Consider the following 41130-nt stretch of genomic DNA (forward strand, 5'->3'; position numbering starts at 1 on the left):
TCAAATGTTAGCAGAAAAACAGGCACAAGAAGCAGAAGCCACTAAGCAAATGTGGTTCACTATTGGAAAAATCGTCAGTGGTGTTTTAGCGGCAGCAGCTGCAAGCCTTGTCGGGTTCATCAGTTTTCGCCATCTTAAAACCAAACGGCGATTTGAAGAGCACCTGCCGTTGCCGAAACATCTGTTAGAAGATAGTCACTTCCAACAGAAAGATTTCTTGAAATGGGCTAGCAATAGAAAGAACTATCAGCGTTACCATCAGTATCAGACAGCAAAAGATTGTCAACAAGCATTTACGCAGTATGTGACGAGTACTTACGTGCCAGCGAAATTGAGCTCGATCACCGGATTGTCGACTGCGGATAAACGAGTTATCCAACATGCCTTGACGAATCCAGCAATTGGATCTTATTTTTCAAACTTGCTGATGAAGAAAAAAACCACGGTCAAACATTTCGTTCAGGTGATCCTTACACAACATGACACCTTAAAAACCTATGAAGCCCAATTAGGCAGGGAAGTGACTGAACGGATGGCAGACTACGATTTGACTGATGCGGTGTTACCCGAAAATCTGCCTTTAGCAGATGCTTATCGAGCAGAAATAGCCAAGCAAGCTAAAGAAGAGATCAGAAGACGCAATGAGCAAGGGCGATACTTAGCTCAACTTGTGACGGAAAAAGCGACCTATCCTGAGATGGTACAAGCCATTCCGAAAGAAGTTTCTAATGTTCTAGCGGAAGTGAAAACAGATGCCTTGTTCCAAGTTGACTTGAAACAGGTTTATCAAAATCACCCAGATTTAGCAAACAAATTATCCTCATTTGATGCTTCTGATCGAGCAGCAGTTTTAAATAATGCTCGCCAAGAGTATGACCCGCATGGGATGAATATGGCGTTGTTCTTTGTGATGATGAATAATCACGTGTCCCATCAAGAACAAGTCATTGCCGATACACAAAGTTCTTCGAATGATTTTGGCGGTTTTAGCGGAGGAAGTAGCAGCGGTGGCGGTGTTTCTGGTAGCTGGTAATTATTTCAAATGCTTTTTTAGTAAAGATGAACGTTCATTAACCTGTAACATATTCCTTTGTATTTTGGTTTGTGCAAATGGAATTGTTACAAGGTTAATGGCTTTTTTCTTGTGGAGGAAATCCCTTGATAAATAAGACAAACCAAACAAAGTGTGGTAAACTTTTTAGAGTTACAGAAAATGAATGGAACTTTCATTCATTTGAAAAAGGGAGAAAACGAGGGATATCATGTACCAATCTTACATATGGGATTTTGACGGAACACTTTACGACAGCTACCCAATCATGTTAAAAGCTTTTATTAAGACATTGAAGGAGTATGGCTTCGATCCAGATCCAGCGGAGATTTATTATATATTGAAAGATTCATCTTCCAAAAAAGTTGCTGAAAAATACAACTTAGATTTTCAAGAGTTCACTAAAGCATTCAAAGCAAATGAAGCGCTGGATGATCGTTTGCCGCTTTCCTTTGTAGGAACCAAAGAAACATTAGAAGCCGTGGTTGCTGCTGGTGGCAAGAACTACATTTTGACCCACCGCGATGTCGTTTCAACAAAAGAGCTGTTAGAAAAAGAACAGATGGCAGACCTGATCGTTGAGATCGTAGGACCGGAAAACAACTTTCCCCGTAAACCTGATCCAACTTCGTTGATTTATCTTGTCGAAAAATATCATTTAGACAAAGATCAGACCGTCATGATCGGCGATCGTACGATGGATGTTTTTGCAGGACAAGGAGCAGGTGTCAAGACGATATTTTATGATATAGAAGGTATCTTAAAAGATGTATCCGCCGACCATACCGTCCAATCCATGGCTGAAATACAAGAAATCATTAAGTCTTGAGAAATCAAGGCTTTTTTTGTGCAAAGAAAGTAAGACATTCATTACTTATGATGAACGGTATAAACGTGGTTCTCATTGGTCTTCTAGTCTCGGCACAACAAACCAAAAAGAAGTCACGCCATTTTTCGACTCAGCGCCATAATCGAAGGCGTGAGAAGTCAAAATGGTTTTCACGATCGCTAAGCCGATGCCGGTTCCTTCTTTATGTCCTGCTTGATGTTGGACGCGTTGGTATCTTTCCCAAATGAGTTCGAGTTGTTCTGGAGGGATATCTTTTCCGGGATTGATGACAGCAACTTTTGTTCTTGTAGATGTATTCGTTAATTTGATCAAAAGACGCTCGTTTTTAGGTGTATGGTTGATGCCATTGTTTATTAAATTACGCAAAACCTGTTCCATTTTGATGCGATCAAAAAGAGCAATCCCATTCTTACGATCTGCTTCAAAATCGACAGTGATGTCATATTGATTGGCGATCCCTCTTGCGTAGGCAACGACGGAGGAAACCACCTCGTATGTATTCCAGATTTCATTTTTAAGTTGTGTATAGCCTGCTTGCATGATAGAGAAATCCATGATGTCATCAACCATGGCACTCATACGGTGGGCTTCGCTGATAATTAGTTCCATATGTTCTTTTCGAAGGCGTTCGTCACTTCCAGAAACATCACGTACCATCTCCCCATAACCCGTGATCAACGCGAGGGGGGATCGTAGTTCATGAGAAACATTGGCAATCACTTCTTTTCGTAACACGTCTACTCGCTGAAGTTCTGTGCTTAAGTCCGCAACAGATTCAGAAAGTGTACCTAATTCATCGCCACGGTTTAGTTTGGGTACGGAATAAAGCTCTCCGTTGGTTAAGCGGATGATGGCTTCTTTGATGGTTTTGATCGGGCGAATAAAATGCTGTGCTAAAAAAAAGGAGATCGTTGATGCAAAAATTGTTAATATGATGGTGAATAGAAAGAGTTGCTGTCGATTCATGCTTTGAAGCGCTTCGATTTGAGTGATCGTATTGGAGAGCAAAAGGGCAGCTGGGCGTTGGAAAAGAGTCGTAGGAACGCCAATAAGAATGGCAGAAGACTTTTCAAAGTCTTCTACAGCACTAAGGCTCTCACCGTTAAGGACAGTGGGTGCATGAGATAACAACCAGCTGTATTCGTTGCTCAACCCATCTATGTTTAATTGTTGTCCATTGTTAAATGCCGCCAGAATTTCGCCATACTCGTCGACTAAAAAAAGAGTCCCAACGATCGTTTTACTGAGGAAAAGCAATGGATCTTCTGGTAAATCATCTGGATCTACTGCCATTTCTTCAACAGCGGCAGCTGTTTCCTGAACTGTTTCTAAAAGTGATTCTTTCGTTACATTGATATAATTTGGTTCAAAGAGCAAAATTTGAACAGTCCATAAAAAAGCAATGCCAATGATGACCAGCAGCATATTGGCGGACCAAAGCCGCACGAGTAATTTACTTTTGATGTAAGTAAAACCTAACCGACTAGTCTTCATAATCAAATTTATACCCAACGCCCCAAACCGTTTGGATCAACTCTCGGTAATCCCCTAGACGCTCTCGCAAGGACTTGATGTGTGTATCCACTGTTCTGGTATCACCGAAATAATCGAAGCCCCAGACACCTTCTAAAATTGATTCTCGGCTCAAAGCAATATGATTATTTTTTGTCAAATAGACCAGCAGATCGAATTCTTTTGGCGTAAGCGGCAGAGGATTCCCTTTGATCGTTACAGTATGAGAAAAAACATTGACTTCGAGATCGCCATAAACGATCTTTTCGAACTGAAATTGACTACTTCGTTTCAACACAGCTTTGATGCGAGCCATCAGCTCTTTAGGGCTAAATGGCTTGGCGATGTAATCATCGGCACCAAGATTGAAGCCAAAGAGTTTGTCATACTCTTCCTTTCGAGCGGTAATCATGATGACTGGCGTGTTACAGCTACCTCTGATTTCCGAAAGCGTCTGAAAGCCATCTTTTCCCGGCATCATGACATCTAGGAGAATCAAATCGAATGAATGATTGGTTAATTTTTCCAAAGTTTCTTTTCCATCTGATGCTTCAAAACATAGATACCCTTCGATCTCCGCATAAGTTTTCACTAGGGCACGCATATGAGTGTCATCATCGACAATCAATATTTTTTGCAATTTTATTCACATCCTTAAAAATAATTTATATTTTTTAAAGTATATCACAGCATAATCGCTGAATTAATAGGAAAATGACTCTTTGAAAAATAATTGTTCTTTCCCTCACAAGATCATCACAAATACCCAATACTATAGAGGTATATTCGATCGAAAGGGGCGCTTTGGCGATGTATGACTATCATATAGTCAAAAAGAAAAAAGCGAAGAAAAATCGTAAGCTTGTCGGTCATTGGTTATACATAATCAGTCTTGCGCTTTTTATGGGGTTTTCTGCACGTTTGATTTACATTGTTCAAGTCGGCGTGATTGCTGGCGTCTCTTTGTCTGAAAGAATAGAAAATTTATATTATAGTTCAAGATCGATCGAAACAAGTCGAGGGGCGATTTTTGATCGGCAGGGGACATTGATCGCACAGGATATTCTTTCCTATACTGTTCGAGCGGTTCTTTCTGAAGATTACATTGACAATGGACGACCCATGTATTTAGACAGAGCGCGCTTTGAGGAGACCGCAACGATTCTTTCGGAGTATTTACCTATTTCTAACGAGCAAGTTTTGTCTATCTTGACAGACGGTGCGAATCAAACAGATCCGCCTGTCTTTCAAGTGGAATTTGGCAATGTTGGCAGTGGTCTAAGTGTGACTACTCGAAATCAAATCGAAACGGCGTTTGATGCAGCTGGAATCAACGGTATCTATTTCGATGCTCGTTCAAGTCGCAGTTATCCGAATGGTATCTTTTCTTCACATTTGATAGGGACAACGTCAGATGATGATGAAATTCGAGTCGGAGTTTCTGGATTAGAATATGTACTGAACGACTTTTTGAAGAATCAAAATGGGCGAGAGTCTTTTCAAGTCAATGCTTCAGGGAATCCTGTTCCTGCAACCAATCAAATGGTAGAAGAAGGCGTAGATGGGAACGATGTTTGGACGACATTAGATGCTCATCTGCAGTTATTCACTGAATCAGTGATGGATGAGGTTATGGAACAAACACGACCAGAGAATCTGACGGCTTTATTAATGGATGCGAAAACTGGAGAGATTTTAACGATGGCTCAAAGACCTAGTTTTCATCCAGAGACCCAAGAAGGAATTGCGGATGAGCACTTTATTTGGCGTAATCTTTTTACGGAAGAGATGTATGAACCAGGTTCGACCTTGAAGCTGGCAACCGTTGCGGCAGCGATTGATGAAGGTGTTTTTGATCCGACGGAACGCTACAATCCTGTGAGTATGCAGATTGAAGATCGAGTCATCAACGACCACGACTCAGGAGCAAATGGTGAGTTGACGATGCGGCAAGCGTTAGCTTGGTCAAGCAACACTGGGATGGTTCGACTTCAGCAACGGATCGGTTTTGATGCATGGGCGCAGTATTTAACTGATTTTGGACTAGGGAAAGTTACAGGAAGTGAGCTTCCCGGTGAGGTGCCTGGTATCTTACCTTCAAGAAATCGGGTGGATTATGCCATGAGTTCTTATGGCCATGCGATTGGGGTCAATCAGATGCAGATGATGCAGTTATTTAGCGCATTTGCCAATGGTGGCGAGATGATTCGTCCGCAATTGATTCGGCAAGTGGGAGAAGAGACCCAAGTTTTTCCAGAAGTCGTTTCTCAGCCTATTTCACAAACAGCGGCTGATGCTGTATTAGAATACATGACCGATGTAGTGACGGATGAACGCTATGGCACCGCTTATGATGTATACCAACTGACGAACCATGAGATTTCTGTCAAAACTGGGACTGCTCAGATCGCCAATGAGAATGGTCAAGGTTACATGACAGGAGAGTTTGATTATATTTATTCGGCGGTCTCGATCTATCCAACGGATGATCCACAGTTTATTCTTTACCTCACTATCAAGCGACCAGAAGAATACGATCGTCATACCTTAGCTAAAATTGCCAATCCATTGATGGAGCGTTCGATGGCGCTGCAAAGTTTTCGTGAGTAAAAAAGTTTCTTAACAGGAGCTTAAAAAGACATAGACCATCTAAGAAGTTTCATGCTGCAGCTGGTCAATTTTCCACAGGAATGATAGTCTTTAGAAAAGGCAGGACGGTTTATCAGCGATCCAATCTAGGGATGAATGAGTGGATAAACGATCGCGCTACAGCTAACACATAATGATTCATTGACGGAGGTGTCATATGAAAAAAATAAAATTCTTAATCAAAAGCATTTTTCTCATCGGACTTCTTTATTTTGTGAGCCAGATGATTACATGGCAAGACGGGCGCTTGGCATTTCGGGATGCTCGACTCAACGAGATCACTCAATCTCTCTCGTCCCAATTTTCTCCTTCACAAGACACTTCAGCCAGGCCATCGGCAGAAACACCTGCCCAGACATATTTATATAATGAATCACGACAAGTGATCGAAGAAACCTTTGGAGAAGCGATCAATGAATCAGCGAATAGGTATGGACTGAACTGGACTTCCTATCACGATGATTTTCGTAACTTCATGATGGTGATGTACGATGAACATGATATTGCGCAAGGGATCTATACGAATCAAGACACGATTCTTATCGATGACACGCTAGGTATCGGGTCTTCAAAAGCAAGCGTTCGTAATCAGATGGGTACGCGCCAAGAAAGTCTACAACGAGGATCAAGACGGTATCGCATCGATTCTGATGCCGACTATGATCTGTTCTTACAAGACGACCAATTGATTACTTTTTTCTATGATGTTCATGCCGAAGATACAGTGACTGCGATTCAAATCATCAATCGCTCGCTAGAAACACGCCATGCGAATGATTTTCGCCAAAATCAAGCTGCCATTTTAAGCGGCTTACGAACACAGTTATTTGAATTAACGAATGCCACCCGAGTGAAATTTGGTTTGTCGCCCCTTGGATTCAGTGAAGCAACCAGTGAGACTGCCGTCAAGCATAGCCAAGATATGGCAGAACATCGATACTTTGACCATATTGGGTTAGATGGATCGACTCCATTTGATCGGATGCAAGAAGACGGGATCAGCTTCACTGCTGCAGGGGAGAATTTGGCATTTGGCCAAGCCAGCAGTATTTACGCCCATCAAGGTTTAATGAATTCAGAGGGACATCGGGCAACGATTCTAAACGATGAGTATCAATTTCTCGGGATCGGTATTGCGATCGATACCAGCGAACAGCCATATTATACAACGTTGTATCACCGAGGATCGGCGTCGTGAATTCCTGAATTGCTTGAAACTGATTAGTTAAAAAACACTGCTCATTTGAGATTGCTGCGTTAGCAGCATCAAGTGAGCAGTGTTTTTTTGTCGATAAAATGGTGTGCAGCAGTATTGTTTAGTTTTGACGGTAGGCATGAGGAGAGCACTGATACTTCTTTTGAAACAGCTTATAGAAGAATGAGACATTTTTATAGCCGACTTGGTGTGCGATTTGTTCCACAGGCAGAGAAGAGCTTCTCAACAATAAACTGGCTTGATTGAGTTTTAATTCTTGAAGGATCGTCACAAAGGATCGACCAAGCTGCTGACTGATACGGCGACTCAAATAGCTCGGGTTGTATCCAAATGCCTCCGCAACCGAGGCTAGTGTGCAAGTAGCGAAATGTTTCTCCAGATAGTCCAACACTTCTCCGAGGTACAGTTGGTCACTTTTTTGCGACTCGATCCGTTGTTTTTCCTGGAAGTTACGAACGAGTTCGGAAAAAATAATGATCATATAGGAATGGATGACCTCATGAGAACCGAAGGAGGGATTAAAGAACTGGGCCAAGACCCCAAAAATCGCATCAATCAAATAGTCGTTGTTACTCGTTTCAAACACTAGGTATTGATTGTGCTTTTGGCTTTCAGATAACGCATTGATGGCAAAATCGGCGATCATGCTATTGGATGCCAACCGACTGAGCATCTGGGTGGAAAAGTACTCTTTGCTGATCAAAAAGTTAATAACAATGTCGTCTTGATTTGTTTCGATAATTTGGTGGATCACCCCTGTATCTAGTAAGCAAAAGTCACCTGCCTTTAGGATCACTTTTTTCTCATTGATCATGATCGTGACTGTTCCAGAAAAAACATAATTCATTTCGATAAAATCATGCTGATGTAGCGGCGTAGGAGAAAAGCGTGCATGTTTTAAAATCAAAAGCTGGCTTGTCTTAAGAAATCCGCTATCTTGCGGCCGTTTTCGTATGAGACGAGAAAGGTGTTTTTCGAATGTATATTGGTAAATTGGCTCATTTTTCTCAGTGTAGACTTTCTTGAAATCCTCATAATTGTATGGAAGGGATTGCGTCTTTTTAAGGGCTATTTCTTCGGTAGTCGTCAATTGTTGTAACTGCTGCAGAATGTTCTGTTTATCCATCGCTTTCTCCTTAGGTAAAAAATAGTCAATGAAATAGTAGAGTATCGTCATTGAAGACAGGTAGAGATAGTATATAATACTTGTATGATAGCGTTATCAATTATCATAATCCGGATGATAATAATAGTCAATAGTACCAGCAAATTCGAAAGAAATGGGGAATCACCATGAACCACGACAAACCATCATTAGGGGATAAGATCCAAAGTACCCTTGGTCCATTTGCAAGTAAAGTTAATGGGAATATTTATATTACTTCAGTTAGGGATGCAATGTTAGCTTACATGCCATTCACCTTTATTGCGTCGATCTTTTTAATTATTGCTTTTTTTCCGATCCAACAAGTGACCGATTTTATTACTATGGTGTTGCGAACAGAAGATGCTAGTGTCTGGCAAGAGAAATTGCTCTATGTCAACAATGCCACACTCGCAATCGGTGGTTTGCTAGTTGTCATTTCCCTCGCAAAATCACTCGCAGAAAAACTTGAAACAAACGTTTTGCAATGTGTCTTAACTGCTTTTGTTTCCTTTTTACTATTAACACCGTTGGATGCAATGGAAGCAGGGAATTTTTTAGATATCACCCGCGTTAGCGCGCAATCGATGTTTTTAGCGATTATTGTCGGTATTTTTAGTACAGTTCTTTATAAAAAAATTGAGGGTAAAGGAATCAAAATCAAAATGCCAGCAGCGGTACCACCAGCTGTTTCTGGTCCATTCGAATCGGTGATTCCATCTTTTCTTGTCATCACGACGATTTGGGTCATCCGACTCATCATCGAAGCCTTATTTAACAGTGATGCCATGACGTTGATCAATGGGACCCTTGGGATTCCATTAACTATGTTAGGTGGCTCCCTAGTTGGAATGGTCGTTGTGAAAATTTTCGAGCAATTCCTATGGTTTTTTGGCCTTCATGGAACCTCGATCATTCAAGCAGTGATGGACCCAATCCATCAAGTCCTTGAAGACCAAAATCGTGTGGCATCAGTGGCGGGAGAGATTCCAACGAATATTATCAGTATGAGTTTTCGGAATCATTTTGCTTCGATTGGCGTCGTTGGTGCGATCATTGCTATTTTGATCGTAGCAAAAAGTAAACAGTACAAAGAGGTTGGAAAAATTGCTAGTGTTCCTTATATTTTCAATATCGGTGAACCAGCGTTGTTCGGGATACCGTTGATGTTGAATTTCAGTTTTATCATTCCTTTTGTTTTTGCAAATGCCGTCACAACGATCGTCGCTTACTTTGCTTTTTATTTCGGGCTAGTCCCGATCCCAACTGGGCTTGCGCAAATTCCGTGGACGACTCCGCCGATCATTAGCGGCTATTTTGTCACTGGTAGTATCATGGGCGCATTGTTACAAATCGTCTTGATCGTGATCGCAACGTTGATTTGGTTGCCATTTATCAAAGTTGCTGATAAGCAGATCTGTGTTGAAGAAGCACAATAACCCACGAAAGGAGCAGCTTATGAAAGAAACGATAACCATCAACGGAATGACAAAGCCATTAACAGTGGATTTAAATGATCCGATCCTTATTGAATGGTCGATGACCAATCACCAAGGCTACCGATTGCAAATTTTCAATGAACAGCAGCAAGCAGTGTATGACGTTTCCAACATAGCCGCTTCTGAGAATAAAATGGCGGTCCACTTGCCACAGCATCCGCAGAGAAAAAAATATCAAGTCAAATTGACAGCCGGAGCAGGAAACGATGTCACCAGTTACAGTAGTGTGTTTTTCACGATAGCAAAGCGTGAGAAACCTAAAGAAACTATGGGCAAGTGGATCACTCGCTTAGATGATCCTATTAAAAAAGAACGTTTTTACTTTTCAGAAGAGAAAAATAGCTGCTTGTCTCGCTCTTTCACACTGGAAAAGTGTCCTTCCTATGCAGTGATTGATTGCTGCGGGCTTGGTTTTTATCGCTTGTCTGTTAATGGAAAAACGGTATCAGATGTTTATTTAAACAGTGATGTAACGAACTATGATCGAGTCGTCTACTATGATACTTATGAGTTAACTGATTTTTTACAGGAGGGAGACAATCGGATCGAAGTTGAACTTGCGAATGGCTGGTACAACCCTGCTCCGATTGAGATTTTAGGTCGGTATAACATCCGCAAACAACTAGCGATCGGCAAACCCTGTTTCTGGGGGGAGCTTCAGTTAAATGATGGAGGAGAGAATCGCTACATTTACTCAGACAATCAGTGGCAAAGTAGTTTTGGGCCTTATTTGCAAAACAATCTTTATATAGGAGAAATCGTTACCGATGTACCTGATCCTCGTCCAGAAGGAAAAACGGTACAAATTGCTGGACCCGCGGGACGTTTTAAGCCAAGCTTTATTCCAAAAATCAAGCGCACACAATCGATCGTTCCCCAAAAAATGACCGAAACTGCAGCGGGACTGCTCATTGACTTCGGTCAAATCATCAGCGGTCAATTTACTTGTACTCTTGAGGAAGATTTCATTGGTCAGATCAGAATCAGCTATGCAGAAACATTAGACGAGCAAGGCAGCCCTGATTATACGTCTACGATCAGTGGAACTTATGGCATCTACGATCCCTATGAAGGGAAGCAGCCAGATGATCCTATCGTTCAACGAGACATCATTGAGAAAACGGCAGCGAAGACGTTCGTTTTTGAAAACCGTTACACGTATCATTCCTTTCGCTATGCGTTGATCGAGACGAAACCTGCTGACAACCTTCAAGCGATTGTAGGAGCAATCAAAGCCTATCGCTTGCATACGGATGTGAAATCGTTGGTGACACTTGAAACCTCCGATCCTTTCTTGGATCAGTTATGGGCGGTTGGACAAGCTACGCGGTTGAACAACATCCACTCGTATTTTGAGGACTGCACTCGTGAGCGCTTTGGTTATGGTGGGGACATCGTTGCGTTACTACCAACGCAGATGGCAGATCTGGCGATTGAGCCGTTGTTGGAAAAAGTGTTGTGGGATTTTGCCAACGACCAACGATCGGATGGTGCAATGACTGCAACTGCGCCATTTGTAGGAATCATGACAAATGGTCCATCAAATGGTGGTGGTGCGTTAGGGTGGCAATTGGTAGTTCCAGAGCTTGCTTTGGCCTTGGTGAAGACCTATGGGAAACAAGCAGCGGTTGCCAAGCTGCGTCCACAGTTGGAAAGGCATCTCAACTATTTACTCGCTTTTGATTTTGATTATATCGCCCAGTGCTGTCTCGGCGATTGGGGAGCAATTGATGAAACTCAGCAAAACGGGGTTATTACTTCGCCAGATCAGTCCTTTTGCTCTGTCTGCATGTATCTGCTTCTACTACAGCGTTACCAAGAATTGATCGACTTGAGGATCATTGGTAACGAGGACTATTGTCAGCGAGTGACAGCAGCGATCCAGTACGCGACACTGCAAATCAAACAGAAGTTTTCTAAAGGAAATGAGCAATACGGTGCGGGCACCTTGTCTAGTATGGTCTTTGCAATGAAGACAGGACTCAGTGAGAAAAAACGAATATTGCCAAAACTAGTACAACGGATCAAGCAGCAAGAGGGTATTTTCTCTTTCGGCATCTTCGGGATGGCATGGAGTTATCAGTTGCTGGCTGAAGCTGGCTATAATGATATTATTTTTGATTGGTTAACGAGGAAATCTGCGCCTAGTTATGCAGCAATGCTGGCAAGCGGAAACGGCACTTTGATGGAACATTTTCCAACGCCGCAACATTCAGCCACTTACGAGGGTTCGTTGAATCATGCCATGTTTGCTTCTTATGGGTATTGGTTTGTCCGTCATTTATTAGGCATTCAGATGACAAGCGCTGGGATACTGATACAACCAGCCTTCGATGTACCTATAGCCCATGTCAAAGGCTCCTTACAAAGTACGTTTGGATTAGTAGCTTTAAGCTGGGAAAAGACTGATCGTACCGTTCGCTTAACGGTGGAGTTGCCACGAACATGTGGCTATAAAATCAGTCAGATGAAAGGTTTTAGAATAGTCAGTGAGAAAATAGAAGATGAGGGGGGGCGAAAAAAAGTTTCCTGCCTATATACGATTACTACTTAGCTAGTGAAAAAGTCGACACGTGGAAAGTGTTGACTTTTTTTCTGTCGTTTACTATCTTTTGCGTATTTCATCTATGAGGTGGTGAAAATGGATCGATGGAAGCTGTTCAAAGACTATTGGCGATTTGCAGTTGGTGGTGCTGTTTTGATGGTGTTGCTGATCATCTGGTTTGTACCGTTCTCGCAAAAAAAAGAAACAAACTGGCATTCAATGGCAGATGCAGCAGGTCAATCGTCTGAAATGGGGGAAGGTGGAGCCCTTCAAGAAGATAGTCTTCACGATGAAGAGTATGAGATCGTTATAGATGTCAAAGGGGAAGTGCACCAACCGGGAATTTATCGCTTGAAATCAGGTGCGCGGATGTATGAATTGATCGAACAAGCAGGTGGTCTGACAGAAGAGGCGTTAGAAACAGCCATAAACTTAGCACAAGTGCTGCAAGATCAACAGATGGTGATCGTCCCTCATAAAGAGGATCAAGCGTTTATGGAGATGAATGCTTCAGGAGTAGGTGGCAGCCAAACAGCAGTGACACAAATCAATCTGAATCAAGCCAATGCGCAGCAACTGCAAGAACTGCCAGGTGTGGGTGCCAAAAAAGCAGAAGCAATCATCGCTTACCGAGAAGAATATGGCTTTTTTAAACAGATTGATGACCTAAAAAAGATCACAGGCATCGGAGAGAAGACCTTTGAGTCCTTGAAAGAGATGATTACAGTGGCGGACTGAACCAAATAAATGTAAGAAATACTAAGAAATGACGGTTGAAAATTCAAGAAATTCGATTAGAATAGAACTAATCAATGACAAAGGAGCAAACGAATGAGCAATACGAGAATTCCATGGGACCAGTATTTTATGGCACAAGCTGTATTACTGTCTTTACGCAGTACGTGTTCCCGACTTGAAGTCGGCGCTACATTAGTCAAAGATCGCCGAATCATCGCTGGAGGCTACAACGGGTCCGTCAGTGGCGATGTACACTGCATTGACGATGGCTGTTATGTTGTCGATGACCATTGTATTCGGACGATTCATGCAGAAATGAATGCCTTATTGCAATGTGCAAAATTAGGGGTGTCAACAGACAATGCGGAAATCTATGTGACGCATTTTCCCTGTCTTCCCTGTACGAAAGCAATTTTGCAAGCAGGGGTCAAAAAGATCCATTATTTGAATGACTATCGCAACAATCAGTATGCAATGGAACTGATTCAACAAGTAGGTGCTTCCGTCCACCAAGTTGAACTCGATCCGGTGTATTTTGAAAAACTTTCGTTTGGTGTGCTGAATGATGCACAACCAACAAAAAAGAACTGATTCATTTTTATTTCTTAGTATTATTTTTGCTTGTTCGGTGACTGCTTACTATCGGCAGTCCATCTTACTGGGACTCATTGCACTTTATTATTTCGGGATGCTTGTCTTAAAACGACAAGCATTTTTGTGCATGATTTGTTTTGTCGGACTGTTGCTGTTAAGTGTCCGCGTTTCTCTTTCTCGGACTGGGAACATACAAGAAGGTGAGTATCAAGGGGTAGTCAATGTGCTGCCAGACACGATCAAAATCAATGGCGATCTACTTACATTTGAAGCAAAATCCTCTGCAGGTAAAGTGATTGGCCGTTATACAATTTCTTCAGAGACTGAAAAACAGCAATGGCAGGATCGATCCGATTGGGGGAGAAAGCTGCTGGTGAAAGGATTTTTTTCTCTTCCTGAAAAACCACGAAACCGCCATGGATTTGACTATTCTGCCTATCTGGCTAGTCGATCAATTATTGGCACAGTCCATATCGAGCAAATGGTAGGTATGGAAGAAGCAGATGCAGGCTTTTCACTTGCAAAAGTTCGAGCAGATGTTATTTCTTCTGTTCAACGAATCTTTCCTGAACGCTCAGCTGCCTATATCAATGCATTGCTCTTTGGTTTTAAAGACCATAGCTTTCAAGAAGTACGTCAAATGTATCATGCTAGTGGCTTATTGCATTTCTTTACGATCTCAGGAATGCATGTCGTCTTATTTTTCAAATGGTTTCGCGGATGCTTCTGCCGATTGGGGTTTACGCAAAAAGAGATGCTGTTGCCAATGGGGGTCTTTTTCTTAGCCATAATTGGTCTTTGTGGCGGCGGCACTAGTGTCTGGCGTGCTGTCTTGGCATTATCGGTTACTCAAGTAACAACTCTTTATCAACAACGGCTATCGGCAAGTGATCATTATGGGATCGTCTTAACGACTCTTTTATTCGTTGATCCCAAAGTATTGCTTCAAACATCGGGGCAACTAAGTCTTTTGATGACCTTCCTGATAGTAATGCAGCAACCGATCAAATTGACGTGGTTTTGGCGTAGTCAGTTCCTCACGGTGCTGGCTGCGCCTGTCATTGCCTCGCTCTTTTATGAATTCCCATTATTTGGGGGCTTTTTGACGTTTGTCTTTTTACCATTTTTTCAAATGGTTTTGCTGCCAGCCTGTTTCTTAATGTTCGTTACTGGGACTCTTTTTCCAACCATCAGTGGGCTGATTGCACTTTTTGAAGGGCTTTTGCTGCTTATGGAAGTTGTCGTGGGCGCTGTAGGAGGCGTATCGATAACGGTGGGTGCCGTTCCTGCAGGATTGGCTGGCAGTTGTTGTTTGTTCAGCATGCTCTTTTACCAAAAGAAAAGGTGGCTGCTGGTGATCTGTTTTTCGCTTGTTGTACCAATCGTCTTTCAGCAGAATCGCGTTTTATCCACCATTAGTTATGTCGATGTTGGTCAAGGCGATAGTATCGTTTTGCAGGCAGAAAAAAATCGCGAAGTTTATGTGATCGATACTGGAGGTTCTCTGTCTTTTCCGAAAGAAAACTGGCAAGAGCGCAAACGACAAGCTGCTGGGGAATCTACATTGATTCCTTTTTTGAAAGGGGAGGGAGTCAGGAAGATCACCGGTTTGTTTCTAACTCATGGCGACACGGACCATATGGGAGATGCGCTAGCATTGATGAAGGCGATCCCCGTTGAAACGTTATATCTCGTACCAGGAAGTGAACAAGATCACCGCATCGCCAAGCTTTTAAACGAACTGCCTAAGCAGACAAGCGTTGTTTGGACGACGGTTGGCCAAGTAGTGGGTGATTTCCTTCAGTTGCAAGTATTGGCACCAGAATCAGGTGCAGGACAAAACGAAGATTCGCTGGTGATTAAAACCAAGGTAGGGGATAAAACATTTTTATTTACTGGCGATCTCGAACAAGCAGGGGAAAAAAAGTTGATTCATGATTATCCGAATCTTAAAGTTGATGTATTGAAACTAGGGCATCATGGCAGTCGAACCTCGACGGCACCTGAGTTTGTTGCGGCAATCGATCCCCAATTCGGGATCGTTTCAAGTGGACGGAACAATCGGTACGGGCATCCTCATGAAGAGGTGCTTGAAACGTTGGTAAATCAGACCGTTTTGCGAACCGATCAGCAAGGCATGATCCAATTTATTTGGTCTGAAAAACAACAATCATTTTTGATAAACACGCTGCTAGACTATCCGATTGACTAATGGTAGGATAAGAATGAAAGCGGGGGGAACGATGGAATTACAAAAAGCGTTGCAAGCAATTCGAACCAAGGAGTTGCAATCGATTTATCTAGTCATCGGCAGTGAAATGTTTTTACAAGAGCAAGTTCGCACGGCCTTTTTGGAGCGTTTTTCCGTTGGGAAAGATGATCTGAATTTTGCTTCCTTTGACATGGAGAAAGATCCCCTTGATATGGTGATCCAAGAAGCTCAATCGTTGCCTTTTTTTGGCGATCAGCGATTACTGTTTGTTGAGCGGCCATTTTTCTTAACGGCTGAAAAAAAGAGCAATGCACCTGAGCATGACCTAGATGATTTTTTGAATTACATCAAAGACCCATTGGAATCATCGGTAATTGTGATTTTTGCAGATGTCGATAAATTAGATGAACGGAAAAAAATTACTAAGCAATTGAAGAAAGCCGCAGTTGTGATTGATGTCGCACCTATGAAAGAAGCCGACGTGCGTCAGTATCTCCAACAGTCGTTGGCCAATGATGGCATCGAGATGAGCCGAGAGGCGTTTGATTTGTTTTTACGGTTAACGGATCTGCAACTATCAAAAGCGATGCAGGAGTTACAGAAACTACGGCTGTATGCAGGAAATGGCAATAAAATTACGAAAGAGATCGTCTTGCAGTTGATCCCTAAGACGTTGGAACACAATGTCTTTGAATTAACCAGCGATGTCTTAAAGGGGAACGTATCAAATGCGTTGCGCTTGTATGACGATCTATTATTGCAAGGGGAAGAGACGATCAAGATCAATGCTATCTTGATCAGCCAAGTCCGTCTGCTGTTACAGGCGGCGATTTTGATGAAAATTGGCTACCAGCAAGCCAATATCGCAGAAACGTTGGGGATTCATCCGTACCGAGTGAAGTTAGCGATGCAGCAAGCTCGGGGGTTTGGAGAAAAGCAATTAGCGGCACTATATAGTGAATTGATCGAAAATGATTACTTAGTGAAAAGTGGTCAGATGGACAAAGAGTATTTGTTCCAGCTATTTGTTTTAAAACATGGCAAACAGTAAGTCAAAAAGAAAGGCGCAGCAATCGATGATTGCTGCGCCTTTCTTAATTTGCTTATTTTGCAATTTTTTTACTTAAACGAGATTTGTCGCGACTAGCTTTGTTCTTGTGGATCAATCCTTTAGTCTCAGCCATATCGATTGCTTTAACAGCATCTTTATATAACGCATCTACGTTATCAGCACCAGCTTCAACAGCTTGATCAAATTTTTTGATTGCTGTACGCATTGTGCTTACTTGAGATGAATTCTTAGCATTAGCCGCTTCGCTTGTGCGAACACGTTTGATTGCAGATTCAATGTTTGGCATGTATTTCACCTCCGAAAAAAAAGTTCAATTACGTTTAGAAAACGTATAAATCAACACTAGTCATTATACCTAATGCCAAGAGTGATTGCAATAAAAGTTGTAAAGAAATTTTACTTAACACAAAAATTTGTTTTTTGGCCGTGCTATTTTTTGCTTTATGGTTTTGAAAAATGCTTCTTTACACATTTTTTACTGAATAGTTATAAAAAGTTTACACAGAAAGAGCTTTCTATGCTATGATTACTTCGGAATTTTTAAATGGGGGAATCTATGTGAATATCGCTTTGTTTCTAACGATTGTCTTGTCATTAGGGGTGATTTTCGTCAACGGGTGGACGGATGCGCCGAATGCTATTGCAACCGCTGTCTCCACGAGAGTCTTACGCCCGAATATCGCCATTGGCATGGCAGTCGTCATGAATTTCTTAGGTGTGCTGGTGATGACGTATTTTAATGCGCAAGTTGCAGAAACCATCAGTAATATTGTGACTTTTGACTCAGGCGGGAGTTTTCGGGTCTCACAGATCGCATTAGCCGCTGCCTTGTTTTCAATTGTTGTTTGGACGGTCGCAGCTTGGTATTTTGGGATCCCAACCAGTGAATCTCACGCATTGATTGCGGGATTGACAGGGGCTGCCATGGCTCTGGGTGGTTTACATGCAGTCAACGGTGAAGAATGGATGAAAGTCTTAATCGGTCTCGTTGTGTCTACGTTAATGGGGTTTATTGGTGGATTTTTGATCACGAAACTGATCGTATGGCTCTTTCGCGATACCCAACGGCGAAAAGCCAACAAAATTTTTACGGTTGGTCAAGCCATCGCGGCTGGTGCCAATGCCTTCTTGCATGGTGCCCAAGATGGACAAAAATTCATGGGTGTGTTCATGTTAGGCCTTTTTTACAACAATCTTGCTGAAAAGACCGGCAATGGCTTTGCCATCCCACTGTGGGTGATGGTTCTTTGTTCCTTGACCATGGGGATCGGTACATCGGTCGGTGGGATGAAGATCATTAAATCAGTGGGGATGGATATGGTAAAACTGGAAAAATACCAAGGCTTTTCTGCAGATGTTACTGCAGCAATCTGTTTGTTCTTGTCTTCCGTATTTGGTATCCCAGTTTCAACAACGCACACGAAAACGACCGCTATCATGGGCGTTGGAGCGTCTCGGCGTTTTTCTAGCGTTGATTGGCGCATTGTAAAAGAAATGATCTATGCTTGGATTTTAACCTTTCCTGGCTGTGGATTGATTGCGTTTCTAATGGTCAAATTTTTATTGCTAATTTTGTGAGGAGAGAAAGTAATGGCACGAAAAAAAGGATTCGATTATTTTGCAGCAATGGAGCAGTTGGCGACGAACGGCCATTTAGCTGCCAAACGTTTTTCGCTTTTGATCAACGATTATTCTGAACGAGCATTGACCGAAGCAGCAGCTGAGATTCATGCTTTGGAAAAAGAAGGGGATAAAGTGATCGCTGAGCTAACCAATGAGTTATATGATTCATTTATCACCCCTATCGATCGCGAGGACATCCTAGTCATTTCAGAGCGTCTAGATGATATTTTGGATGGCATTATGGGACTGACTTATTTATTTGAGAATTTGGTCATTACGAAGATCCGCCCTGAAACCAACTTATTTGCTGGAATGATCGTTCAAGCGACACAAGGCGTTGAAACGGCCTTAAAAGAATTTCCTAAGTTCAAAAATTCAAAAACATTGCGTCAAATGATTAATGATGTGAATACGATTGAATCAGAAGCAGACCGTTTGTATTCAAAAATGAAAAAAGCGTTATTCACAGACGAAACGGACGTTCTTGAAATCATTAAATGGAAAGATGTTTATGATCGTTTTGAATCAATTATCAACGACACCGAAAGTGCGGTGGATATTATTGACGGTATGGTAATCAAAAACACGTGAGGAACTAGAGACCTTTCAAACAAAAAAAGAGCAACTCTTGGGCAGGTAAGTGCCACAAGAGTTGCTCTTTTTGCTTATAATTGGATCAGCCAATAGCCGATCAAAATGATTCCTAAAACGATACGATACCATCCAAATACGGTAAAATCGTTACGCTTGATGTAGTTCATCAAGAAACGGATCGCGATGATCGAAACGATGAATGAGACGATGGTTCCTGTTAATAAGATGACGGTTCCTTGGAAATCAAAGGCATTGCCATCTTTCAAAAACTTGAAGATTTTCAAGGCACTGGCACCAAACATGGTTGGAATACCTAAGAAAAATGAAAATTCAGCAGCAACATAACGAGAAGCGCCGATCATGATAGCACCTAAGATAGTAGCACCAGAACGAGAAGTTCCTGGGATCAATGCCAATACCTGGAACATGCCGACAATCAAGGCCGCTTTGTAGGTGAATTTGTTCAAATCGGTACATTTCGGTGCTTTATTCTTGTTTCGTTTTTCAACTACGATAAAGCCGATCCCATAAACGATCAAGACGATCGAAACGGAGAAAAAGTTGTAGAAGTGCGCATCTAACCAATCATCTAACGGCAATCCGATAATAACCGATGGCAAGACCGCAACAATAACTTTAAACCATAACGTCCACGTATCTTTTTTCTCTATTTCATTTTTTTGTGGGGAAAAAGGGTTCAGTTTATGGAAATATAAGTAGACGACCGCTAGTATCGCGCCCAATTGAATGACAACATTGAACATCGTCATAAATTCGGGGGTAACATTCAAACCGATAAATTCGTCGGCAAGAATCAAGTGACCAGTGCTGCTAATTGGCAGCCATTCCGTGATCCCTTCAATGATCCCAAATAAAATCGCTTTTATAAAATTTGTAAAAAACATTGGTCCAGTCCTTTCTATGACAAAATACAACTCTTAGTATACCGTTTCCTGATTCGAATACCAATCTTTTTCCTAAAAAAAGAGGGCAGTTTTTAAAACAAAAACTGCTCCTTTCTTGAAGAAATTGATTAGCCGTCAGAGGTTTCTCTTAGGACAAAAGCTCTTGAGAGAGCGCTAAGCCTTTTTTGATGTATTCTGTGTTACCAACTTCGGCGATGGTAAAGCTGCCGTCTTCGTAGATCAGTCGAGTGACCGAACCATTTTCAATATCCATACGAACATTGTTCTCATCATTGATCAGATGCAAAAGAAAAGCGATCGTTAAGCCGTGAGACACAACTAACGCATTGCCGCCGCCTTTTTTCTCAACGCGATAGGCGATATCTTCAAACCCTGTTTTGACACGTTCGGTCAAAACATCAAAGGTTTCCGCCCAATTGGCTGTATCGGCGTGGTAGATCGCATTGGCGATCGCCTCAAACGTGACATGATTAGCAATCATCTCATCATAATCAGGAAAATCAAGAATCCGCGGCAGAACGCCCCACATTTCTGCATCATAGGCCCCTTCAAGTGAGCCAAAGCACCATTCACGAATCCGTTTGTCGATGTGATAAGGGATCTCCGGTCCTCTGACATGTTCACCCAGTATCAGACGCATGGTTTCAATCGCGCGACCGCTGTCACTGGATACTGCTTCTACAAAATCCACATCGCGTAACCCAAGGCCTAAATAGTGGATGCCTTGTTCACCGGTTCGAGTCAATGGTGTGTCACACCAGCCTTGCACCCGCTGCAATGTGTTAAACATTGTTTTTCCGTGACGCACGACATACAATTCCGTCTTTGCCATAACTAGTTATTCCTCCTTTTGATTCGTCATACGTTTATGCGTTAAAAAACGGATTGGTCCGTTTCTCAATTTCGATCGTTGTTGGTTCTCCGTGGCCAGGATAGACCGCCATTTGATTCGGTAAAACAAAGAGTTGCGTTTGGATGCTGGTCAGCAATTGTTCCAAATTTCCGGTTGGCAGGTCTGTCCGACCAATGCTACCTTTAAATAAGGCGTCTCCGGAAACGACAAAATTGTCAAAAATAAAACTGACGCTGCCAATGGAATGACCCGGGGTTGCAACAACCTTAAAGGACATGCCAGCTATCTCGTACTCTTTCAACTCTAGCTCGAATTCAGCTGGACGTGCGGTGATGGTTCCTAATTCAGGATGACGGCCAGAAAGGTTTTTCATAGGATCACTTAGCCATCCTTGCTCAAGCGGACTCACGTAAACGGGGATCTGATAATAATCCCGCAAATGGTCAACTGCGCCGATATGGTCATAATGAGTGTGGGTCAATAAAATCGCTGCTGGTTTTGCGCCTGTTTTTTCGATCTCAGCGATCAATCTCGCTGCTTCTGCTCCAGGATCAATAATCAACAAAACATCTTCTTTCCAAATTAGGTAACAATTTTCTTGAACGGGTCCTGTCACTAAACCAATGATTTTCATGCTAAAACCTCCTAGGATCACAAATACTTGTGTCTGACTATAAGTATAGCTTAAAGTATAAGAGGAAATAAAGAAAGGTTTTTAGGAGTGAAAAATTAATGATAAAAACGATAAACGCAGAAGACAATCGTCAGGCAGTCTGTCAATGGCTAAATCATTCAACGAAAAAAACAGAGGCAGTGAGTGCCTTTTCCGATCAAGAGCAGCTTTCATTTGCTTTTTTTGACAATCAGGATCAACTTGGTGGGGTAATTGGAAAACGGACAGGCAATACGATCCATATTCAATTGTTAGCAGTTGATCCAAGCCATCAGAATCAGGGGATCGGGAAACAATTGATAAAAGCACTTTTTGATCACGGTAAAAAAGCGGGGTGTCGTTCCGTGACGGTTACCACCCAAGACTACCAAGCGCCGCAATTCTACCAAGCAGTCGGCTTCGAACCGTTTGCTGTGCTTACGGATACACCTGTGCTTGGCACGGATAGGCTTTACTTCGTGAAGATGCTGTGATCAACCTTTGGCAGGCAGGTGATAAGGATAACCAATAGTTTGATGAGAGAAAAGCTTAGAATTATTGTGGGAATTCGAAAATTTTTCTAAGAAACCGCATTAGCAAAAAACTGCTGTTATACTAATTAAAATAAGAAAGCGTTGATTCGTTTGAAACGGGTCTAGTTTTTGACGAAAGCATGAACATTCTTCGTGACCAACTTCGAGGAAAGTGTGTGATCTGTATCTTGCGTTAGTTTTGATTGGTATACCTCAACTCTTTGTAAGAAGGTGTTTTTATGAAAAAATCCCTGCAATTTTTTTTCACTCTATGCTTCGCCGCGCTCGCTTTAGTGAGCTGTGGCCAAGAGGAGCTAACCATCAACGATTCGAAAGAAGTTTCTGAAACTGTTACTTCCGCCTCAAAAACGGTTGAAAATGGCGACCTTGATTTGATGCTGATCCAAGATGAGAGTGTCATCTTTCCGCAAAGCCAAGGGGTTTATGATTTTCATGAGAATGAGTTGACGATCGTTAAGCAGTATTTGCCGATGGCAGATTTAGAAGATAGTTCAGCCAGCTTTAGTGATGTTGCCTTGTATGAAGGACAAATCGAAAGTGATTTTCAGCGTCATTTTTCCCATTCAGAGGTACAGTTGTCCAACGACCCTTATCAAATTTATGAGATCACCTATCAAGATGCATCATACACGGTTGAAGGGAAGCATTTGACGATCAAAGCAGATGGACGGACCTTTGAGTTCACCTTAGATCTAGACAATCAACAAGCTTTTGACCAAAATGGTGTCAGTTATGATATTCAAGTCGATCAATAAATATCTTTCAAAAAATAGCCCTGCTTTACTTGCTTAGGTGAGTAGAGTAGGCTTTTTTGTAAATCCTTCGCCAAACCCATTTTCTGGAAGAAAAAATGAAGTCAATTATCTGATGAGTAGGTGTTTTGTTGCAAGTGGTTTTTTCATGGTGATAAAACCTGTTTGGATAGGATACTCTCCGCAGAGGATGAAAAGCTGTTTCTGTTCGCTTTTCCAAAAGTAATCTATCCGCTATAATGGCAAACGAGAAGGTGAACACGTGTATAAAGGAAAAGTTGCGGTTAGAAAAATCGTAGAATTTATTTTGCGCCGAGGCGATATTGATAGCCGCAAAGTCAGTAATCATACCGCGCAAGAAGGCGCCCGTATCCATCGCCAACTACAAAAAGAGGCTGGGGATGCGTATCAAAAAGAAGTCTTTTTCAAACGAGAAAGCCAAATTGAGAAAGATTCGATCACTGTCGAAGGACGTGCCGATGGTCTCTTTTTTGATGCAACTCTTAATTCTTGGGTGATCGATGAGATCAAAACTTCAGAACCAGCGTTCGAAGATATCCCTGAAGATCAAATCGATTTGTTTTTTGCCCAGGGAATGGTTTATGCTTATTTGTTTTTACTACAAGAAAATGAACAAGCAGCGCTTAGTGACAGTGAAAATCAAGAGAAACCAGAAGCGGAACCTATTGCTGAAGGTAATGATCCGAAGAGACCCATCGATCGAATCGCCGTACAATTGACTTATTATCAAACCACTGAAAAGCTGACCACCCGTACGAGAAGAACATTTCAGTTTTCAGAATTAGCTGTTTTTTATGAAGAATTACTTCAGGAATATCATAAATGGTTAGTTTTTCAAGAGAATTGGCGCCGTGTCCGCAATACGTCTTTGCAGCTGCTGTCTTTTCCCTTTGAAACCTTTCGCAAAGGGCAGCGAGAGTTAGCAGCAGCGGCGTATAAAACACTAAAAAATGGCAAGCGACTTTTTGCGGAAGCGCCAACTGGAACTGGAAAAACCATGTCAACGCTGTTTCCCGCATTAAAAGTGCTAGGGGAAGAAGGGGCTGATCGGGTCTTTTATCTGACGGCGAAGACGATCACCAGACAAGTGGCCGAAGATGCACTGAGCAAGTTAGCAGACAACGGTAGTGAAACCAAAAGTGTCACGATTACCGCCAAAGACAAAATCTGTTTTTTAGATGAACGAAACTGTACGCCAGAACACTGTGCGTATGCGCAAGGCTATTACAATCGAATCAACGAAGCATTATGGGATCTGTTGCATCACGAGAACCAAATAACCCGAGAAGTGATCGAGACCTACGGAAAGAAACATACGGTCTGTCCCTTCGAGCTTTCACTGGATGTCAGTGTCTTTTGCGATGTCATTATTGGTGATTATAATTATTTGTTTGATCCCACCGTTTATTTGCGAAGATTTTTTGAGGAGCCGGATGAAGAATATTTCTTTCTAGTGGATGAGGCCCATAACTTAGTCAACCGTTCCAAAGAAATGTATTCGGCAACCATTACCCGGCAGCCATTTAAGGAATTAAAGAAGAAACTATCCAATGACCAGCAAAAATTAAAACGCGCCCTAAACAAAGTTGACAAAGAATTTGCGGCTATTGCTCAAATAGCAAAAGAGGAAGAGTGGGAATATCACCATCAAGCAGCTCCCCATGAAACGATGGTCAATCAGCTCTACAAAGTAGCTGAATTGATGAAGGAATGGTTGCCGGCAAATCCTGAGCATGAATTGCAAGAAGAAGTGCTGCAAGTGTATTTTGAAGCTAACCATTATTTGAAGATCAGTGAATTTTATGATGATCACTACGAAACGACGGTGGAGATCGACCGCTATGATATCAAACTACGGCAATTTTGCATTGAACCAGCGCCGTTTTTGGAATCTGTGTTAGATAAGGGCAAGGCCAGCCTGTTGTTTTCTGCGAGCTTTACTCCTTTGTCCTATTATCAAGAGGTGTTAGGAGGCGGCAATGAAGCTTTGCGCTATCGCCTGCCAAGTCCTTTTGATCCGAAAAATCAGGGGATTTTTATTGCAGACTATATCCAAACAACGTATCGCCAACGTGAAGCCAGCATTCCTGCAATCGTTGATGCAATCCAGCAAATGACCGCAGCGAAAGCGGGAAACTATATGGTCTTTTTCCCTTCTTATCGTTACTTGGATGATGTGGCGGCAGCATTTTCCCAACAGGCGCCAGAGGTGGAGGTCTTGATTCAGGGGACAGCCATGAACGAAGTAGAGCGCGAGGCGTTTCTTGCACAGTTTCAATCTCTTGAGCGGCAACGATCATCCTTGCTAGAAACAAGTCAAGACGGACAAGAGAGCCAGCCAAAAACATTAGTGGCATTTTGTGTCCTTGGTGGAATTTTTTCTGAAGGGATCGACTTGAAAGGCGATCGCTTGATCGGTGCGGCAGTGGTAGGAGTCGGACTGCCGCAAATCAATCACGAGCAAGAATTGATTCGGGAATATTACGATGAGAAAAAGGCAGCTGGCTTTGCGTATGCCTATCAGCTGCCCGGGATGAATAAAGTCCTGCAAGCAGCCGGTCGAGTGATCCGGGATGTCAGCGATCGCGGCGTGGTGTTATTGCTGGATCAACGTTTTCGGACACCGCGTTACCAAGAACTTTTCCCACTGCACTGGCAGCATGCCTTAAACATTCGTCGGCCGCAAGAGTTATCAAAGGCATTGACTCATTTTTGGCAAGAAAAAAACTAGAAGCAGAGCTTTCAGGAGAGGTTGTGCAAAATCAGCAGATAAAGCTGATTTTGCCTAACCAACACGTTAGACTCTGTTCTAGTTTTTTGATTAGCGATAATTTGTAAACTGTAAGTCGATCGTCAAGGGCAGTTTACGCAACAATTGGATCACCTCTTGCAGATCGTCACGACTTTTGCCGGTTACCCGAATTTGATTGTCTTGAATTTGAGTTTTAACTTTTAGCTTGGCGTTTTTGATCGCAGTCGTTATTTTTTTGGCGTTTTCTTTATCGATCCCATTGATCAATTCTGCTGTTTGACGAGCTTTTGCTCCCAAGGCATGCTCCGTTTCGCCAAATTGAATATTTTTCGTTGGTACATTCCGTTTGATCAGCTTCCCAAAGAGCACATCCTTGATTTGCTCCAGCTTAAATTCGTCATCCCCGACAATCGTCAATTTGCCCTCAGCCATCTTGATTTCTACCGTGGAGCCTTTAAAATCAAATCGGTTTTTCAATTCTTTTTCCGCCTGTTGAATGGCGTTTTTCACTTCTTCTGTGTTGATCTCAGATACGACATCAAAACTTGCTTCTTTTGCCAAAATCAATCACTCCTCTCATCTCTTACCTATGATTTTAACATGGAGGCGAACGATGCGGGAATGAAAAGTAAATTTTTGCAAATAATTGTTTCATTTTTTCACACAAACTGCTATTCTTTGGAAGGAGATTTTTAGTGAAGGAGCTAGATCATTGTGAGTAAGTTATTAACGAAGCACGAACAATCAGAACGATTGAAAAAAATAGGGGTTATTTTGCTGTCAGGTATCACCGCAGCCATTGCTTTAAATTTCTTTTTGATTCCCGCAAACGTTCTTTCTGCTGGGATGAACGGGGTCGCCCAATTGATCGTGGCACTTGCCTTGGAACATTTTGGCGTTCACCTTAGTACAGGGCTGTTTATTTTCCTCTTAAACTTGCCTATCTTTGTTCTCGGGTTCATCAAACTCGGGAAATCATCGACACTATTGAGCTTTATCAATGTCGTTGTCGTTTCTGTCTTAACGATAATCCTTCCACAAGGAGCAATCACTGACAATATTTTGGTTAACGCTTTGCTCGGTGGCGTACTGTTAGGCGTCGGCGTTGCGTTTTCACTGAAAATGGGTTTTACCACCGGCGGAATGGATATCCTTTCGTTGATATTATCAAAAACGACTGGAAAAACAGTCGGTAAATATATGTTTATTTTAAATGGCATTATTGTCATGGTCTCAGGTTTCGTCTTTTCTTGGGAAAGTGCGTTGTACACGATCATTTCGATTTTCGCAATGAGCTACGTTGTGGACATGCTGCACACAAGTCATCAAAAGGTAACGGCCATGATTATTACGACCAATGCGGAAGCTGTTGGGAAAAATATTTCTAAGCATGTGTTTCGTGGCATGACTTTGTTCCCCTCAGTCGGAGGCTATTCAGGCGTACCGGGCAATATGATCATGATGGTCGTGACCCGCTACGAGATCTACGATTTAGAACAAGCCGTTTTAGAAGCAGACGGCAATGCGTTTATTAACTTTGTGCCGACCCAATCGATCACAGGTCGTTTTGCGACAGATGATGAACAACGGACCTTTAAAACGACGGGGGTCTTCCCAGAACTGAAAATACACAAGAAAAGCCGTCCATAATCAAGGATCGTCCATTTACAAATCTTGCAAAAGAAGGTATTATTTGAAACAAGAATTAAAGGAGGTCTTCAACCGTGGCATATACTGAAGTAGAAGCAGAAGCAATCAAAGAGCGTGTCTTGGCTGCCTTGGAAACCGTGATTGACCCTGAGTTGGGGATTGATATAGTGAATCTAGGCTTAGTTTATGAAGTCGAATTTGATGCAGAAACAGGCAATACCATAATCAAAATGACCTTAACAACAATGGGCTGTCCCTTAGCCGACGTATTGACTGAATCGATACACGAAGCACTAAGCGATATTCCAGAAGTCAAAAATCCAGAAGTAAAACTAGTCTGGTATCCCGCTTGGACGACTGATAAAATGAGTCGTTATGCACGGATTGCTTTGGGGATTCGTTAAGGATTTTCAATCATACAATTGTGTTTCATATTTGTTAACTAGTTGGAACAAGCTGTTTTCTTAGGTGGTGGACAGTTGGCAAAATGAGAAAATAAACACAGAACTCTTTTATTAACTTTGAAAATAGTTGGTAGAAGAGTTTTTTTTAGAATACTTTATTAAATAAACAATTACTTGGTGAAAAAGTTAAGCTTTTTTACTAAAAGCATTAAGGAATACAAGATATTTTAGAACCTGAAAGCTCAGCTTATTTTCCATTCATGTGACAACTGAAAGTGAGTTAGTATTTAACTTTACCGAAATAGTAATACTTTCAATAAACCTTCAATCATTTTGACAAAAAGAGAGCATAGATTAAATTCTTATTCATCCACATTGATAACCTTATGGTGCATCCGAGAAAACATGTCTAAATAAAAGTAACTGAATTTAGTCAGAGACTTTGGGATACGATGGTTTTTCCTAAAGGAGTCAATGTAGAAAGAAAAAGGATGATTCTAGAAATGCTTTTTCAAAGGTCACGTTATATCATCCTTTCAAATGACTCTTGGCTAACAAATATACAAATGTATTGTATGCAACAATCCATACATGAAAACGATAGCCCAGTTACAGTTTCGGTCAATCATTTAGCAAGTAACATATTTTATTAGAGTTTCGAGATTAATTAATTGAATTAATGTATAATTATAGTTAAGTTGTAAAAATGATTTGCTTGATTCCCTTGATCATAAAAAACAAAAAGGAGTGTGTTTTGTGGATTTTCTGTTTACTTTATTTGCTTTTATTTTCGTCGCAGTTATCTTATATCATATTGTCGAATTCTTAAAGGATCAATCTACGCCAGAAGTGTCAATACTTGCCACGCTAGTTGACAAACGAATGACAAGTAGCACGAATATTGCTGCAAACGGCTTTACGAATCAATCCATTACCTATTATCTTTTATTTGAAATCGCAAGTGGCGAAAGATTAGAATTTAAAGTAGGGTATGGAAAATACAAATTATACGTCATCGGAGATACTGGGGTATTGAGGTATCAAAGAAAAAGGTTTAATTCACTTGATAGGTAAAAATTTGTATGTATATAGTATGTGTTTATTCGTTTTCAATTTCAAAAAAAGTTGAACAGTCAATTAAAAAACTCCTATTCAAGTGTCTTATCATTTGAAATGATTTGAATTGTACGCTTTCAATGGAAAACGCAAGTATCATCGAGTAACACTTGAGAATTTCTCCTTACTGAGGTCGCATAATTGAAACCAAGACCGAGGAAAGTTTCCTACGAGGAACGGCTCAATTTAGTTCACTCATCCGTTCGAATGGAAGAAGTGATGAGCTACCTATAGTTTTAAATACTCATAAATAGAATAGTTTGCTTCACCAAAACCTCTTGGCTCATTGCTAAGAGGTTTTTTTGTTTTTACGTGGCTTCAAAATAATTCCAAGAAGGAAAAATCGTTCTTGGTTTTTCACAAACATTTTCTCATTCAAGTAACAAATATAGAACTTGAAATGCAAAAAGTGTTACTTGTGAGGTACATCCGACGCACCTTACAATGAACATGTAAAATAAGAAAGAATGAATGGAGTTGAACGTTTGTGAAAAAAATGAAGGCTGCGTTGATGTATGGACCAGGAGATATTCGCTATGAACAAGTAGAGCGACCCTGCTGTCCAGAAGGAGGTTTTCTATTGAAGGTTAAGGCAGTTGGTCTGTGCGGCTCTGATATTCGCAATTTGCTGACCGATTCAAAAGCGGGGCGCTACCCTCATATTTATGGACACGAAATCGTTGGTGAGATCGTCGAAATTGATGAAAATGTGACGAAGTATCAAAGAGGGCAGATGGTTTATGTATACCCTATGGCTCATTGCCTACGTTGCGAAAATTGTCGTAATGGGAAGCACGAATGTTGTACGGAAGCTGAAAGTTACACCGATCTTCAAGGCGGTTTTGCAGAGTATATAGCATATAGTGCAACAAGAGTAGAACGAGGAGCGATTTTTGAAGTGCCAGAAGGACGAGAGCCTATCGCGGCAACATTAGCTGAACCCTTATCCTCCACTTATGCATGCATGGAGAATATTCAGGTTTCGTTAGGCGATTCGGTCGTCATTATTGGTGCAGGTCCAATTGGGGTCTTTTTAGCGATTCTAGCAAGGATTCGCGGAGCAAGCAAGGTAATCGTGATTGATAAAAATGCTGACAGACTAGCTCTTATGGAAGCGTTTAATGTAGATCATAGGATCGATTCTTCCAAAGAAGATCCTGTAGAAAAGGTGAAAGAGTATACGAATGGACATGGCGCACATAAAGTGATTTCAGCTAATCCATCAATAGAAGCACAGCAACAAAGTATTTATATGGCTAAAAAATGTGGAATTGTCGTCTTTTTTGGTGGTGTAGCAAAGAATCAATTAACGCCTATAGATACGAATGCAGTTCATTATAACAATCTCTGGATTTATGGTCATTATGGTGCAAATAGTATTCAAGTCGAAAAATCTTTCCATTTATCCTTATCTGATCAGTTTCCTGCTGAAAAAATTATTTCTCATGTTTTGCCTTTAGCTGACATCAATCAGGCCATCGAATTGACGAGAGAAGGGAAGGCGTTAAAAGTCGTTTTACTACCAGAAGAAGAGTATAAAATTCATTCTTTATTGAAATCTCAAAAATAGAGTAAGGAAAGGAGGAGAAAGAAAATGAATAAAAAAATTGAGATCTATATTGCTTGTGGTAGTGGGATCGCCACGTCCACGGTTGTTCAAGAGAAAGTCAAACAAATCTTAGCTCAGAGCAACATTCAGGCTTCCATCACCAAAGGGAATATTAATCAAATTCCCTCAAAAGCAGAAACAGTGGATTTAATCTTGGTGACTACTCGATATGTCAAGCCAGTAAAAGTACCGATTCTTCCTGTTTTCAGTTTGATATCGGGAATCAACGAAGAGCAGACCGCGCAGAAAATCGTTGAAGAGTGCCATCGAATTATTAAAGGGGGATAAAAATGGAAGCTGTATTATCAGTTATTCAAAACATCATGGATATGGGGGCATCGGTTATGCTACCCGTTGTCATTTTTATTTTAAGCTGTGTCTTTAGGATGAAAATTGGCAAAGCACTTAAAACTGGGCTTTTAGTCGGCATCGGCTTTCAAGGGTTGGGGCTTGTTGTAGGACTCCTGGGTACTTCCTTGCAACCAGCCATCGATTATTATCAGGAAATGGGATCAGGATATACCACGATGGATGTTGGCTGGGCTGCTGTGGGAGCGGCGTCGTGGTCAGTACCTTTTGCAGCGATTGCTATTTTGATGATCGTAGGATTAAATGTATTGTTTATTCTTTTGAAATGGACAACGGTTATGAATGTCGACATTTGGAACTATATTCATTTTTTGATTCCTGGAGCATTAGCGTATGCCTTGTTTGATAGTTTTTGGCTAGGTTTGACTGTTACGGTTGGCTTATCAATTGTCACTTTATTCGTGGCTCAGTGGTTTGCTCCTAGATGGGAGGCGTATTACGGACTGGAAGGCACGACTTGTACGACATTTTCATTTATTACTTTCGCTTATCCTTTTGGACTATTAGTAAATAAACTGATTGATTTGATTCCTGGTCTTAACAAAATCGATATCAGTTTGGAAAAAGTCGAAAGTAAAATTGGTTTTTTTGGAGATCCAGCAGTTATCGGTTTGTTGGTTGGAACTTTTCTAGGCGTATTGACACGCCAAGAATTTACGGTAGCGATTTCTATGGGGGTTGGAGTTTCAGCGGTGCTAGTACTGATACCCAAAATGGTCTCTGTTATGATGGAAGGCTTGACTGCGATCGGGGAAGCTGCCAAAGAATTTATGAAGAAACATATTGGCGAAGGGAAAAAATTATATATCGGCATGGACATTGCTCTTGGTCTTGGAGATCCGACAGCGATCACAACGACAGTGATTCTGATTCCGATAGCAATATTCTTAGCATTTATTATCCCTGGTATGCATTATTTTCCAGTTGGTGTTTTAACAGTAATCGTATATATGATTCCACTACTAGCATTAGCATCAAATGGCAATCTTTTTCGAACGCTTGTCACTGGCTTTTTCTTCTTAGTTATCGTTCTAATTGGAACAAACACCTTTGCACCTGAAGCAACCGAAATGATGAATGCGACCGGTGTACCTGTGGAAGGGGTTGTGACAGATAGTTTCTGGGGCTACAATTTAGCAAATATTATAATCAGCTTATTTCATCGAATCGTTGGGTAATTGACCAAATGAATAAACGAATTGTTGACAAAATAAATGGCTTAGTGGGAGAGAAATAGTGTATGAAATTTAAAGCAATCGAATTGAATGAGCGCTCCAATATAGAAGTGATTAAACAATGCGGACTTGAACTGCTAAACGAAGGGCTCGTCGGGAATAGTTTTATCGAGTCTTGTATCGAACGCGAACATCATTTTCCTACTGGTCTGCCAGTTGACCCGCCAGTTGCGATTCCGCATACCTTCGATCTCTCTGTGAAAGAATCTTCTGTCTGTTACGCAAGACTAAAAAAGCCTGTGACTTTTAAACAGATGGATACGCAAGTAGATGACTTAGCAGTCGAACATGTATTTTGCATGGCACTAAAAGATGAGCATACCTATATTGAATTTCTTCAAAAATTGATTTTAAGCATCCAATCTCGAAATTTTATTGTTCAATTAAGCAAGTGTGAACCTGAAAAACTTGTTGATTTTCTAAGAGAGAATTTGTCTATTCATTAAGGAGGAGTGCTGTGAGGAAAATTACTGCTGAAATCATCTATCTCCTACTATATAACAAAATAACGAAAATTAGATTGGAGCAACTTTATAAAAACTTGAATCTCTCGCCAAAGAAATTCACGAGTGAAATCAAAGTCTTGAACTCGTTTCTAAATACTCACGATATGCCGCAAGTGAAAATTGAAAGCGGATACTTACAGGTTCCTGATGAACTAGATTTGTCAGAAGCTTATCAGCTTGTTTTAGAATTGTCCCCTTACGACTATTCCTTGAATCCTGATGAAAGACGCACATTACTTCTGATCAATTTATTGATAACAGAAGATGTTCTTACGATGGATCATTTTGCTGATTTGTTTTACGTCAGTCGATTAACAATCATCCGCGATATCAATACGTTGAAAAAACAAGAAGTGATCATGAGTAAATATATCGAAACGCTTAGGGGCGAAGGGGTTATCCTTAAGATGAATCAATCGGAGAAAAGAGAGTATTTGTTTACATTGTTTTTAGAAAATATAGACGCAAAAGGATACATCAATTATGTCGGGATGCAAATCCTTCGGGCATTTGACGGGTCAATGGAGTATTTAGACTTTCTGGGATTCATTTTTAACGAGTTAAAGTATGCAGAAAAGTATCAGCAGTTTGATCTTTTCGTCTATATTTTTATCGTTATCAATATGCCCCGCAAAGAACAAGGTGAATCTCCCAAATTTGTCGTTATGTCGGAAAACCTGAGCATACTCATCGATCAAATTGAAAAAAGATTTGATCGAACGATCTCTTTCGAAGACAAACAGGCAATAGCAGAATTTTGTCATTTGAAAAAGCGAAAAAATGTGAAGGATGCTGAATTGTATAATTTGGTCATCTATTTTCTGAATAAAATTGATGAAGATTTAGGGACGACTCTAAAGTACGAATTTGACTTAATTTCTGATCTATACAATCACTTACAAATTATTGAAGAAGAGAACATTATTTTGGATATTGAAAATATCGGTCTTTTGCGGCATCAGTTTATGGATATTATCGTAGCTGTAAGGGCTAATAGTGGTGTCATTGAAAACTACCTGTCCCGATCCTTCAATGAATCATTTATTACTACGATCGCTATTCATATCGCAACTGCCTTAACCCGACAAGAATATAAGATGAGCAAAATCGATATCTGGATCGTGTGTGAAAATTTATCGATAGCGAAAATGATTGCTATGAAAATTAGTCGATACAAGCAGTTCAAAATTATGAATGTGCTAACACTTGCTACTTATCGTAAGATGTGCTTCCGTCAAAAAGCCAATCGTTTAATCTTAACTGCTGATCCTTTGCCTTTTTTGGAAGAGGATGTTTTAAGGATAACACCTTTTGTGACTCAAGAAGATATCCAAAATATAGTAAAGACGGTTGACCGTTTGTTTACGATTAATGAAGAAGAGACTGAAGAAAAATTTGATCAATTTGTCCAACAACCACAAAGAAAATTGCATGATTACTTGTTAAATTCGCATGTTATCAGAATCGACCAAAAATGTTCTTGGGAGCATTCTTTACGCTTAGCAGGGAAAGTGTTGACACAAAACGAGTGTATTGAGCAGAGCTATGTAGAAGAAGTCGTTGAAAATGTGAAACAAAATGGACCTTATATCGTAATAAGTGAAGGTGTTGCTTTAGCTCATGCGAACAATCGGGGAAATGTCCACCGTAGCACGATTAGCCTCTTGACGAATAAACAAAAAATCTCTTACGGATCTGAGGATTATTTTCAAGTGACTTATGTTTTCTTCGTCGCTCTTGTAAGAAGTGAAGAATATTTAGAAATTGTTGAAGATATTATGTTTCTTGGGAAATATGGATTAATTGAAAAATATTTACGTTTTAGACAGGAGGAAGCCGATGGATTATTTAGAAGAAAGGAAATTCATATGTAAGATTGCCAAATCTTTATTTGACAGGAAGCTAACGGATGCTGCTGGTGGCAATATCTCTATAAAAGTTTCAGAAGATCATTTCTTGATGACACCTACTTTGGCATCTGTTCAGTATCTTTGGGAATTAGAGGCAGCGCAAATTCTTTTGGTAGATAAGAAACTATCCCTCATCGAAGGTACTGGTCGCTTGACCAGGGAAATCAATATGCATATGAGTTTTTATCACTCAGATCCACGGATCAAAGCAGTGATTCATGCTCATCCATTAAATTTGATGGTTTACAGTTGTATAGGGACTGATATGCCCATCGTCTGTGAAAACCTTCGTCTCGGACCGGATGCGATCCGTTGTTTGGATTATGCACCTGCAACAACTGAAAAGTTAGCACACTTGGTTGGTGACTACTCTCAAAACATGGTGACAAATGAAGAAAAACTACCTTATGGAATGTTATTGCGAGAACATGGGGTAATTGTTGGAGCCACTAATTTGGCTTTTGCAAATGATTATCTGGAAAGACTAGAAACAAATGCTTATGTGCATTTACATTCGCAAGCGCTTCTCCAGCAGGGCTATGAATATTATACTGACAAAACAAACGTTACCTATGAATCCCATGAATGAAGATTGGAGGAGAGTGGATGAGGGCTGGTTTCTTAATTGGACTGAATGAATTTGAGATTCGAGAAATGGATGTTCCACAATGCCATCAGAATGAAGTGATTGTAAAAGTAGAAGCTTCAGGAATCTGTGGGTCAGATATCCACAAAATGAGTAAAGGCTGGAAATACAAGTTACCCATGATCATGGGGCACGAGATGGCTGGGACTATTGTAAAAGTTGGTCGTTCTGTTCATCATTTAAAAAAAGACGATCGGGTCGCTGTTGTCCCGTTTATTCCTTGTCGTAACTGTGCATACTGTGCTATCGGGAAGTATCAATTATGTACGGACTATATCATGATGGGATCGCAACGGTTTGGGGGATTTGCAGAGTACGTCTCCGTGCCAGCGAGCAATATCGTGAAAATAGGGACTAAGTTGTCTTTTGAAGAAGCGGCCATGATTGAGCCTCTTGCTGTCTCAGCGCATGGTGTTTATGGAATCGAACCTAAAGTGGGCGATGTCGTTGCAGTTTTTGGGTTAGGAACGATTGGATTGCTGACGATCCAATGGTTAAAAATTGCGGGTGTGAAAACGATCATTGGCATTGATATTCAATCAGAGAAACTGGAACAAGCAATAGATTTAGGTGTCACCGATACGATTAATCCTAGTCTTCAAGATCTTGAAACAGAGATCTCCCGAATAACGGATGGTTTAGGCGTGGATATTGCAATGGAATGTGCAGGTACTAAAATAACCGAAGAGCAATGTCTCTTAGTGACAAAAAAAGGCGGGAAAATTGGATTTCAAGGGATCGCTTATTCTGATGTTTTGATTAGACAACGGGCATTTGAAAAAATCTTTCGCAGTGAATTAACCATTAAGGGTTTTTGGAATAGTTATTCTGCGCCTTTCCCAGGTAAAGAATGGTTTGATTCAATCACCTTTTTAGAAAGCGGACGCTTGAGTGTCAGTCATATGATTTCCCATCGCTTTCCATTAGAGGATCTTCAAAGAGCATTTGATTTAGCGGTAAATAGAAGTGAAAGCTTTAATAAAATAATGATCATGCTCTAAAAAAACATTTGAGTACAATATAAACCGATTGTTTTCAAAACCATATTTATTCAGTAAGTTTTAACAAGCTGTATGGATATGGTTTTTTTGATTTGCTACTCTGATTACAGAGGTTGCTCCTTCTAAAACCTGTCCCACTCAAAGACATCGTTGCATTTTCAGAAATGAAACGGTAAACTAGTTGAAAAGATTGGAGGAATGAATCAATGTTAGCTACGAATTTTGGGAAATATACATACAAAAATCCGTTTATGAACGCCTCAGGAGTCCATTGTATGACGATCGAGGAATTAGATGAATTAGCGGCATCAGCAGCTGGGGCATTTGTCACGAAGAGTGCAACGCTAGAAGCACGTGCGGGAAATCCAGAACCACGTTATACCGATTTACCGTTAGGAAGCATCAATTCGATGGGATTACCAAATCTAGGGGTGGACTACTACTTAGACTATGCTATCAAAAAACAGCAGGAAATGACCCAGCAAGCGCCCTTCTTTTTCTCTGTCGCTGGTATGAGCGTGGCTGAAAACATTGAGTTATTGAAGAAAATCCAAGAAAGTGATTTTGACGGAATCACAGAGTTAAATCTTTCTTGTCCAAACGTGCCAGGAAAACCCCAAGTTGCCTATGATTTTCCTTTGACCGATCAAATTTTGGAAACAGTCTTTGGTTTTTTCACAAAACCTTTAGGTGTCAAATTGCCGCCATACTTTGATTTGGCTCACTTTGATGAGATGGCTAAGATATTGAACAAGTATCCGTTAACTTATATCAATTCAATCAATAGTATTGGGAATGCTTTATTTATCGATCCTGCTACTGACTCAGTAGTCATCAAACCAAAAGATGGGTTTGGCGGTTTGGGAGGCGAATATGTGAAACCAACGGCATTAGCCAATGTGCGGGCTTTCTATACACGTCTCAAGCCAGAAATCAAAATTATCGGGACTGGTGGGATTCGTAATGGTCAAGATGCGTATGAACATTTGTTATGTGGCGCTTCTATGTTGCAGATCGGCACAGAGCTGCAAAAAGAAGGACCGGTGATCTTTGAACGATTGACGAAAGAATTAGCAGCGATCATGAAAGAAAAAGGGTATCAATCAATCAGTGAGTTCCAGGGGAAATTAAAAACGATTGATTAAGAACGACTTTGAATGCTTTACTATCCGCTTCTTTTTATAGAAGAAAGGTGGTTTTTAATGGAGAAGTTTCGTAAAACAACGGAGGATGATCTGGTTGAGTTGATGGCGCTTTTTGAAGAAGGCATTGCTTTTTTAAAAGCTCAAGGATCCCCACAATGGCAAAATGGCTATGGCCCAAAAGAAACTCAAATCAAAGAAGATATTGCAAAAGGTGAAAGCTATGTGTTAGTGAAAGATGGGAAAATCGCAGCGTCTGCGGCACTGGTTTCTGGTGAAGATCCTGTCTACAACGCAATTACCGGCGCAGGGTGGGATGGAAACGGTCCATATCTATCCATTCATCGCGTCGTTGTCAGTTCTCATTTTAAAGGGCAAAAGTTAAGCGCCAAATTGCTGCAAGCTCTTGAAGTGGTTGCATTAGAGCAAGGAATCGTTGATTTACGTATCGATACGTATAAAGCTAATATTGGTATGCAAAAGAATATTCAAGCAGCTGGCTATCAATACAAAGGAGAGGTAACATTCCCTTTTCCGAACGGAGAGCGATTGGCTTTTCAAAAACGTTTGACCGCAAGCTAAGCATTCTATTCCATTAGTGTCACTTGGCTGAATTAATGGAATAGTTGTGTCAAAGTGAATTTTTGGTATGAAAATGCGGATAATGGTTGTCAGAATCCTTTCGGCTTGCTAAGATAAGCACGTAAAGGACGGTGCCAAATGAAGAAAAGAATCAAAAAGAAAAAAGCTTATAAAAAATATATCCATGATATTTTTGCGGGTTATGAAGAAATGCTTGAGAATCCAGCGATCAATGAGAAGAAGTTTTCTTATCTGAAAGAAGAAACAACCTTAAAACGAGACGATCAAAATCAGATCCGTTTTCGTACGATCGATATTGATTAAACTACCTATTTTGGGTAGTTTTTTTGTTTATCTCGACTTAGTTGAAAATATTTCAGAAAAAAGCTTGCTCTTTCATTCTTAGAATGATAAAGTATTCAACGTTGGCAATTGAGCCAGCGGGTCAAAAGAGCGTTTGAAAAAACTTCAAAAAAGACTTGACCAAAAATGAAACAGATGATATTATAACGAAGTCGCAATAATAAAATAGTTAATCGATGTTGATACATCAACAAAATTAATTAAAAAAAGTTGTTGACAAATAACAAATCATTTGTTATTCTAATGAAGTCGCTGAGACAGCCGCTGCGAAGTTGAAAAACAACGAGCGAAAAAAACTTTTTAAAAAAGAGTTGACAATCAAACGTCGCTCTGATATGATATAAAAGTTGCTAACAAAGCACTGTAGACCTTTGAAAACTGAACAAAGCAAGCAAACGAACCAATGTGTAGGACGTTTCAATTTATTGAAACAAATACATGCAAGCAATAGCTAGCAAAGTTAATTTTTATGAGCTTAATGACCGTATGGTCATTCAAACAAATCATTATGAGAGTTTGATCCTGGCTCAGGACGAACGCTGGCGGCGTGCCTAATACATGCAAGTCGAACGCTTTTTCTTTCACCGGAGCTTGCTCCACCGAAAGAAAAAGAGTGGCGAACGGGTGAGTAACACGTGGGTAACCTGCCCATCAGAAGGGGATAACACTTGGAAACAGGTGCTAATACCGTATAACACTATTTTCCGCATGGAAGAAAGTTGAAAGGCGCTTTTGCGTCACTGATGGATGGACCCGCGGTGCATTAGCTAGTTGGTGAGGTAACGGCTCACCAAGGCAACGATGCATAGCCGACCTGAGAGGGTGATCGGCCACACTGGGACTGAGACACGGCCCAGACTCCTACGGGAGGCAGCAGTAGGGAATCTTCGGCAATGGACGAAAGTCTGACCGAGCAACGCCGCGTGAGTGAAGAAGGTTTTCGGATCGTAAAACTCTGTTGTTAGAGAAGAACAAGGATGAGAGTAAAACGTTCATCCCTTGACGGTATCTAACCAGAAAGCCACGGCTAACTACGTGCCAGCAGCCGCGGTAATACGTAGGTGGCAAGCGTTGTCCGGATTTATTGGGCGTAAAGCGAGCGCAGGCGGTTTCTTAAGTCTGATGTGAAAGCCCCCGGCTCAACCGGGGAGGGTCATTGGAAACTGGGAGACTTGAGTGCAGAAGAGGAGAGTGGAATTCCATGTGTAGCGGTGAAATGCGTAGATATATGGAGGAACACCAGTGGCGAAGGCGGCTCTCTGGTCTGTAACTGACGCTGAGGCTCGAAAGCGTGGGGAGCGAACAGGATTAGATACCCTGGTAGTCCACGCCGTAAACGATGAGTGCTAAGTGTTGGAGGGTTTCCGCCCTTCAGTGCTGCAGCAAACGCATTAAGCACTCCGCCTGGGGAGTACGACCGCAAGGTTGAAACTCAAAGGAATTGACGGGGGCCCGCACAAGCGGTGGAGCATGTGGTTTAATTCGAAGCAACGCGAAGAACCTTACCAGGTCTTGACATCCTTTGACCACTCTAGAGATAGAGCTTCCCCTTCGGGGGCAAAGTGACAGGTGGTGCATGGTTGTCGTCAGCTCGTGTCGTGAGATGTTGGGTTAAGTCCCGCAACGAGCGCAACCCTTATTGTTAGTTGCCATCATTTAGTTGGGTACTCTAGCGAGACTGCCGGTGACAAACCGGAGGAAGGTGGGGATGACGTCAAATCATCATGCCCCTTATGACCTGGGCTACACACGTGCTACAATGGGAAGTACAACGAGTTGCGAAGTCGCGAGGCTAAGCTAATCTCTTAAAGCTTCTCTCAGTTCGGATTGTAGGCTGCAACTCGCCTACATGAAGCCGGAATCGCTAGTAATCGCGGATCAGCACGCCGCGGTGAATACGTTCCCGGGCCTTGTACACACCGCCCGTCACACCACGAGAGTTTGTAACACCCGAAGTCGGTGAGGTAACCTTTTTGGAGCCAGCCGCCTAAGGTGGGATAGATGATTGGGGTGAAGTCGTAACAAGGTAGCCGTATCGGAAGGTGCGGCTGGATCACCTCCTTTCTAAGGAATATTTCGGAAGACTACACATCGTTTGCCTTTGTTCAGTTTTGAGAGGTCTACTCTCAAACAAATTTGTTCATTGAAAACTGGATATCGAAGAAAAAATCAAAACAAGTAACACACACCGAGTTGAAATGTTAAAAGAGTTTTTTAATAAGTTCAACGCTTATTTTCTTGAGCAACCTTCTATCGCTAGAAGAAGTACTCAAAACCGACCGTAAGGTCAAAGGTTAAGTGAATAAGGGCGCACGGTGGATGCCTTGGCACTAGGAGCCGATGAAGGACGGGACTAACACCGATATGCTTTGGGGAGCTGTAAGTAAGCTATGATCCAGAGATTTCCGAATGGGGAAACCCAGCATCTTTTATAGGATGTTACGTCTGCGTGAATACATAGCGCAGTCGAGGTAGACGCAGAGAACTGAAACATCTAAGTACCTGCAGGAAGAGAAAGAAAATTCGATTCCCTGAGTAGCGGCGAGCGAAACGGGAAAAGCCCAAACCAACAAGCTTGCTTGTTGGGGTTGTAGGACTCCGATATGGTAGTCTATTCAGATAGTCGAAATACTTGGAAAAGTATGTCAAAGAGGGTAAAAACCCCGTAGGCGAAATTTGGATAACACCTAGGAGGATCCTGAGTACGGCGGAACACGAGGAATTCCGTCGGAATCCGGGAGGACCATCTCCCAAGGCTAAATACTCCCTAGTGACCGATAGTGAACCA

36 protein-coding genes and 2 rRNA genes (2 of these 38 cut by a window edge) are annotated in these 41130 nt (G+C 41.4%); 30 read left to right on the forward strand and 8 right to left on the reverse strand.

The window, feature by feature from the left end; translation table 11 throughout:
• Both IGK85_RS07120 and IGK85_RS07125 read left to right on the forward strand, forming a co-directional pair.
• A protein-coding gene (locus IGK85_RS07120; RefSeq protein WP_035007134.1) for a TPM domain-containing protein crosses the window boundary here: on the forward strand, positions 1 to 1033 show its 3' portion. The gene continues 560 nt to the left of window position 1, outside the view; 1033 of the gene's 1593 nt are visible here — the last part of the coding sequence; its start codon lies beyond the left edge, outside the window; it ends in the stop codon at positions 1031 to 1033.
• 229 nt (positions 1034 to 1262) lie between these two features.
• Positions 1263 to 1880, forward strand: a complete 618-nt coding sequence (locus IGK85_RS07125) for an HAD-IA family hydrolase (protein WP_005236303.1) — start codon at positions 1263 to 1265, stop codon at positions 1878 to 1880.
• Between the two features lie 72 nt (positions 1881 to 1952).
• On the opposite strand, the gene IGK85_RS07130 is transcribed toward IGK85_RS07125, so the two are convergent.
• Together IGK85_RS07130 and IGK85_RS07135 are read right to left on the reverse strand one after the other, a co-directional pair.
• Positions 1953 to 3395, reverse strand: coding sequence for a sensor histidine kinase (locus IGK85_RS07130; protein WP_008381367.1), 1443 nt, complete (start codon positions 3393 to 3395; stop codon positions 1953 to 1955).
• On the reverse strand, positions 3385 to 4053 hold the full coding sequence (locus IGK85_RS07135) for a response regulator transcription factor (RefSeq protein ID WP_005236299.1): 669 nt from the start codon (positions 4051 to 4053) through the stop codon (positions 3385 to 3387). The genes IGK85_RS07130 and IGK85_RS07135 overlap by 11 nt, the downstream gene beginning before the upstream one ends.
• 170 nt (positions 4054 to 4223) lie before the next feature.
• Here IGK85_RS07135 and IGK85_RS07140 point away from each other — a divergent pair, with 170 nt between their 5' ends.
• Both IGK85_RS07140 and IGK85_RS07145 read left to right on the forward strand, forming a co-directional pair.
• On the forward strand, positions 4224 to 6023 hold the full coding sequence (locus IGK85_RS07140; protein WP_008381365.1) for a penicillin-binding transpeptidase domain-containing protein: 1800 nt from the start codon (positions 4224 to 4226) through the stop codon (positions 6021 to 6023).
• Positions 6024 to 6219: 196 nt separating this feature from the next.
• Positions 6220 to 7260 (forward strand): CAP domain-containing protein, encoded by a 1041-nt coding sequence (locus IGK85_RS07145; protein WP_008381363.1) that lies wholly within the window; start codon positions 6220 to 6222, stop codon positions 7258 to 7260.
• A 118-nt stretch (positions 7261 to 7378) separates the two neighbouring features.
• Here IGK85_RS07145 and IGK85_RS07150 read toward each other — a convergent pair whose 3' ends face one another.
• Complete coding sequence (locus IGK85_RS07150; protein WP_008381361.1) at positions 7379 to 8404, reverse strand: AraC family transcriptional regulator; 1026 nt, start codon at positions 8402 to 8404, stop codon at positions 7379 to 7381.
• A 167-nt stretch (positions 8405 to 8571) separates the two neighbouring features.
• Here IGK85_RS07150 and IGK85_RS07155 point away from each other — a divergent pair, with 167 nt between their 5' ends.
• The 6 genes from IGK85_RS07155 (at position 8572) to holA (ending at position 17061) form a co-directional block, all read left to right on the forward strand.
• Positions 8572 to 9861, forward strand: coding sequence for a PTS sugar transporter subunit IIC (locus IGK85_RS07155; RefSeq protein ID WP_008381360.1), 1290 nt, complete (start codon positions 8572 to 8574; stop codon positions 9859 to 9861).
• A gap of 19 nt (positions 9862 to 9880) precedes the next feature.
• On the forward strand, positions 9881 to 12475 hold the full coding sequence (locus IGK85_RS07160; RefSeq protein ID WP_008381359.1) for a family 78 glycoside hydrolase catalytic domain: 2595 nt from the start codon (positions 9881 to 9883) through the stop codon (positions 12473 to 12475).
• 87 nt (positions 12476 to 12562) lie between these two features.
• Positions 12563 to 13204 carry a helix-hairpin-helix domain-containing protein gene (locus IGK85_RS07165; RefSeq protein ID WP_008381358.1) on the forward strand — a complete coding sequence of 214 codons (642 nt, stop codon included), beginning with the start codon at positions 12563 to 12565 and terminating at the stop codon, positions 13202 to 13204.
• A gap of 93 nt (positions 13205 to 13297) precedes the next feature.
• Complete coding sequence (locus IGK85_RS07170; protein ID WP_005236270.1) at positions 13298 to 13795, forward strand: ComE operon protein 2; 498 nt, start codon at positions 13298 to 13300, stop codon at positions 13793 to 13795.
• A complete protein-coding gene (locus IGK85_RS07175; RefSeq protein ID WP_429972207.1) occupies positions 13767 to 16010 on the forward strand; it encodes a DNA internalization-related competence protein ComEC/Rec2 in 2244 nt (747 codons plus the stop codon). The genes IGK85_RS07170 and IGK85_RS07175 overlap by 29 nt, the downstream gene beginning before the upstream one ends.
• Positions 16011 to 16041: 31 nt before the next feature.
• The gene (gene holA, locus IGK85_RS07180) at positions 16042 to 17061 is read left to right on the forward strand and encodes a DNA polymerase III subunit delta (RefSeq protein ID WP_035007161.1); all 1020 of its coding nucleotides are present in this window, start codon (positions 16042 to 16044) and stop codon (positions 17059 to 17061) included.
• Between the two features lie 52 nt (positions 17062 to 17113).
• Here holA and rpsT read toward each other — a convergent pair whose 3' ends face one another.
• Positions 17114 to 17368 (reverse strand): 30S ribosomal protein S20, encoded by a 255-nt coding sequence (gene rpsT, locus IGK85_RS07185; RefSeq protein ID WP_005230162.1) that lies wholly within the window; start codon positions 17366 to 17368, stop codon positions 17114 to 17116.
• 236 nt (positions 17369 to 17604) lie between these two features.
• Between rpsT and IGK85_RS07190 the strand changes: the two genes are divergently transcribed.
• Positions 17605 to 18660, forward strand: coding sequence for an inorganic phosphate transporter (locus IGK85_RS07190; protein WP_005236263.1), 1056 nt, complete (start codon positions 17605 to 17607; stop codon positions 18658 to 18660).
• Between the two features lie 12 nt (positions 18661 to 18672).
• Positions 18673 to 19296: a DUF47 domain-containing protein gene (locus IGK85_RS07195; RefSeq protein ID WP_008381351.1), complete on the forward strand. Its 624-nt coding sequence runs from the start codon at positions 18673 to 18675 to the stop codon at positions 19294 to 19296.
• A 74-nt stretch (positions 19297 to 19370) separates the two neighbouring features.
• On the opposite strand, the gene IGK85_RS07200 is transcribed toward IGK85_RS07195, so the two are convergent.
• The 3 genes from IGK85_RS07200 to IGK85_RS07210 form a co-directional block, all read right to left on the reverse strand.
• The gene (locus tag IGK85_RS07200; protein WP_005236259.1) at positions 19371 to 20204 is read right to left on the reverse strand and encodes an undecaprenyl-diphosphate phosphatase; all 834 of its coding nucleotides are present in this window, start codon (positions 20202 to 20204) and stop codon (positions 19371 to 19373) included.
• 148 nt (positions 20205 to 20352) lie between these two features.
• Positions 20353 to 21057, reverse strand: a complete 705-nt coding sequence (locus tag IGK85_RS07205) for a histidine phosphatase family protein (protein WP_005236258.1) — start codon at positions 21055 to 21057, stop codon at positions 20353 to 20355.
• Positions 21058 to 21091: 34 nt separating this feature from the next.
• Positions 21092 to 21712 carry an MBL fold metallo-hydrolase gene (locus IGK85_RS07210; protein WP_005236256.1) on the reverse strand — a complete coding sequence of 207 codons (621 nt, stop codon included), beginning with the start codon at positions 21710 to 21712 and terminating at the stop codon, positions 21092 to 21094.
• 98 nt (positions 21713 to 21810) lie between these two features.
• Here IGK85_RS07210 and IGK85_RS07215 point away from each other — a divergent pair, with 98 nt between their 5' ends.
• The 3 genes from IGK85_RS07215 (at position 21811) to IGK85_RS07225 (ending at position 25788) form a co-directional block, all read left to right on the forward strand.
• Positions 21811 to 22224 carry a GNAT family N-acetyltransferase gene (locus tag IGK85_RS07215; protein WP_008381348.1) on the forward strand — a complete coding sequence of 138 codons (414 nt, stop codon included), beginning with the start codon at positions 21811 to 21813 and terminating at the stop codon, positions 22222 to 22224.
• A 278-nt stretch (positions 22225 to 22502) separates the two neighbouring features.
• Positions 22503 to 23039, forward strand: a complete 537-nt coding sequence (locus IGK85_RS07220; protein WP_005236248.1) for a hypothetical protein — start codon at positions 22503 to 22505, stop codon at positions 23037 to 23039.
• 259 nt (positions 23040 to 23298) lie between these two features.
• Positions 23299 to 25788, forward strand: a complete 2490-nt coding sequence (locus IGK85_RS07225) for an ATP-dependent DNA helicase (protein WP_008381346.1) — start codon at positions 23299 to 23301, stop codon at positions 25786 to 25788.
• Between the two features lie 90 nt (positions 25789 to 25878).
• Here the strand turns inward: IGK85_RS07225 and IGK85_RS07230 are convergent, their stop codons facing one another.
• A complete protein-coding gene (locus IGK85_RS07230) occupies positions 25879 to 26370 on the reverse strand; it encodes a YajQ family cyclic di-GMP-binding protein (protein ID WP_008381345.1) in 492 nt (163 codons plus the stop codon).
• 153 nt (positions 26371 to 26523) lie between these two features.
• On the opposite strand from IGK85_RS07230, the gene IGK85_RS07235 reads away from it, so the two are divergent.
• From IGK85_RS07235 to IGK85_RS07305, 15 genes are all read left to right on the forward strand, one after another.
• Complete coding sequence (locus IGK85_RS07235; protein WP_005236241.1) at positions 26524 to 27459, forward strand: YitT family protein; 936 nt, start codon at positions 26524 to 26526, stop codon at positions 27457 to 27459.
• A gap of 74 nt (positions 27460 to 27533) precedes the next feature.
• On the forward strand, positions 27534 to 27863 hold the full coding sequence (locus tag IGK85_RS07240) for a metal-sulfur cluster assembly factor (protein ID WP_008381344.1): 330 nt from the start codon (positions 27534 to 27536) through the stop codon (positions 27861 to 27863).
• Positions 27864 to 28619: 756 nt separating this feature from the next.
• The gene (locus IGK85_RS07245) at positions 28620 to 28937 is read left to right on the forward strand and encodes a DUF2500 domain-containing protein (protein WP_005236239.1); all 318 of its coding nucleotides are present in this window, start codon (positions 28620 to 28622) and stop codon (positions 28935 to 28937) included.
• Positions 28938 to 29475: 538 nt separating this feature from the next.
• A complete protein-coding gene (locus tag IGK85_RS07250) occupies positions 29476 to 30549 on the forward strand; it encodes an alcohol dehydrogenase catalytic domain-containing protein (RefSeq protein ID WP_035007158.1) in 1074 nt (357 codons plus the stop codon).
• 24 nt (positions 30550 to 30573) lie between these two features.
• Positions 30574 to 30876, forward strand: a complete 303-nt coding sequence (locus IGK85_RS07255; protein WP_005236235.1) for a PTS sugar transporter subunit IIB — start codon at positions 30574 to 30576, stop codon at positions 30874 to 30876.
• A 2-nt stretch (positions 30877 to 30878) separates the two neighbouring features.
• The gene (locus IGK85_RS07260; protein WP_005236230.1) at positions 30879 to 32135 is read left to right on the forward strand and encodes a PTS transporter subunit IIC; all 1257 of its coding nucleotides are present in this window, start codon (positions 30879 to 30881) and stop codon (positions 32133 to 32135) included.
• A 62-nt stretch (positions 32136 to 32197) separates the two neighbouring features.
• Positions 32198 to 32638 (forward strand): PTS sugar transporter subunit IIA, encoded by a 441-nt coding sequence (locus IGK85_RS07265; protein ID WP_008381342.1) that lies wholly within the window; start codon positions 32198 to 32200, stop codon positions 32636 to 32638.
• Positions 32639 to 32973: 335 nt separating this feature from the next.
• On the forward strand, positions 32974 to 34572 hold the full coding sequence (locus IGK85_RS07270) for a PTS sugar transporter subunit IIA (protein WP_223347087.1): 1599 nt from the start codon (positions 32974 to 32976) through the stop codon (positions 34570 to 34572).
• Positions 34538 to 35197, forward strand: coding sequence for a class II aldolase/adducin family protein (locus IGK85_RS07275; protein WP_008381340.1), 660 nt, complete (start codon positions 34538 to 34540; stop codon positions 35195 to 35197). The genes IGK85_RS07270 and IGK85_RS07275 overlap by 35 nt, the downstream gene beginning before the upstream one ends.
• Before the next feature lie 17 nt (positions 35198 to 35214).
• Positions 35215 to 36255, forward strand: coding sequence for a galactitol-1-phosphate 5-dehydrogenase (locus IGK85_RS07280; protein WP_008381339.1), 1041 nt, complete (start codon positions 35215 to 35217; stop codon positions 36253 to 36255).
• Between the two features lie 206 nt (positions 36256 to 36461).
• On the forward strand, positions 36462 to 37400 hold the full coding sequence (locus IGK85_RS07285; protein ID WP_008381338.1) for a dihydroorotate oxidase: 939 nt from the start codon (positions 36462 to 36464) through the stop codon (positions 37398 to 37400).
• A 57-nt stretch (positions 37401 to 37457) separates the two neighbouring features.
• A complete protein-coding gene (locus IGK85_RS07290; protein WP_008381336.1) occupies positions 37458 to 37979 on the forward strand; it encodes a GNAT family N-acetyltransferase in 522 nt (173 codons plus the stop codon).
• 138 nt (positions 37980 to 38117) lie between these two features.
• A complete protein-coding gene (locus IGK85_RS07295; RefSeq protein ID WP_005236216.1) occupies positions 38118 to 38303 on the forward strand; it encodes a hypothetical protein in 186 nt (61 codons plus the stop codon).
• Between the two features lie 543 nt (positions 38304 to 38846).
• Positions 38847 to 40406, forward strand: a 16S ribosomal RNA gene (locus IGK85_RS07300).
• A 228-nt stretch (positions 40407 to 40634) separates the two neighbouring features.
• Positions 40635 to 41130: ribosomal RNA gene (locus IGK85_RS07305) — 23S ribosomal RNA — on the forward strand (it continues 2419 nt past the right edge of the window).
• Together the 16S and 23S rRNA genes form the textbook arrangement of a ribosomal RNA operon.

It is taken from the genome of Enterococcus sp. AZ015 (assembly GCF_050499225.1).
Taxonomy (GTDB): Bacteria; Bacillota; Bacilli; order Lactobacillales; family Enterococcaceae; genus Enterococcus_D; species Enterococcus_D entomosocium.

Bases quoted from the DNA above. Each gene is read 5' to 3' on its own strand.
- IGK85_RS07125 (WP_005236303.1), top strand. From the start codon at position 1,263: ATGTACCAATCTTACATATGGGATTTTGACGGAACACTTTACGACAGC.
- IGK85_RS07130 (WP_008381367.1), bottom strand. From the start codon at position 3,395: ATGAAGACTAGTCGGTTAGGTTTTACTTACATCAAAAGTAAATTACTC.
- IGK85_RS07140 (WP_008381365.1), top strand. From the start codon at position 4,224: ATGTATGACTATCATATAGTCAAAAAGAAAAAAGCGAAGAAAAATCGT.
- IGK85_RS07145 (WP_008381363.1), top strand. From the start codon at position 6,220: ATGAAAAAAATAAAATTCTTAATCAAAAGCATTTTTCTCATCGGACTT.
- IGK85_RS07150 (WP_008381361.1), bottom strand. From the start codon at position 8,404: ATGGATAAACAGAACATTCTGCAGCAGTTACAACAATTGACGACTACC.
- IGK85_RS07155 (WP_008381360.1), top strand. From the start codon at position 8,572: ATGAACCACGACAAACCATCATTAGGGGATAAGATCCAAAGTACCCTT.
- IGK85_RS07160 (WP_008381359.1), top strand. From the start codon at position 9,881: ATGAAAGAAACGATAACCATCAACGGAATGACAAAGCCATTAACAGTG.
- IGK85_RS07165 (WP_008381358.1), top strand. From the start codon at position 12,563: ATGGATCGATGGAAGCTGTTCAAAGACTATTGGCGATTTGCAGTTGGT.
- IGK85_RS07170 (WP_005236270.1), top strand. From the start codon at position 13,298: ATGAGCAATACGAGAATTCCATGGGACCAGTATTTTATGGCACAAGCT.
- IGK85_RS07175 (WP_429972207.1), top strand. From the start codon at position 13,767: ATGATGCACAACCAACAAAAAAGAACTGATTCATTTTTATTTCTTAGT.
- holA (WP_035007161.1), top strand. From the start codon at position 16,042: ATGGAATTACAAAAAGCGTTGCAAGCAATTCGAACCAAGGAGTTGCAA.
- rpsT (WP_005230162.1), bottom strand. From the start codon at position 17,368: ATGCCAAACATTGAATCTGCAATCAAACGTGTTCGCACAAGCGAAGCG.
- IGK85_RS07190 (WP_005236263.1), top strand. From the start codon at position 17,605: ATGATTACTTCGGAATTTTTAAATGGGGGAATCTATGTGAATATCGCT.
- IGK85_RS07195 (WP_008381351.1), top strand. From the start codon at position 18,673: ATGGCACGAAAAAAAGGATTCGATTATTTTGCAGCAATGGAGCAGTTG.
- IGK85_RS07200 (WP_005236259.1), bottom strand. From the start codon at position 20,204: ATGTTTTTTACAAATTTTATAAAAGCGATTTTATTTGGGATCATTGAA.
- IGK85_RS07205 (WP_005236258.1), bottom strand. From the start codon at position 21,057: ATGGCAAAGACGGAATTGTATGTCGTGCGTCACGGAAAAACAATGTTT.
- IGK85_RS07210 (WP_005236256.1), bottom strand. From the start codon at position 21,712: ATGAAAATCATTGGTTTAGTGACAGGACCCGTTCAAGAAAATTGTTAC.
- IGK85_RS07215 (WP_008381348.1), top strand. From the start codon at position 21,811: ATGATAAAAACGATAAACGCAGAAGACAATCGTCAGGCAGTCTGTCAA.
- IGK85_RS07220 (WP_005236248.1), top strand. From the start codon at position 22,503: ATGAAAAAATCCCTGCAATTTTTTTTCACTCTATGCTTCGCCGCGCTC.
- IGK85_RS07250 (WP_035007158.1), top strand. From the start codon at position 29,476: ATGAAGGCTGCGTTGATGTATGGACCAGGAGATATTCGCTATGAACAA.
- IGK85_RS07255 (WP_005236235.1), top strand. From the start codon at position 30,574: ATGAATAAAAAAATTGAGATCTATATTGCTTGTGGTAGTGGGATCGCC.
- IGK85_RS07260 (WP_005236230.1), top strand. From the start codon at position 30,879: ATGGAAGCTGTATTATCAGTTATTCAAAACATCATGGATATGGGGGCA.
- IGK85_RS07265 (WP_008381342.1), top strand. From the start codon at position 32,198: ATGAAATTTAAAGCAATCGAATTGAATGAGCGCTCCAATATAGAAGTG.
- IGK85_RS07270 (WP_223347087.1), top strand. From the start codon at position 32,974: ATGGATCATTTTGCTGATTTGTTTTACGTCAGTCGATTAACAATCATC.
- IGK85_RS07275 (WP_008381340.1), top strand. From the start codon at position 34,538: ATGGATTATTTAGAAGAAAGGAAATTCATATGTAAGATTGCCAAATCT.
- IGK85_RS07280 (WP_008381339.1), top strand. From the start codon at position 35,215: ATGAGGGCTGGTTTCTTAATTGGACTGAATGAATTTGAGATTCGAGAA.
- IGK85_RS07285 (WP_008381338.1), top strand. From the start codon at position 36,462: ATGTTAGCTACGAATTTTGGGAAATATACATACAAAAATCCGTTTATG.
- IGK85_RS07290 (WP_008381336.1), top strand. From the start codon at position 37,458: ATGGAGAAGTTTCGTAAAACAACGGAGGATGATCTGGTTGAGTTGATG.
- IGK85_RS07295 (WP_005236216.1), top strand. From the start codon at position 38,118: ATGAAGAAAAGAATCAAAAAGAAAAAAGCTTATAAAAAATATATCCAT.